This window comes from Rhodococcus sp. 27YEA6 (assembly GCF_044908235.1).
GTDB classification, from domain to species: Bacteria; Actinomycetota; Actinomycetes; order Mycobacteriales; family Mycobacteriaceae; genus Rhodococcus_F; species Rhodococcus_F qingshengii.
Genome location: NZ_JBIYCY010000023.1, coordinates 1 through 44,650, shown reverse-complemented (window position 1 = coordinate 44,650; position 44,650 = coordinate 1). Strand labels below are relative to the sequence as shown.

The window sequence follows — 44,650 nt, the reverse complement described above, 5'->3', positions numbered from 1 at the left end:
GTGTCTGCGTGCCATGATTCGTGAATTTCCTCCTGTGCCCATTATCGGACACGAAAGTCACACAGACACTGGACTTCTACACAGGGACCCAACCAAAGTCTCCACGGCGATCGAATACGATGCGCGGGACAGCGGGAGATTGCGCAGCGTCGAGGCAGGGCAACCGAGGCCCGCACCGACAAACGTGAGCGCGGTAAGAGTTCGCGTAACAACGAATCGGTCAGTGCGGCTGTCGTCTCATCCGTCGCCGGCACAGTCATCACCGAAATTGGGAACGAACTCATGGCGACTTCGTGTCCTCACTTCTTCCCGTCATACGTGCGACATATATTGCGTACACGTAGTTTGCGGACGAGACGGCTCACTCGGATCCGTTTCCCGCCAGTGTGCTCGCTGTGGGATGGAACCTTCCGGTGTGAGCTTCAGCCCGAATCCGTTCCACCATGTGTGGGTGGTGCATCTCGAACGCCGGACACTCGGAGCGGATAGGGGCTCGGTGAAGTTGTGGCGTGGCGGCGGACAGCTGGTCGCCCACTCGAGAGGATTGCCATTGCCCCACGGATCGTCGACCGTGACGACTTCACCAAATCTGTAGCTCCTGAAGACGTTCCAGATGAACGGCAAGGTGAATGCATCCAAGACGAAGGACTCTACGGTCGAGATGGAGTTCAGTACCGCAAAGTCGTCCAAAGGTAGGTAATCCGCTTAGCGGCGCGGCATCCCCTCGACGCCGAGCCAGTGCTGCACGAGGAAGGTCATGTGGAATCCGCGAACGCCGCTTAGAAATGCCATTTGCCCAGCCACTCATCCATCACTCGGCCAGTCATCTTAGGGAACCAGAAGTAGATCCGCGCGTACGTGGCGAACACAACCGTGCCGAAGACCACGTAGTGAAAATGTGCCACGCCGAAGTAACTGTCGGTGACCTGAAAATCGAACGGTGGTCTGGCCAGAAGCACCTCCGAAAGACCATCGACCAAGAAGGTGATCAAGAAACTGATCGAGAACAGCATCGGCGACTCGAAAGTCAATTGCCCCTTCCACATTGTCCCGATCCATTTGAAGATTTTCACCGCCTGAACGTTGACGGCACCGAGAACGGTCACCAATCCCGATAACGCCAACCCCACGATCCCCACATGTCCGCGCGCACGCCCGGCGAACTGACCGACGGAACTCGACGGTGCGTACGCAGTCCATCCGAAGTCGGCGGCACCTCCTGGGGTGACGAAGCCCGCCGTCGTGATAATCGCTCCGAAAGTACAACTAATGTCCAGTTTCGGAGCACAAACTCTTATGGAGACAGACGTACGCGCAACGATTTTCGCCGACCTCTGAAGCCAACCGCACCGCCGACGGAGAAGAGCTAGAGAAGCCTGGTCACATTGGGCACCATGCCGTCCCAACGCACCGGGGAAACCTTGACCACATCGCCGGACTGCGGGGATTCAAGCATCTGATTGTTGCCAAGGTAGAGCGCCTCGTGCTGACTTGCGTTGGGCCCGTAGAAGATCAGATCCCCTCGCTTCATCTGAGAGGCTGGAACCTGCCTTCCCGCGGTGTACTGGTACCCGGAGTAGTGCGGAAGTGAGATTCCCACACCAGCAAACGCATAGATCATGATTCCGGAACAGTCGAAGCCTGCATTTTCGAAATCACCGAAAGTGTCCGCGACTCCGCCGTCACGAATTCCGACGGTCGGCCCGTTTGCGTCTCCGCCTCCCCACGAATAGCGGACACCGAGTTGCGACATTGCCCGGTCGATGACAGTTTCGATGGCACCATCACCGGTGACCGAATTCTGACCGTCGTCACTCACGCCACCTCCGGGATCCGTCGTAACCGACGGAGCCTTGGTTGGAGAAGCAGGCGGTGACGGCGTAGCCGTCACCGACGTGGGAGCCCTTGTAGAAGCAGCAGGCGGTGACGGCGTAGTCGTCACCGACGGCACCTTCGTCTCCGAGGAGTCATCGCTGATCTGGGTATGCGGACGCTGTCTGCTGGCAATGTCCGCGGCGCGATCACGTGCAATTTGATCCGCAGCAACCCGGGTCGCAGCTTCCGATGCTGCTTGCTGCGCTGCGGCGATCGCCGCAGCGGTAGCTGCTTCCTCTGCTCTGCGCTGAGTATCCCACTGGTCGTAGACCTGACGCTGGTTCTGCAATCCCGTCGCGCTGTTTCTCGCTGCATCCAACTCGCTTTGCGCCGAATCGCGCTCCTTCATGACCACTGTCTGTTGCTCTGTTGCCGACTTCTGCGCATCCGTCACGCGCTGGATTGCTTCCATTGCGAGGGCTTTGTTGTCTTCTGCTCTCGCTGCAGCAGCGTCGGCGGTCGCCTGGGCCGCCCGTGCCACAGACTCCGTGTTCGATCGCGCCGTTCGTGCGCGCTGAAGCTCGTCCATGACCGCGTTGTGCTTCTTCGTAATCATCCGCACCAGGTCGGCTTTGGCCAAGAGATCGTCGGGGCTGTCGGTTCCGAGGAAGACGGTCAGCGAGCCGGCGGTGCTGCCTTGTCTGTAGCTGGCGGCAACGAAATCGTCGAACTGCTGTTGCGCCACCTCGATTGCCTGCCCAGCCACTCCCATGTCGGTGCGTGCAGCTGCCACAGCAGCAGTGGCGGCCACCGCGACATCACGGGATGACTGAAGGTCCACCAACGCCTTGTTCACGTCCTCCCGCTTGATCGCAACCTGGGCGGCGATCTCAGCGAGTTGCGCATTCGCCGACGCAACGTCGTTGATCAGATCGCCGATACGGCCCAGAGTTTGATCCACGCGTGAGTCTGCCTGTTGCAACTCGGTATCGCTCGGATTCGGTGGCGGCGGCGGAACCGCCATCGCGATACCGGGAGTGGTTGCGACGATCGATCCTGCGAGAGCCAGACCAAGGACGGCGTGAGCGACTCTCGTGCGAGCATGCGTGAGTCGATTCCGTTGCCTCACAAACACCCCTCGTCCTCGACGACTCAAACTGCGCTCGACACCCATGTACTAAGGACAATAGTAGATAAACATCATCAACTGCCCCATATGACAAAAAGCGTCACATGTTTCCCTCGCGCACCACAGATCGGCTAACCGTGCTGTCGTACCGGATTGGACCAGAACGGCAATGCTCCTGACCTCGGGACCGTTTCGCACCCGCTGCGTGGAATCGCCACCCCGCCTTGCTCAGGAATGTCGGGTGCACGCACGAGGCGCCGGCGGGCACATCCCGATTGTCATTGCGCCTGCTGAAGGTGCGTTACAGAGCGATGGTGATCGCCGCGGTGTGCAACTGGCCTCCTGTCTGGAACTCGATGAACAGTCGCCAGTCGCCGGATTTCGAGAGTTTCGCAGGTACATCGAATTCCGGACCTCGCTGATCGCTGTCCAGTGGCGTCAGATCAGCAAAGGCGAGAGTCTGTGCATGGATTGCAGTGACATGGACATAGGCGCCCTCGTAGCGCTGCACGTCGGATCCCTGCTCGTCGCCTCCGGCAATGTCCACCGTGAGCTCTCCCGACTGGCCGGGTGTGAGTTTCCCCGCGACCGTGAGCGTGTAGCCGTCGACCGAGGTCGACGGCATGGCGTGTGGAAGCCTTTCCGGAGTCCCCTCCCCAGGAACTGTGACCAGCTGCGAAAGCACCTGCGTTTCAGAGGTTTTCCCGCTAAGAGCCCTAAACTGGGCGTATACGCGGTATCTCCCGGGTACGAGGCCTGAGATCGGGGCGCTCCACGTGCCGTCGCCAGCCATGATCGGATGCAGATGCGCGAATCTCGTCGAGTCATCCCGAATGAAATACAGATGCATGAGCTGGCCTTGCTCTGCCTCGTACTCGGTTACCGCGCCACCCCCTGAATCGTCGATTCGGAATCTCCACGTCGTGGCTTGACCGGCGGGAATCATCGAATCATCAGTAATCAGCGCCATATCGGAGGTGCTGGACTCGAGCCCATTCATCACTGCCGAGGGTTCGCCGGCCTTGCTCGACGATGACTGAAGGGAAGGCTCCGCACTATCGGTACCGCTGTTCGTGCAGGCCGTGAGTGATGTCACGGCGGCGGCGACCACAGCCGCCACCGTCATGTACCGAGGCAGACTGCGAATATCCATCGGGTTGGATCGCTTTCGTTGTTCCACCGACCAGGGGAGGAGATGTCAGGGGTCGAAATGAAGGGTAGCCCGATCAGGAGATTGCCGATTGATCAACACATTCATCTCGCCCCAGCGAGTAGATCGAGGTTGGTAACACCACTGCAGCATGAGCTTGAGCGAGTGTGTCGCCGCACGCACTGATCACCTGGTCGTCGGACGCGCCGCCGAGGGACTCCGGCGTCGATTGGCCACATATGGGGTGAGCTCTTTACAGGGCAGGGATCGGGTCGTCGGCGATTCCGAGCCCGAGATGCTCGATGTGATAGACCGCTTCGTCGAGAAGCATCGCCACATGATTGTCGTACAGGCTGTACACGACGTTGCGGCCCTGCCGCGTCCCCGTCACCAACCCCATCGCACGCAGCAGTCGCAGTTGATGCGAGACAGCGGACTGCTCCATCCCCACCGCCTCCACCAGGTCACCCACAGAACACGCCCCGTGCCGCAGCCGAGTCAACATCCGCAGTCGACTCGGCGTCGCCAACGCCTGCAACGTGGCAGCCACCGTCGCGGCCGACTCCGCATCGAGCTGCGCGGGCGGTGTGGACGTGCCTTCGACTCCGTGACCCATGTGAAGCATCTTACCCATCATGATTACATGAAGAGGTCTTCATGTTTTCCTGTATCGTGGCGTTCGTTCCTACCCCCCTGCCCCCAGCCGGAAGCCGTGCCATGACCACCCCTGTACGCAGCGATCCACACACCGAGCCCGCGGCGCCCCGGGCCGCAACCGCCGTCCGCACCCGGCCGTTCGCACTCCCGGAAGTGCGGTGGGCAGCCATCGCGACCGGGCTGTTCGTCCTCGGGCTTGCCGCTCAGTTCGGCGGTGCCCCGACCTGGCTGTGGTGGACGCTGTATCTGGGCTGCTACGTCACCGGCGGGTGGGAGCCCGCACTGGCGGGCTTGCAGGCGCTTCGAGAGAAAACCCTCGACGTCGACCTGCTCATGATCGTCGCCGCGATCGGCGCCGCGGCGATCGGCCAGGTCCTCGACGGCGGCCTGCTGATCGTCATCTTCGCCACCTCCGGCGCGTTGGAAGCATTCCTGACCCAGCGCACCGCCGACTCGGTGCGCAGCCTGCTCGATCTTGCTCCCGAACGTGCCACCGTCATCGGCCCTGACGGGCACGAAACCATGGTGGATGCGGCGTCGTTGACGGCAGGTGATGTGATCGTCGTCCGGCCGGGCGAGCGGATCGGCGGCGACGGCCGGATCATCTCCGGAAGCAGTGATGTCGATCAGGCCTCGATCACCGGAGAACCCCTACCAGTGGCAAAACATCGCGATGACGAGGTGTTCGCCGGAACCCTCAACGGGACCGGCACTCTGCGAATCCGGATCGATCACGCGGCATCGGAGACGGTCGTCGCGCGGATCGTGGCGATGGTCGAAGAAGCGTCCGCCACCAAAGCGAAGTCGCAGCTGTTCATCGAGAAGGTCGAGCAGTACTACTCGGTCGGAGTCGTGGCCGCGACCCTCGCAGTGTTCTTCATCCCGTTCGCGCTCGGCGGCGCCCTGCAACCGTCGCTGCTGCGGGCGATGACGTTCATGATCGTCGCCTCCCCGTGCGCAGTCGTGCTGGCCACGATGCCGCCGCTACTGGCGGCGATGGCCAACGCCGGCCGCAACGGCGTGTTGGTCAAATCCGCCGTCGTGATGGAGCAGCTCGGTTCGGTCACCACCGTCGCATTCGACAAAACCGGAACCCTCACCAAGGGGTCCCCGGCCCTGACGGACATCCGGCCGATGAGCGGGGCGAACCTCGCCGCCGACGAGCTGCTCACGTTCGCCGCCGCGGCCGAGCATCCCAGTGAGCACCCGCTCGCTGACGCGGTCGTCGCCGCTGCCCGCCAACGCGGGTTGCAGGTGCCCCCTGTCGAAGAGTTCGACTCCGCCCCCGGCCGGGGAGTGCGAGCACGCCTGAACGGTCGCCGGATTCAGGTCGGCAGCCCCGCACACCTGCTTCCAGCGGCGTCGGCCGCGATCGCGGACCGTGCCACGGCGCAAGCGATGTCTGCGGCCGCCGAGATGGAAGCCTGCGGAAAGACCGCGATCGTGGTGATTGTCGACGCCGCACCGATCGGAGTACTCGGACTGGCCGATCAACTCCGCGACGGCGCCCGCGGTGTCGTCGACGAACTGACTTCCCTCACCGGACACACTCCGGTTCTACTGACCGGCGACAATCCCCGCGCCGCCGCTGCGCTCGCCGCACAGGTCGGGATCACCGACGTGCAGGCCGGACTCCTCCCCGAGGACAAGGTCACCGCCGTCGCCGAACTCGAACGCAGCGGCGCGAAGGTGCTACTGGTCGGTGACGGTGTCAACGACGCCCCCGCACTCGCCGCCGCGCACACCGGCATCGCCATGGGCCGCGCCGGATCCGACCTCGCACTCGACACCGCCGACGCCGTCATCGTCCGTGACGAACTCGCCACCATCGCGCGCGTGATCGCCCTCTCACGCCGTGCCCGGCGCATCGTGATCGCCAACCTCGCGATCGCCGCCACCTTCATCACCACCCTCGTCCTGTGGGACCTGTTCGGGCACTTACCGTTACCCCTCGGCGTCGCCGGACACGAAGGCTCCACCGTCATCGTCGGACTCAACGGAATGCGACTACTTTCCCAACGCGCGTGGCGCTACGAGACAGGCAACCTCGGGTGGCGCCGGGCTCGATCCATCTAGAGAAGAGGTACATCTCCCAAGCAAAGGTCGTCCGCCTTCGATTGCCTGCGCGCTACGTAGTGGCGAAGGGAACCCGCGAGTTTTGCCGCGGGACGCCGTCAATGGACCACCCGCCATGAGCAATCTACTATTGACGATAGTAGGTTGTTGATCGACACTGTCCCAGACCGCTCGATCCGAGCATAGGAGAACTCCATGAGCTTGGCGCCGTTCCTCGTCGTAGTTCTCGGAATTCCAGCAGGAATGGCCGCCATAATTGGACTGATGACCGCGGGCAACGAGAGAAAGAGCCGAGTTGACCGACCGATGCGACGCATGCGCGCGGAGATCAGTCGACTCAATTCGGAGAACGCCGCACAGTAGCCCGGCACGGCATCGACCATGCTCACCGCCGATACACTCGTGCTGCATCTCATCTCGCAACCACGAGCGGGACCACGGACGTGGGGTCAAGATCCTTCCTCGGGAGAGGCGACGTCGTGCAGCCAAGGTCGGGCGCGAGAATCGAACTCCCAACGCAACACCAAATCGGATCTCATCACACTGTCCACGTCTTCCGACTGACCAGACAGCCGGCTTCCACATCGGGGCCGGAATGCGTCATCTCCCCTCCTGACATCCCGGCAAGCTTCAACCTACGGAAGGAGCGCGTCGGGTCGGGCGGGGAGTCGACCGGTTTCGAGGAAGATGATGCGTCGTCCGATTTCCACAGTGTGGTCGCAGAATCGTTCGTAGAACCGTCCGAGCAGGGTGATGTCGACAGCAGCTTGCACTCCGTGCGGCCATTGTTGGGCTTGGGTGACGGTGAACAGGCGCCGGTGCAGTTCGTCCATGACCGTGTCGGCGGCCACAAGCTCTTGCGCGTGAGCAGAATCGACGTGCCGCAGTATTACCTGGGTTTCGGTCGCCCGAGCCACTGCTGTCCTTCCCATGTCCGCTACGACTGCCCGCGCTTCGGGCGGTACGGCCGACGTCGGGTGGCGCAGGCGCGCGATCTTGGCGATGTGGACGGCCAGTGCGCCCATACGTTGCAGACTTGCGGCGATGTGCAAACCGCCAACGGTAAATCGGAGGTCATGTGCCACAGGGGCTTGTAAGGCGAGAAGTGAGAATGCCTTGTGTTCCCAGTCGGAGGCGGCCCGCTCGAGGTCGGTGTTCGCGTCGAGTACTCGCTCGGCGGTGCGAAGGTCGGCATCGAGGAGGGCTGCCGTTGCCTCCGACATCGCTGTCACGGTGAGCCCGCACATCGACGCCAGGCCACACGAGAGGTCGTCGAGGCTGTCGGCGAAATGTGTGCGCATCTCATCACCCTAGATGTGTACCCAGCGGTTGTTTCGTCTTCAGTTCGATCCGGGGCATCGGGTCCATTGCCCCTCTTCTCGGCCTCCGTCCGGGCAATACCGTTTCTGTGCCCGCCGGTGACGGGTAGAAATGGATTGAAGCCGACAGCCGTAATGGGTGCTGTCGGCGAGGTGCCTGTGGTTAAGCAGTCAGCCGCAGGTGCCGACCACAACGCGATTCAGTCTGTCATCGGTCACAAACCGAGCAGCAGCTGATCGAATTGCGAACGCAACCCACCGAGTAGAGCGAAGTCTGCGCGAACACGGGCGCTCAACTGCTCGGACACCTGGCGGAGTTTGACGTTCTTCTGCTCCAAGCGCCAGATGAGAATGTCGAAGGCCCGCTCCGCGGAAATTCCGTACACGATCATCAGCATCACTTTGGCCTGCTCGATCGCTCCACGGGAGCTACTGATCTCATCGACCAACTCGTCGACCGACTCCCTGACCCATGCGGTCGAGCGTTTCGGTGACGTCTATGTAAAGACCGGCACTACCGATTACTTCGTCGTTGCCGCCGAGGATGCTGTCGCCCACCACGATTCACCGATCTCGTCACACCATTTGTGTCGACGATGCGATGTCTACTACTGAACGGCCCAAACTGGTCGCCGCCGGCACCGCCCTCTACGAGGCGTGAGGCATTATCTTCCTCGAAGACCAACTCGCGGAAGCCCGCCGCATCAACACCGAACTTCAACAGCAAGAAAGCGGACCCGGCGCATCACCCGAATACGCCCAGCACCTCCGACATCACCCCTCCCCCAATACTCTCCGCTACGCCACCACACCCACCTTCGCGGACTGCATCTTCACAGGGCGGATCTGTCCGAGCGGAAACGTCAGGAGTCGAACGCAGACAATGCTTTCGCTACAGTCGATCAATGCAGCACCATCCCGACGTGGCGTTGCACTCGGCCCACCGAACGCGATGTCGCGCAGGCCGAAAATTCGGTGGGCCGCCTCTGACTGCGCGCCCGTCGACCCTGACACCGGGCCGCACGGCCCATCAGGTCGGACGTCTCACCCTGACCTGGTGAACCACGGTGGAACTGTGTCCCCCCAACTGGCGAAAACACATACCCTCGCTCGGCCGCCGAAAACATGGGTACAGAAGAATTTCACCCCGGACAGCGCCTAGGAACCTTCGATCTTGCCGCAACGCCTGGCCGGGGGCAACGCCTAGAACACACACTCGTCTACGCGACCCCCATGGTGGCAGACATGGATTGATGGTGTCGACGTGTGCTCAGCACGTACCCGTGCGATCGCGTCGCGTTTCACTCGCGAGTGCATGGCAGCATTTTCCGAAATGAGGAGAGTGGGGCAAAGCACCACGGCAAACAGGACAAACCTCACCTCGACCGCCCGCGAAGCGTACGGCCTAGTCGTACACGTCCGGGAGCGGGCGCCGGCATCTACCGGTCTCATCGGTCCTCTGCCTTGTATGGTCGTCGAGACTGCCCTCCCGGCGTCAGCGCCCCATCGGTTGGGTAGAGCACATATGGTCCTGCAATGATGCACGGCCCAATCTCGCAGTTGCACCGAAAGCTCGCTCTCACTCGTCGATCTCGGCCAGAGAACCACGAACGGCACGGAGGACCTCACGAGATCAGTCCGAAAGCGAACTCCATGCCACCACAGCATTTTTCGCCGTGTCGCAAAGTCAAGACGGTCGGTGCTACGCCTGCAGCGCAAGTTTTCCAATCTGTAACTTCGATTATCTGTGCGCTAGCCGCCGAAAAGCAGTCCAGTGCAAGCCGAACCTCTACGCAATACAGTCAGGAGAACCTGATGACACCACACCCGAAGAGGGAGCATCACCGTGATCCGTCAAACGCCTGAGTCCGCGGGCGTGAGTGGTTTCAGCGACCGCCTCAGTGCTCGTTGATCCCAGGCCCTTGATGAGTGTGTATTGCGCACCGATTCGACACCGTAAAATCGACCGGGAAGCCATGCAGTGCAGTTATTCGCGTAACACGCGAATCTCGGATCTCTCCATCCCAGGCATCGTCGTGATCGCGCGCAGCGGGAGTTGGCATGCCATGTTCGAGCCCACGAGCTTTCATTTCCCCGTTCACATAGTAGAACCGCGCCTTTTGATTCGGGGTGTGGCGATCAAACCTGTCGTACAAGTATTGGTACTCCGCGACCAGGTCATCGCCCGTCATTCGGTAAACCGACAGAGGCGCCTCGTCATTCGTCATCGAATCGCCTCCTTGATACAGCGGCGCCGCAAGAGAATCTCGAAGACCATTCCCCGGCCGAGCGGACTTCGCAACGTGGATTTGCGGTTGACCCACGGGACAATTACACACCTGTCTCCGACGGGGTCAAAGGATGATCCCAGCTTTCGATCGGCTTCGGTCATGCCACCCCAGGTTCCGTACGGCTCACCAGCACCCAGGGCATACTCGCGACAACTACCGAGCAGGGGCAGTTCTGACAAATCCGCCGAGTCGGCGAATCCCACCGGCTTCCAGCAGTAAGACCACCCTCCACCGGCACTCGAACCTCGCCTTCCGTCACGCCCTCACCCGAATAACCTATAACCAAACCCGTGACTGCATTCAAACAAGCAGCAGGAAGGCAAGACACGAAGGAACCCCCCGCCGCCTCGAACGCACCAGTCGCGCCCCGCGACGTAGCCTACGAAGATCATTCTTTGGGCACTCATACGTTGTCTTCGCTTCGAACGCCACCGTGGACGTGCCCGTCGAGCTTCAATTCGATCACGAATCGCTCAGCTCAGACCGGCGTAGGAGTGCAATCCGGACACGACCATGTTGATGATGAACAGATTGAACAGCATCGAGACGAATCCTGCGATGTTTATCCAAGCGGCTTTGGTCTCGCGCCAACCTGCGGTCGCTCGGGCGTGGAGGTAGGCGGCGTAAATCACCCAGGCGATAAACGACATCGTCTCTTTGGGATCCCACCCCCAGAACCGACCCCAGGCTGCCTCCGCCCAGATCGCGCCGAGGATGACTCCGATACCAAAGAGAGGGAAGCCGACGATGACGGTTCTGTAGGCCAACCGGTCGAGTGTCTGGGCGTCGGGCAAACGACGAGCCATCGAACCTACAGGCCCGCGGCGCTCCGCGCCGGCGGGCTGTCGGATCCGTAGTAGGAACGCGAGGCTGGCCACGCCGGAAACCAGGAAGACGCCGCTGCCGATGCTGACGATTGTGACATGGATCGGAAGCCAGTAGGACTGCAGAGCCGGAACGACAGGCGCTGCGTCGGCGTAGAGCAGGGTTGCCGCAACGAACATCAGGATTAGGACCGGCGCCAGAAGAAAAACCCACATCGCGCGGTATGTCTGCCCACGCAGAAACACGATGCCAGTCGCCGTTGCGGCCGCGGTGGCCATGGTGACGAACTCGTACATGTTGCCCAACGGGAAACGTCCGGTTGCGAAGCCACGCAACACGATCGACACAAGGTGCAGTCCCAAGCCCACGACGAGAACCGCGGCACCCATGTTGCCGAGACGCTCGGGCACTGGCTTCGGCGGAGCCGAAACGATCCGTCCGGGCACTTCCGGCGACGGCGCCGAGACTCCCCCTGCCGCCACAAGCTTCCTGCTCCCCAACTCGAACCGGTGGACGTGGTCGGTGCGTGTCGCGGCGTAGTGCCAGATCAGCAACACGAGGGCTAACAGATACACGGCGAAGGCCGACTGGAACGACAGGTCACTCAGCCTGGCAATGGTTTGGTTGATGGGCACGGTGGGTCCTCTCCTGAGCCATCCGGGTTCTCAGATCAGATGCGGCCGCACCCGTCCAGCGAGTTTCTACTACTCGTACGTCATTCGTGGTCCATTAATCCGTGCCGCAGACTTGGCAGAATCGCACAACCTACAATTCCGTCTGGGATGCGCCGGACCCGCCGTACGCGTCATTGCCCGACCTCGGCGCACTGCGGTTTCGATCAGTCGTCCGTTCAGATCAGCATGCCCGTAGAGGTCGGCGAGGGCACACATTGACTACTATGCCCGATAGTAGTCAATGTTGTGTGGCTCAACGGGGAGCCGCCCGGAAAATGAGGCTGCCGTCGGATGCCGGCATCGATACCGCGTTCCGCGGCGCTGAGTGATACGCCAAACCCCTCAGGGCGCAAGGGCTCGCTGACGCAACGAACGCTGACGCAACGAACATTGCCATGCCACCGAGCGAACACGTTGACGCATTGATCTGCTGACCGACCCTCCGGGGACGCGACTTCGCGCTCACGGCAACGCTTCTAGGTGCACTGGACCACGTGCGCGATAGATGGGCGGATGTATGAATACGCTCACCAAAGGCGGGGTCGACCGTGCATCCGCATTGAGCCTCTGCTCCGACGACCTCACAACCCGAACCGCTACGCCAGAAGTCGCCGAGCTTGAGAGTCGCCCCAAACGGCTCCCAACCTGGACTTTACATGCATAGGTGCGCATGTAACAATATCGGAGCCGAAAGGCTTGTCCGCGAAGCGAGAAAGTGGCGTGCTTGAAGTTTTGGTCGCGAGTTTCAACCATGCAGATGCGTCGTCACCGGCGAACTGAGTCGCAACTGACCGAGCCGCGCCGAACTTAGGCCACGCTTGTCCGTCCACCGACCTTTCAATCGGACATCAACAGTCGTCGCGCGGGTGTGCGCATCCTGCGTGGCTCGTCCCACCCACCCACCGACGCGAGGAGTGCCGATGACCGAGTCAGCGACCGACGGAGCCCCCACGCATCCGGTGATCCATCTCTCACAGCTACTGAAGCGACCAGTGATCGCACGGAATGGGGACATCGTCGGCGCCCTAGACGATCTGATCGTGCGATTGCTCGGCGTGGACACCTACCCGACGGTATCCGGGCTGGTAGTCAGTGTCGGTGGTCGGCGAGTGTACGTTCCTGCCGAACGGATCGAGCACCTCGACGGGGACCGGGTGATGCTGGCGCAGAACAAGGTGGACCTGCGCGGGTTCGAGCGCCGCGAGGGCGAGGTACTGCTGCGTTCCGACGTCCTTGGCCATCGGCTGATCGACGTCCCGGCCGCGGAGCTGGTGCACGCCTACGACATCGAACTCGAGAACCCCGGTCACGGGTGGGTACTCGCACGGCTCGACACTCGCCGCCCGGCCCGGTTCTTCGGCTTAATCAAATCCCATGGAGGACACGCCAGTCGGGATTGGAAAGCGTTCGAACCCTTGATCGGCCACAAACACAGCATGGTAGTGCGGCGGGTCGGCGGGCGAGTCGGCACCCTTAAACCGGCGCAGATTGCAGATCTGCTCGAGGGCGCAGACAAGCGCGAGGGTGGGGAAATCCTTGACCGCGTCCACACCGACCCCGAGCTTGAGGCGGACGTTTTCGAAGAGCTCGACCCGGGCAAGGCCAACAAGCTGCTCGACGACATGAGCGACGTCGAGGTGGCCGGTGTGCTTGGTCTCATGCGCGCAGACGACGCCGCCGACGCAGTCGCAGAGTTACGACAGTCCCGCCGTCGACGAGTGCTCGATCTGATGCCGGCCGGCCAACGCACGAAGGTGATCACACTAATGGGGTTCAATTCGTCCAGCGCCGGCGGCCTGATGAGCGTCGACGTCATCTCCTGCGCCGCCACCGCCACTGCGGCGCAGGCCCTGTCGGCAATCTCAGCAGCACGGTCCATGCAGCCCGAGGCTCTGCTGAAGGTGCACGTGCTCACCGACGCCGGCCGGCTGATCGGGGTGGCGTCGGTCATCCGGCTGCTGCAATCGGAGTCGGTGACCCCGATCGTCGACATCATGGACACCGACCCTGTGCGCGTGACCCCAGTGGCGGACCTAACCGAGGTGGCGGTGCTGATGGCCGACTATAACCTCGCGACGATCCCAGTCGTCGACGATGCCGACCACGTCGTCGGCGTGGTCACCGTCGACGATGTCCTCGAGGCCTCCATCCCCGACGACTGGCGACGGCGAGAACCTGCACCGAGGCCCATCGTCGAGCGCGCCACCGACCACCCTACGACCAACACCACCTCCACAGATCCAGGCGGTGATGACCGTGGCTGAACCCGAGATCACCGACGCCACCCCGGCACATACGCCTGTCGGTATGCCTGAACCGCGACCGTCCGCAGTCCTCGATTCCGCGCACCTCGGCGACATCGAGGGGGCGCTCGGAAGAATCAGTTTGTCCGACAAGGAATCTCGCCGCACTTTCAAGGCTCGGATGCTGACCATGTTGGCGATCGTCGGACCTGGCCTCATCGTCATGGTAGGTGACAACGACGCCGGCGGTGTTGCCACCTACGCGCAGGCCGGCCAGAACTACGGGTACTCGCTGCTTTGGGTGCTGTTATTGCTGATTCCAGTGCTGATCGTCAACCAGGAGATGGTTGTCCGACTCGGGGCGGTGACCGGGGTAGGGCATGCCCGGCTGATAAACGAGCGCTTCGGCCGCGGGTGGGGCTGGTTCTCCGTCGGCGATCTGTTCGTATTGAACTTCCTGACCATCGTCGCCGAGTTCATCGGAGTTTCACTGGCCGCCAGCTACTTCGGCGTCTCACGGTACATCGTCGTGCCGACCGCTGCGGTCGCGTTGATCGCGATCATGGCCACCGGCAGCTTCCGCCGCTGGGAACGTGCGATGTTCGTCTTCATCGCCGTCACGGCGGTACAGATCCCGATGCTGCTGCTCTCACACCCAGACTGGGGTCGCGCTGCCCGAGACTTCGCGATCCCGGGCATCCGAGGCGGGATCACCTCGGACGCGGTGTTGTTGATTATCGCAATCGTCGGCACCACTGTCGCGCCGTGGCAACTGTTCTTCCAACAGTCCAACATCATCGACAAACGGATCACCCCGCGGTTCATCAGCTACGAACGAGCCGACACCGTCCTCGGGGCGCTGGTCGTCGTCGCCGGCGCAGCGGCATTGATGATGACCGCCGACTACGCCGCCCGCTCAACTGGCAGTGTCGGAGAATTCGTGGACGCCGGCGACATCGCACGCCTCCTCAGCGCGAATGGTTCCGTCCTCGGCCCGATTTTCGCGATCGTGCTTCTCGATGCCTCGATCATCGGTGCCGCTGCGGTCACTCTGTCGACCAGCTACGCCTTCGGTGACGTGTTCGGGATCAGCCACTCGCTACACCGAGGGTTCAAGGAGGCCAAACCCTTCTACCTCTCATACGGTGCCATGGTCCTCCTTGCCGCGGGGATCGTGCTGATCCCCGGCGCACCGCTTGGACTGATCACTACCGCCGTGCAGGCTCTTGCCGGACTGCTCCTGCCCAGCGCGAGCGTGTTCCTGTTGCTGCTGTGCAACGACCGGCAAGTACTCGGACCCTGGATTAATCCGCGCTGGCTCAACCTCGTCGCCGGGCTGATCGTCGCGGTCCTGCTGATGCTCTCGGGAATCCTCATGGCCACCACCGTTTTTCCCGACCTCAACGTGGTGACCGCCTCAATATACCTAGGGATAGCGTTGGTCGTCGCTGGTATCGTCGCAACAGTTGGCGTGCGGTGGCTCGACCGGCGCCGCGGCGTAGTCACCGCTCTGCCCCCGGACGTCGGGCGAGAGGCAAAGATGCAGTGGCGGATGCCGCCGCTGACGCTGCTCGAACCGGTCGTGTGGTCCTCCGGAACGAAACTGGGCATGCTGGCCTTGCGGGGCTACCTCGTCATCGGCGCGATACTTCTCGTGGTCAAGGCTATTCAACTCGGCAGCCGATAGGATGCCGAGCCGCAGCCAAATGAGAGTGCGAGTACCAGCAGCTCGGGAGTCACCACCACGCGGGATGCCGGTCTCGATGCCGTGCTCGAGAACCTCACGGTCGCTGCGCCGCAGACCCAGGCAGAACCGGTAGGTGACGAAGAACGCGATCGGGGGGCAGCAGCACCATGCCGATGCGGCCGATCCACATCATCGCGTTCAGCGAGATGTTGAACTTGTACGCAATGATGTCGTTGACGCAGGAGATCGTCAGGACCAGGTAGAACGCGATGACCATCGCGCCGATCGCGGTGCGGACCGGAACGTCCCGCGGACGCTGCAGCAGGTTTGCCTGCGTGCGGTGGTAGTCGGAGATTCAGCACCGATCGCAGGGCTCGCGGGTTCGGATGCTGCGCTTCCTCGTCGTGGTCGTGGTACTGATGGCCGACTATAAACTCGCGACAATCCCAGTCGTCGGCGTGGTCACCGTCGACGATGTCCTGCCGCCGGGCAGAACAACTTGACTCCGTAGCCGGGTACAGGGTTCACAATGGCAACATGCGTAGCAGTGAACTGGCCACCCTCACACGGGTGAATGTGCAGACGTTGCGGTACTACGAACGGCGCGGACTCCTGGAGCAGCCTCCACGATCCGCCTCGGGATACCGCTCATATCCAGATGAGGCGGTCGAGATTATCCGGTTCGTCAAACGCACCCAGGAACACGGCTTCAGCCTCGAGGAGATCAACGAACTTCTCCACCTCTCCGGTGGCGGACCGGACGATTGCGACGCAGCGCGGAGACTCGCCCAGAAGAAGATCGCCGAGCTCGACGAAAAGATCCGAGATCTGCAATGCATGCGGGCCTCATTGACCGAATTCGCTTCCACCTGTGCACTACCGCGAGCTGACCGGCACTGCCCCATGCTCCAGACATTGCACACCGACAAAGGACGACCATGATGCATCTCGAAATTCTGCAAGTCCCGGACTGCCCTAACGTGCCGCTCCTCGAACAACGAATCGAGCACGCTCTTTCAGGCATGCCGATCGAATGGGAACTGCGCCGCCTGGTCATCGAGGATTCCCAATCAGCAGCACTCACGGGTATGGCCGGGTCTCCGACGTTGCTCGTCGACGGCCACGATCCCTTTGCCGAGCCAAATCAGATCCCGAGCGTGTCCTGCAGGCTCTATCGCGATGCCGCGGGCGCTGTCGACGGCGCTCCTACTGTGTCGGCGCTGAGGAGAGCATTCGGAATGGATTGACCAACGTGGACAGTCGTTGACTGCTGCTCCGAATTCGGCTTCGGCAGCAGCGATCGCCGTGACCTAGCCCCTTCCCGCGTCACACCGGGGGATGAAGGAAGTCTTCATCTATGCCGGCGTGGCCGCGGGAAACTTCTTCACGCGGTGCGCGACGCGCGACGTTTCTCATCTACGACCATCACCTCTTCGTTGATCCGGCGTCGCAACGATCGGAATGCGATCGCAGAGATGGCGAATCCGAGCAGCAAGGCCCCGAACAGTGACAAAGCGCCGGGGATTTCGAGGTCGAATACGGCGTTGATTCCCATGACGATCACTGCGAGCCCAGCGATCAGGGCGAGTCGAGCTGCGGTGTAGTACACCATCAATCGCACAAGCTTCGACCGTGCGATTCGTGTCATTCGCGTCGGCGGCCCTTGATGTGAATCCAGTGCTGGAATTTCGGGGCGGGCCGACGAGCTGGGACGACCCTCCGGGGCGGATTGACGTTTCACAGTGCTCGATTCAATAGTTGGACTCGGGCCCCTGCCGCTGCTGAGCGAGGGCCGGTGGAAGAACCAATATAGCTACTATGCACAATAGTAGTTCAGTGTTGTTCCCCGATTCGCCGCACCATACTTGGAGGAAGTGTATGCAGGCACGGTCGCGATGGCTCATGTTCTTCTTGGCCGTGATCGCCCTCCTTGTCGTGGCAATCTGGCCTCGATCCGAACCAACCGAATCCCACTCCCCAACCCGACCGCAAATGCCCCCGGCCGCATCCCAAGACGACGGCGAAGCTCTCGACCCGAGCTTCACATCTGCGACCGCAGCAGCGAAGGTTTCCTGCCCTGCGGCCCCGGCGGCACCGCCCGTGAACGGAAAACTCCGGGGAATCAAAGCGACGTGTCTTGGCGAGAGCACTGAAGTCGACCTCGGCGCAGCGCTGTCCGGGGAACCCACCTTGATCAATCTCTGGGCTTCGTGGTGTGGGCCGTGTCGATCGGAGATCCCGGTTCTGAACGATTACGCAGGCAGCCCCGGCGCCATCCGTGTGGTCGGCGTCAATGTCCAGGACGACATGTCAGCAGCACTAGCACTTCTCACGGACGCCGGCGTGCGCTATCCCTCGTTCGCCGCCATCGACGACGTCGGAATTGCACTGTCGGCGCCGCCAGTTCTGCCGCTGAGCTTCCTCGTCCAACGTGACGGGTCCGTCGACCAGGTCACAGCCCCCATGGTTTTCGAAAACACGGACCAAATACGCTCCGCCGTAAGTGAGTTGATGAAATGACAGTCCCCACACCCACGCGACAACGGATGCACCGCACCCCCCGAGCGCATGCCCATCCCCTCTCACTCATTGCTATCCTCACCGCGGTGGTCGTCGCCGCAAGTGGGTGCGCGAGCGGTACCGACGCGGTCGCTTCGGGTGCGAACTTCGATTTCGTCTCGCCTGGGGGGCAAACCGATATCTTGTACGACCCACCCGAGTCGCGAAATAGAATCGGCGCATTGGCCGGGCCTGACCTTATGACCGACGGTAACGATATCTCACTGACTGACTACGCAGATCAGATCGTCGTGATCAATCTGTGGGGACAATGGTGCGCCCCATGCCGCTCCGAGGCCGACGATCTCGAACGCGCCTACGAAGCAACCAAAGACCTCGGCGTTCAGTTTCTCGGGATCAATGTTCGAGATCCTCAACGTGACAAAGCTCAGGACTTCGTCGTCGACAACAACGTGAGCTACCCCTCGATCTACGACCCGTCGATGAGGACCTTGATAGCGCTCGGCGGAAACTATCCGACGAGCGTGATTCCCTCCACGTTGGTGTTGGATCGTCAGCATCGCGTCGCCGCAGTGTTCCTTCGTGCACTTCTCACTGAGGATCTACAGCCTGTCATCGAGCGTGTGGCGGCCGAACGGTGAACGACTTTGCCCAAGGCATCGGGTCCAGCTTCCAGACCGCCGCCTCGAGCGGTCCGTTGCTGCTCGCCGTAGCGGCGTGCGTTTTGGCCGGTCTGGTCTCTTTCGCCTCACCGTGCGTGGTGCCACTGGTTCCCGGATACCTGTCGTATCTAGCCGGCATTTCCGGAGCTGATTCTCCGGCGGTGACCCCTGAAGACGCGACCACGAGACCCGCAGCAGGCAGATGGCGGGTGACAGGCGCGGCAACGATGTTCGTCGCGGGATTCACGGTGGTGTTCGTTTTCGCCACCGCATCGGTATTCGGCGTGATCAGCACCCTGCGCATCAACGAAGCGCTGCTCCAACGTGTGGGCGGGGTGATCACCATCGTGATGGGGTTGACATTCATCGGCCTTATTCCTGCCCTGCAGAAAGACGCACGATTCGCGCCGCGACGAATCTCCTCCCTTGCCGGCGCACCTTTGTTGGGGGGCGTGTTCGCGTTGGGCTGGACACCATGTCTCGGCCCCACTCTCGCAGGGGTTCTTTCGGTGGCGGCCGGAACTCAAGGCACGACGGCAGCGCGCGGGGTGCTGCTGATCGTCGCCTACTGTCTAGGACTTGGATTACCGTTTATCGTGCTGGCGTTCGGGTCGGTGAAAGCGCTCCGAGGCGTCGGATGGCTCAAACGCCATTCACGAACGATTCAGATCGTCGGCGGAATAATGCTCGTCGCTGTCGGTCTGGCACTGGTCACCGGTGTGTGGGGCGTGTTCATCGGCTGGTTGCGCAACGAGTTTGTCAGTTCGGTCGTGTTGCCGATATGACAGAGAGTGTCCCCACGGGAGCTCGCATCCGTCGCCTCCCGAGACTGATTATCCGAGAAAGCATTCGAATGCTGCGCCAGTACTGGCGCAGATTGACGTCGATGAGTACCGCGCTCGTGCTCCTGTTCCTCTTGGCGCTGGCAGCACTCCCCGGAGCAATGCTGCCTCAGCGAAATCTCAACGTGCAGAAAGTGTCCCAGTACATTGCGGCCCAACCAACCCTTGGCCCACTGTTCGACAAGCTGGAGTTGTTCGACGTCTTTTCCAGTTTCTGGTTCACCGCAATCTACGTTCTCCTGTTTCTCTCTCTCATCGGCTGCCTGTTTCCACGCTTGCGGGCGCATCTCGGCGCACTCAGGAGCCAGCCTGTGCGGGCACCTCGGAATCTGTCCCGGTTGCCGCACCATTTCCGCGGCGAGGTAGATATCTCTCACGACGAGGCCTTGACGAGAGTGCGCCGGTCTCTCAAGGGTTGGCGCATCGCAGTCAATCCCGAAAATGATTCCGGAGTATCGGTTTCGGCGGAGAAGGGATATCTGCGCGAGGCCGGGAATCTGGTTTTCCACTTCTCGTTGATCGGGTTGCTCGTCACCGTCGCCATCGGCAAGCTGGTGGGGTACGAGGGTTCGGTCATCGTCATTGCCGACGGTGGTCCTGGATTCTGCAACACCTCACCCGCTGTGTACGACTCATTTCGCGCTGGAAGTGCAACTGACGGAACTGGTCTCGCACCGTTCTGCATCAAGGTCAACGATTTTTCCGCGGACTATCTCGATACTGGTCAGGCCGAAATGTTCACCTCCAACATCTCATACCAGAGCGGGCAGGACATCGCGACCAATACGTGGAAGGACTACCGTCTTCGAGTCAACGAACCGTTGCGTACCGATGGCGCCCGCGTCTATCTGACCGGCCACGGGTACGCGCCGCAGTTCACCGTCACTTTCCCCGATGGCCAGTCCCGTACCGAGACAATGCAGTTTCAACCGGACGACGCGGTGACGTTTCTCAGCAGTGGGGCGTTGCGTTTCGATCCACCCGGCGGTTCGTTCCCCGATCCGAACGAGCGCCGGAAGAATCAGATTGCCATCGAGGGACTCTTCGCGCCGACCGCGGCCTTCAGTGGGACGCTCCTGACTTCGTCGTTTCCCGACGCACGTGATCCTGCGGTCGCGATCGACATCTACAAGGGCGATACGGGTCTGGATACCGGCATTCCGCAATCGATCTTCTCGTTGAATACGGAGATGATCAACCAAGGAAGGCTGGTCAAACAAGATCGTGTGAACCTTCGACCGGGAGAGACGCGGACTCTCTCTGACGGAACACAGGTTCGGTTCGACGGGGCCAAGGAATTCGCCAATCTACAGGTGTCGTACGACCCTGCGCAACAGTGGGTTCTCGTCTTTGCGATCACGATGATGCTCGGACTTCTGACCTCGCTCGTGATCAGGAGGCGGCGCGTGTGGATCCGTTTACGCCCGGGGGCAGCACCGGAGCAGGTCGATCTCGAACTCGGAGGCCTCGCGAGGACCGATCATGCAGGGTGGGGCGGCGAATTCGACGATCTTTGTGAGAAATTGTGGACGGACCAGCACAGTTCTCCTTCTACGGGAGCGGGCCTGTGAGGGTCCCTTCGTCCGAACGTGCACTCACTGCCGACGGTGAACTCGATGCATGCCTGAAGAGTGGTCGCCCCAAACGGCTTTACGGTGGGAACGCTTTGCGTCTCGCGCTTTCGGTGGGCGCTGGGTGGCTGCTATTTCTCAGTTTTCCGCCGCGCACGCTGTGGTTTCTGGCCCCTGTCGCCATCGCCCTGCTGACCGCCGTTCTCCAGGGTCGCAGTCTCCGTGCGGGTTTCGGATTCGGCTATGCCGCGGGACTGGGATTCTTCGTTCCCTTGCTGCCGTGGGTCGGAGCGTATGTCGGTGCAACGCCTTGGTTGGCGTTGGCGGCGATTGAAGCGCTCGCGTTCGGCGTGTTCGGCGTACTGGCAGTGGCCGTCGGTCGCGCTCCCCTTTCCCCGGTGTGGATTGCGGGTGCATGGGTCACCGCCGAAGCACTTCGTAGCCGAATTCCGTTCGGCGGTTTCCCGTGGGGGCGTTTGGCCTTCGGGCAGGCGGACAGTCCGCTGCTGCCGTTGGCTTCGATCGCAGGGGCGCCAGGTCTTTCCTTCGTGACTGCACTGACCGGAACTCTCATCGCCTGGTCACTGGCCGGACCCTCCCGTGTTCGATGGCAAGCATTGGCGAAGGGTGGCGTTGCCGTCGTCCTCATCTTTGTGAGTGCATTGGTGACAAGTTCTCCCGGTGCCGCCCCTGACGAGGTCGTCACTGCTGCCGTCGTTCAGGGCAACGTGCCGCGACTCGGCCTCGATTTCAACGCCCAACGCCGAGCGGTGCTCGATAATCATGTTGCCCGCACCGAGCAGCTCGCTGCCGATGTCGCGGCGGGTCGCGCAGCCCGGCCACGGCTTGTTATCTGGCCCGAAAATGCTTCGGATATAGATCCTTTGGTGAATCGGGATGCGGCAGAGCGACTGGACCGAGCAGCCCGTTCGATCGGGGCACCGATCCTGGTCGGTACGGTTCTCGTAGGTGAAGCGAGCACATCGATCAACAGTGTCATGGTGTGGGATCCCACGGATGGCCCTGGCCAGCAACACATCAAACGACAACTCGTGCCGTTCGGGGAGTACCTGCCGCTCCGACCGATCATTCGTGCAGTGTCGTCGTACGCCGATTCTGCGGGCAATTTCGTTGCCGGGAATGGGAACGGTGTCGTCGACCTCAACGGAGTTCAGGTAGCTGTTGCCACGTGTTACGAGGTGGCCTTCGACGATCTGGTGACCGAGTCGGTCCAGGCGGGAGCCACCGTCATCGCGGTTCCCACCAACAATGCGACCTTCGGCCGGACGGAGATGACCTTTCAGCAATTGGCCATGTCGCGGGTGCGGGCAGTCGAGCACGGTCGCACTGTGTTGATCGCCGCGACCAGCGGTGTCAGTGCGATCATCACGCCGACGGGAGAGGTACGCCAACAGAGCGAGATCTTCACAGCACAGGCATTGACCGACGAGATCGCCCTGCGTTCCGATCTCACACCGGCAACACGTCTGGGCGCGGTTCCCGAGATCGCCCTGGCGGTGATCGTCCTTTCTCTCGCTGCCGCATCTCTCTTCGGGGGCGCGTACCGCTTCTGTCTCGGCAGAAGAACGAAACCATGAATTACTATGATTGATAGTAATTCAGTGTCGGTGCCAGCGCGCAAGGGAACGAGTCCACCAATGTCGAAGAACCGCAAGAAGAACACACCCCGCCCCCGCGGCGGTGGGGTGCCCGGTGGCCGAAGTTTTCCGTGGTCGATATCGATCGCAGTCCTGATTATCGCCGGCCTGGTCTCGGTCATCGCCTACAACATGGTGCCCAAGGCCATCGAGAGGACCGAAGCACAAAAATACGCTCCGAGCGCGGACAACCCGGACCCCTCGCTGTCCATCGAAGGGGTAACCGAAATCGAATACGCGGCCGGCAATCATATTCAAGCGCCTCAGCGCGTTGCATACGATCAAACTCCCCCCTTGGGAGGAGCGCACGATCAGTACTGGGCGACATGCACAGGCATCGTCTACCCGGAGCCGATACGCACTGAGAATGCGGTGCATTCACTCGAGCACGGTGCGGTCTGGATTGCCTACAACCCCGACTCGTTGAATCCGTCCGACGTCGACGCCCTTACCTCCCAAGTCAACGGTAAGCCGTATTCCCTGATGTCACCGTTCCCTGGCATCGATTCCCCCGTTTCGATTCAGTCGTGGGGGCACCAACTCAAAGTCGACAGCGTCGACGACCCCCGTATCGCAAAATTCATCACCGCCCTCAAACAGAACCCGAACACCCATCCAGAGGCCGGTGCCAGCTGTGCAACGGTCCCGGGAGGATTCGACCCGAACGCTCCTTTCCCCTTCGACGCATCTCCGCCAGGCCCTGACGCGATTCCCGCAGCGTCGGAGCAGTCAGCCACTGGTCTTCCCGCAGCAACGACCCCACCTGCGCCGGCGATCACGAGGAGTCGCGAAAATGGTTGAACACGAGGCGGTATCGATTCAATCCGAGTCGGTATCCGATTCATCGGGCAAACGCCATGCCACGCCGGCCGCAGTGTTGGTGGTCGGTATTGTCATCGCTCTGTTGATCGGAATCATCATCGGCCTGTGGGCAAAGGGGCGGATCGAGAACACCTCGCAGGGGGTCCCAGCCGTCGGCGCAGTGGAGGTCGGCTTCGCGCAGGACATGTCGGTTCACCACGGGCAAGCGGTCGAGATGTCGTCCCTCGCATTGGTGAACACTGCCGACCCCGCTATCCGTACGCTCGCGTACGACGTCGTCACTACTCAGCAAAGTCAGATAGGAATGATGCAGGGGTGGCTGTCCCTCTGGGATCGACCCGCCCGGAGCACGGGCGAGTATATGGAGTGGATGCCCTCGACTTCCTCGGCGATGAATCACTCGATGCCCGGCATGAGCACCGGACAAAGTGATTCCGGCGTAACTGAATCAGTCGCGATGCCGGGAATGGCTTCTCCCGCCGAACTCGCGGAACTACGCACCCTGACCGGACCGGCATTTGAGATTCGCTATTTGCAATTACTGTTGCGCCACCATCAAGGGGGAATTCCGATGGCCCAATACGCCGCTGACAATGCCGATCTCCCCGTCGTGACAAATCTTGCTCGACAGATCGCCGCTACACAGCAGGCCGAATCGACCGCATTGCGAGAACTGCTCGCAGTGAGAGGTGCCCAACCGATCCCGATGAACTGACCACTCATCTCACACACCGTCGCATCCGCCGAACCCGATCATCGAGATGCCGAGAGCAGTCATCGACGGGGAAGGGTTTTGAGGAATTCGTTGTAGGCCTCGAGGTCGACGTCACCGTCCCTGGCGGCCTTTTTGTCGACGGCGGCGTTGGTGCGGGTCTCGTCGCGATTCCACCTCATCGCGAAAACCACCATGATGATCAACGCGACGGGTTCTCCGTACGACCATGCCAAAGCCCCCGCCATTTGTTGATCGGCCATCAGATCGACGTTCCAGGACGCCGGCGGATTGGTGAAGGTACTCAGGAGTGGCGAGGTTGCCATCATCAGGATCACGCCGATGAAAACATGGAGAGGCATTTCGACGAAGAGGTCGAAACATCGACCCAGGTTGCTTTGCTTGACGGGCAACGGCCCAGATGAGAGCACCGGAACGATGAACAACACTCCAGTGGCCAGGAAGAAGAGCTCCAGGCCTGTGTGACCGACCCAGGACGACGCCACCAGGTCGAATACCGGCGAGAGGTAGATGCCGTAGTAGCTGAACAGGAACAGTGGAATCGTGACGCCGGGGTGTAGCAGAATCTTCGCCGTCCGGCTTCTGAGTGCCGTCAATGCCAGCTTGAGGATCGGAATTCCCCACCCTGTGTGAGGGGTGGAGCGCAGCAGGAGAAGACCTGGGCTGCCGAGAACGAGCAGTGGTGGAATCGCCATCGACAAGGTCAAATGCTGGAACATCCAGATACTGAAGAGTTCGTACCCGTAGCCCTCGACGGCGAGCCCCGTGACCAGGATCAGCAATATACAGCCGAAGAGGAAGCTGGCCGTCCTCGTCCACGGCCACACCCGACCGGAAGACGTCACCCGGTAGACACCCCAGCCATACCACGCTGCCAGTAGGACTCCGATCAGTGGTAGGACCGGGAGCGGCTGCGGCGCCCACCCCACCATTGCTCCGAACGAAGGCACGGCCTCGGGTAAACGTATCCAGTCCATCACCTACGTGGTCCCTCCCCGCTCGTACTGTGTTGTAACATCTCAGCGCTTCGAGCGCTTGTCTCCGCGGAGAACGATGACCATCCCGATCACGAACAGGATTGCCACTGCGCCACCGAGAATCGGCAACAACAGTGGGGATCCGTCGTCGGAGTCGGCATCGGCGGTCGCCGCCGACGGCGCAACAGTTGCCGGAGGTGTTGCACCTCCGGGAAGCGGCGCCGCATTGTTCGTCGCCGCGTTCAAGGTGAAGGAGTACGACCCCGTGATCGGGTGTCCGTCCTCAGAGATCACCCGGTAACCAACGGTGTAAGTGCCAGACGACATCTGACCGCTCGTCACGAGAGAAACGCGCTCTCCCTGCACCGACGGCTCCCCGGCTCCGACCTGCGTCCCGTCGGCCGCACTGACGGTCACGTTCGCGAAACTCGTCTGAATCTCCTGATTGAAAACCAATTCCACCGAACTCGGCGCAGTGTCGAGAACTGCGTCGGCGGATGGAGTCGATCCGACCAGTGCACTGTGTGCTTGCGCGGTGCCTGCGCTTATGAGCGCACACCCCGCAGCCACCAGCAGCACAACCATTGCACGCCTCAAAATCTGTTCCTCCTACTCGGCTCACACCATCGAGGTGCGGAGTCCGGCGATCGATGCACACCGCACTTCGCTGAGACAATACCTCCGACTACTATGTTGCATAGTATTCAGGGCTGTGTGGTGGCCGGAAGGTTGCACGCATCGACGAACACCGACCAGGTAGGCGGATCCATGAAGTTGACCACCAACGCGAAATTCTCGATAGCCCTGATAGCTGTCTTCGCTGTCGTCCTCGGCGCGCTGTTGCTCGGCAACCGCAGCGGGAGGGAGACAAACAGCGCCAGCGCTTCGGACGCATCGGTTCTTCGCGACGACACGCATCTACTTTCCTCTGCGCCGGACAACGATGTCGTTCTGGTCGAATTCCTCGACTTCGAGTGCGAGGCATGCCTGGCGATGTATCCGACGATGGAGCGGATACGTGCTGAGTACGCTGACCGCATCACGTTCGGTGTACGGTACTTCCCCATTCCCAGTCACACGAACAGTCGACTCGCGGCGCGAGTCGTCGAAGCGTCGTCCAGGCAAGGGAAGTTCGTGGAGATGTACCAGCGAATGTACGACACGCAGACCCAGTGGGGCGAGTCGTCCGAATCTCAAGTAGCCCTCTTCCGTACGTTCGCCCAGGATCTGGGACTCGACATGGCGACCTTCGAAGCAGATATGAATGATCCCGCAGTCGCAGAGCGTGTCGAAGGGGACTTCAACGAAGGTATCGACCTGGGCGTGCAGGGCACACCGGCGCTGTTCCTCAACGGCGTCCAGTTGCCGTCCATGCCGACATATGACGATCTCACCGCTCGCATCGACGCAGCGCTGGCCCAATGACATCAACGGGAGCACGCGGTGCCCACGTCGACACTGGTATACCTCCGACTGTCGACTCGGCCCCGAAAGTGTGCTCCCCCTATGTCGTCGGATGGATTCTCACTGCAGCAGGCGCTCTCGGCTTGGCGGCGTCTCTGATACTGACTATCGAGAAGTTTCAGCTTCTCGCGGATCCCTCATATCGCCCGTCCTGCAGCATCAACCCCGTCCTCAGTTGTGGATCGGTGATGAGTTCTCCACAAGCCTCGATCTTCGGTTTCCCGAATTCGATCCTCGGTATAGTCGGGTTCACCGTCCTACTGACCACGGGAATCGTGACCCTCACCGCCGCAAAGGCACTACCTCAGTGGTATTGGCGCTGTATCGTCATCGGCTTGCTCACCGGAGCGGTGCTGGTTCACTGGCTGATTTTCCAAAGCCTGTACAGAATCCAGGCACTGTGTCCGTACTGCATGGTCGTGTGGGTGGTGACGATGACAGCCCTCTGGTATGCCATTTTGCATCTAGGTGCTCGTAGCGCGTCGACCTCCTCGCGAATCGTGACCGTCGGCACCGAGAAACACACTCTCGTGCTTACTATCTGGATCGTGTCCGTCGCGAGCATGATTCTCAGCGCATTCTGGGACTACTGGTCGACACTGGTCTGACGAGTCCCACGAAAATCTGCCAACGCCGTCGCACTCGGCCAACTGTTGCACGATCAGTCAACCTTCAACTCAACTACTATGGATCTTAGTTTTTAGATCCGCAACCCTCCCGAGTAGAGGGCGATGAGGCCAGGAGAAGGAGACGAATATGAAATTCATGGGTGCAGCGAAAGCGCTAGTCGACAAGGGCAAGGAGGCTGCCTCGAAGAACGCAGACAAGATCGAAAACGCGATCGACAAAACCGCCGCGTCTGCCGAAGCCAAGACCGGTGGAAAACTGACCAGCCAGATCCGGAGGGCTGCGCTTGCGGCAAAGAGAGCGATTCCTCCGAAGAAGTAGCGACTCTCTTTGCCTTGCCGCCTGATTGCTCGTTGGTCTCCACGCCGTACGACTGAGAATCGGCGTCGAGAGCGCGAATAATCTCGCTTCGGTGTGCCCCCCTCGTGACAGCACACCGAAGCGAGGAGCGCTCAGGGTTCGGTCTGCGGAATCACGATACTCGCGTGAAAATCTCTGTGCCACAGCCGCGCAAGGAGGGCGTAATAGGATTCGGTTACCCTCGATTGCGTCGAGAGCGCCGCTTCCGACGACTCGATTGTCGTCGGAACGAGAAGGAGGGCACGATTCGCCAATGCCGCCGCGGAACTCCCGATATCCATCACTGCGCCACTGATACTGGCCGCGGCGTTCAGCACGGGGTCTGGAAGGACAGTGGTGGAACGCATGAAGGTCCGCTCTGCGTCAACGAAATCCGCTCCGGTCTGGAGATGATTCTCGATTGCGGCGATTACTTCGCTGACTCGACGGGTGTGAACCCGAAGTTTGCGGGGGTGCCGGATGTGGCGACGAGATACCGGTGGCAAAGTCCGCAACCGGGCACCAGCATGGTTCGCCACGCCGCCGTCGAGAGCGGTCGGCAGTACGTCTCGAATCAACCAGTCCGTGAGTAGGGCGGCAGCGGTATCTGTTGCCGGGACGATGACCACCGGCATTGTTCGTGTTGACATTGACTTTCCCATCGGTATGGCCGCCGAGCTAATTCTTCTCGTCATCATCGGACGTGGATGCGGTAAGTACCTTCTCCGATTCTGATGAACTCGTCTCCGTCCGGTGACCGGCCCCGACGTGTGCTTCTGCTCGCATCCGAGCAACCATGTGCGGGTAATGCAATTCGAACGCGGGGCGTTCGCTGCGGATGCGCGGCAACTCGGTGAAGTTGTGGCGCGGCGGTGGGCAGGTCGTTGCCCATTCCAGCGAGTTTCCGTATCCCCACGGATCGTCGACAGTGACAACTTCGCCGAATCGGTAGCTTTTGAAGACGTTCCAGATGAACGGGAGGGTGGATGCTCCGAGAATGAAGGAACCGATGGTCGAGACTGTATTGAGTGTGGTGAACCCGTCCGCGGGTAGGTAGTCGGCGTAACGACGCGGCATACCTTCGGCACCGAGCCAGTGCTGAACGAGGAACGTCATGTGAAAGCCGACGAATGTGGTCCAAAAGTGCCACTTGCCGAGGCGCTCGTCCATCATGCGACCGGTCATCTTCGGGAACCAGAAGTAGATGCCGGCGTACGTGGCGAACACGACCGTACCGAAGACCACGTAGTGGAAGTGGGCGACCACGAAGTAGGTATCCGTGACCTGAAAATCCAGTGGAGGGCTGGCCAGCAATACACCGGACAGACCACCGAAGAGGAAGGTGATCAAGAATCCGAGAGAGAACAGCATCGGCGACTCGAAGGTCAACTGCCCCTTCCACATCGTGCCGATCCAGTTGAAGATCTTCACACCTGTCGGCACGGCGATCAGGAACGTCATGAACGAGAAGTACGGCAGCAGGACAGCGCCGGTTGCGTACATGTGGTGAGCCCACACCGCGATCGACAGCGCCGCGATACCCAACGTTGCGTACACCAGGCCGCTGTAGCCGAAGATCGGCTTACGACTGAAGACCGGGAAGATCTCCGAGACGATGCCGAAGAACGGCAGCGCGATGATGTACACCTCGGGGTGACCGAAGAACCAGAACAGGTGCTGCCACAACAGGACTCCGCCATTCGCCGGGTCGAAGATGTTGCCTCCGAGGCGACGATCGTAGAGCAGTGCGAAGAGCGCCGCCGTCAGCAGCGGGAACGCCAACAGGATCAGGACCGAGGTGATGAAGATGTTCCAGGTGAAGATCGGCATGCGGAACATCGTCATACCCGGAGCGCGTAGGCAGACAATGGTGGTGATCATGTTGACCGCGCCGAGAATGGTGCCGAGACCGGAGACGAGAAGTCCTACAATCCAGAGATCCGCACCGACCCCGGGTGAGCTGACCGCCGAACTCAAAGGTGTGTAGGCCGTCCAGCCGAAATCTGCGGCACCACCGGGGGTGACGAACCCGCCTGTAGCGATGAGGGCGCCGAAAAGGTACAGCCAGTAGCTGAAAGCGTTCAGTCGCGGGAAGGCGACGTCCGGCGCACCGATCTGTAGGGGGAGAACGAAATTGGCGAATCCGAACACCACCGGTGTCGCGTACAGCAGGAGCATGATCGTGCCGTGCATGGTGAAGAGTTGGTTGTACTGCTCGTTCGACAGGAATTGCATGCCCGGAATCGCCAGTTCACTACGCATGATCAATGCCATGAGTCCTCCGACGAGGAAGAACGCGAACGAAGTCACCAAATACATCAAGCCGAGCGTCTTGTGATCGGTCGTCGTAACAAGATTCCGTAGCACCGATCCCTTCGGCGCTCTACGCGCGGGGTACGGCCGGGCGGGGATCGGGGGTGATGCAATTGCGGTCATAGTCAGCCCGCTTCCTGTCGAGACGCAAATAGAGTGTGCGACAGAAGCATAACCCAAATACTACGTTGCATAGTTTTTGGGTTCGGGTGGCGCCTCGGCCACCCTTTCGGACTGCCGTCAGGTCACGAGGGCATGAGCGGACGCAGAGAAGACGACCATGGTGGTCAACGCGGCGATGACGGGAACGATCATCGGGAGCACCGCTGCAGAGATACAGACCAGTTTGGTGCCGCGAATCCGGGAATCCGTCTGCAGCCTGACCAAGCGCACCGAGATCTCGTCGTCACCGAGCCCGAGAGTCCACACCGGCTGAGGTAGCGGCGACGTCGCCACCACGCGCAACGCCGACCTGACGGCATCGGGGCTGGTGGCCTGTGCGGCCCGATCATCGGCAGCGAGCTCGACCAGCCGCCGCACCGCAACAGGGGCCGCTTTGAACAGCGGGATCACCGGCAGCGCCTTCGCGAAGACTTCGCACACATTGATGATTCGGTGATGGTGACCTCGCAAGTGTGCCCGCTCGTGGGCGATCACCGCTTCACGCTCGGATGCGGTCAAGCAATCGGAAAGACCTTTGGTCGCTACGACGAACCCTGGCCATCCAGCGACGCTGTAGGCCATCGGCATCGGATGATCAAGCCAGAGAACATCATCCGAAGCCGGATCTGCGCGGGCGATGATCGATACGACATCACGGTGGTAGTCGCGGACCTTCGCTCGGCCCTTATGTTGCCGATGAGCCAAGAACAAGCTGCGAGCGGCGATGAGCGCGGTAACCGCAACTCCGCCGACAGCGAGCACTTCCCCGATCCACGGGGCCATCGCGTGCTGAAAGGCAGTGAAGCATCGCACAAGGGCCTCGGAGAGTCCTTCGGCCGGCGCATGGCTCGGCCACAGAAGGATCGCTACTGCCGATACGGCAAAGAACCCCAGACCTGCGATGCTGCCGATCCATGCCGCGAGAATCGCTGCAGGAGCCAAAGTGGTCGATTCGAAACGCCGCAAAACCTTGGGCATGAACGCTCCGATGAGCACCGCCCCGAGAAAGAGGACTGCAGCGAGAGTCATCTACCGAACCTTGCCGTGATCCAGTGCTCGCCGCAGTGCCTCGTATTCGTCATCGGAGACGTTTTGCGCGAAGTGCAGAAGCGCTGAAACAGAGTCATTGCTGTTGTCGAGTAATTCGCGCATGGCCAGCGAGGCAGCTTCATCGCGGCTACGCGATGGCGAATAGATGTACGCGCGGCTTCGTTTTTCCCTCTGCACCCACCCTTTTTCGTGAAGGTGCGTCACGACGGTCAAGATCGTGGTGTATGCCTTCGGGGCGCCGCCCTCGAAGCGGTCGACCAGATCCCGCACAGACTGCGGCTCGTCTGCATCCCACAGGAGATCCATCACTTCGGATTCGAGCCCGCCGAGTCTCTTCATCTTCCTTCCCCCTTCGGAAATCGTCGATTGCATCAGTCACTGATGGCCGGAGGCTGGATCTGCACCCCGCGCGCGTCCAACCATGCCATAGGATCGACCTTCTGACCGTCTGCCTGCCACACCTCGTAATGCAGATGTGGCCCTGTTGATTGTCCCCTGTTTCCTACCGTCGCAATCAATTCTCCGGCACGCACCTTTTGACCCGCGGTTACCAGAGTCTCGTTGATGTGCCCGAAGACCCCGATCGTCCCGTCATCCTGGAGGATACGGACCCACAGTCCGAAACCCGACGCAGGTCCGGACTCGAGTACCGTGCCGTCGGTCACGGACACGATAGGTGTACCAATCTCATTGGCAATGTCCAACCCGTAATGAGTCGACCCCCAACGCGGTCCGTAGTTCGACGTCAATGTTCCGCTGACAGGAGCCATCGTCAGCGGTTGGCGTGCAGCTGCCTCTCTCGAAGCGCGATCGGTGTCGCGTTCGGTACCTCGAGCCAACTGTTCGGCCAGCCTCCCCAGATCGGCCAGTTTGGGAACCTGGAGAATTTCCGGAGCCGATGCCAGTGCCTGCTCGAGAGGTGCCAGCGGTTGCTGGTCGAGCTCGACGGGAGCACTGACGCTCCCTGTCGATGCATGTGAGGCGGATGTGCCGGCGGCAAGCAAAGCGCCGGTGGCGACCGAGAGAACCAAAGCCCGTCCACCAGGACGATTGCGGGGCTGTCGGCGATGAGCGCCACCGCGTCGCGCCTGAACGCTTCCAGCGACGGATTCACGGTCGACTGCAGATGCGGTGGAGATATAAATCGTGTCGACTGGCAGGTCGCGATCGCTGGGTGGCGTGTCGAAAAGATAGCTTTCCCGAAGTGGGCAGTCGAGATCGTCGGTGTCGGGCTTGCGGTGTCGGGCCAAGATCGCATTCCTTGCGTCGCGGAAGGTCACAGAATGGTGACGGTCCCAGACAGCGTACTACTATTTCGCATAGTTTTTGGGCGAGCGTTGACAAAATTCAGAATGTCGACGAGACGCCCCGCTGCAAATGCACCTTCTCCTACTCATCTGCCGCGCGGTGACATCTCGGCAAGCAGCACGCGTTTGAGGAGAAGCCCTGTCGCGATTGCCAGGGGTATTGCTCCGATCGCGAGTATCAGTCCGGCGCCGAACCGTTGATCTCGTGCGAGGTCGTCGAGCCAGCCGCGCTGCAACGATGTGAAGTACTGATCGGCAATCACCGTGTCAGTGGTGATCAGTGCTGCTGCGAGGCCCCCGTAGGCCAGGAACGCCGCCAGGAGCAGGGTCGTCCTGATCGCGGCGCTCGCTCGTCTCGGCAAGGGATCGACGCCGACCATGACCCAGAAGAACATGAAACCGCAGATCAGCAGGGTTCCGTTGATCACCAGGTGGGGGACGTGCGAGCCGGCGACAGCGCTGTACATCCCTCCCAGGTAAAGGAGAGGCAGGGCTCCGACGAAAATCACAGCAATCACGTAGGGCTGGGACACGAATCGGAACCAGGAGCCTCTGTACACGCTTTGCGCCCATTCCCTCAGCCCGGGCGCATCTCCGGACGATCGTCGAACGGAGAGCCTGAACAGCGTGAACGGGGCGCCCAGGACCAGACAAAGTGGAGCAAGGACCGCCACGGCGGACGTTGCGGCCATATGCACACTCATCACTGCGGGTGCATACCTACCCACTCCCGACGATGTTGCGACAAGCAACACAAGGCACCCCAGAGCCCAGCTGACCGATCGGCACGTCGACCACTGCACGCCCTGCTGCCGGAGGCGAAAAATGCCGACGAAGTAGCACGCAGCCAACACCACGGCGAGAGTTCCGAAAATGAGATCGAATCGCCAGTCGACGAGCAAGCGGCCCGCAGTCGGTACGCCATCGAGCGCATACCCGAGTACCTCCTCGACTCTGCTCGGATCCTGTCGTTCCGTGGGCGCCGGGGGCGGCGTGCGGCCCAGGGCGACGGCGATACCGACGGTTACTGCGAGAACGACCGACTCCACCACTGCCAGACGAATGAAGGTGCGACCGTCGCTAGGGTCCTTCGTCAGTTCGGCGATCGCGATTTTCCTTTGGCGCCAACCTGCCAGTCCGGTGAGGACCAAGGCGGCGACTTTGGCAAGAATCAAGACACCGTAGGTGCTACTCCACACCGCGGTGAGCGGCACCCGCACGGCAGCGTTGACCACACCGCTGATCGCTATGACGACGAACGCCATGAGTGCCACGGCCGAGAAGCGGCGCGCGGCGAAGTCGAGATAGCTCCCCTTTCTGCGGGCATGCAGCACGAGAGCCGCTATTCCTCCCATCCAGATCGACGCCGCAAGGATATGCAGAACCAAACTGTTCGTGGCGATGTCGTGGGATCCGCCCGAGGAGGAGTGACCCGACAATGCCCTGGGGAGCAGGCTGAACAAAGCGAATGCGAGGAGTAACGGTGTCCATGAATATCGCAGGGTCAGACGACACGCAATCGCGAGCACGAGTGTGAGTCCTGCGGTCCATGCCCATGCAGTTGTGACATCGATGTCCGAAATCGCGCGAGCGAACAGCCCTGGATCGGCGAACACGACGGAGAGAGGTTGGCCTGAACTGTCCGAGAGGGTGAGTGGAACGAGCAGCGCCGCGCATACCGCCCAGATAGCGGCGGCGACGCTTGCGGTTCGTAGCGCCAGATATCCGTCGACATCGAGTACACCTGAGGCTTGAGGCGGAACGAGAACGGCAGCCAAAAGTAGACTGCCTACGGTCATCACGGCGGCAACCTCGCCGAACGCCATCACCGCCGGGAGTCCGTAAATCGTCAAGGGCCCCGGATCTGGAAGTCCGAGCAATCGCAGCGCCTCGGAAGTTGATGCGCGCGCCAATGCCGCCGCAGTGATTGCAGCTATGACACCCCATCCCAATACTTTCCGTATGGGTCGTCCGACGACGAGAGTATCGGTGCCGGACGGTTCGGTTTCGATCATTTGCGGGTGGACCTCTCAGCATTGTGGATCTCGCCCGCGCGATCGGTGCTCCGGACCAAAATACTATGACGGATAGTTGCATGGGTGCTTCAGCCAGGGTTTACTGAAACTCTCTCGTTGGCAAATATGCGCATATGAGAATACGACGCTCCAATCATCGGCGAGAAGGGCATATCGAGATGGGTCACGGTCATGGGCACGGCGTTGCGGAACAGGCTGCGAGTGCATCGGGTAAACATGTCCGCAAATTATGGATAGCCGTCGGGCTCGGTCTGGTCACGTTCGTCACGCAAGTCATCGTGGGGTTGTCCACGTCATCGCTCGCCCTGCTCTCCGACTCCGCACACGTCTTCACCGATGTGTTCGGCATCCTCATGGCATTGACCGCTATCTTGCTTGCGCAAAGAGCGCGATCGCGCCCGGATCGCACGTTCGGTATGTACCGGGCGGAGGTGTTCGCTGCCTTGTTCAATGCCCTACTCCTGTTCGGTGTCGCCGGATGGGTTCTCTACGAAGCTCTCGGTCGGCTTTCCGATCCGCCTGAGGTCCCTGGGCTCCCGGTGAGCATTGTCGCTGTCGTCGGCCTCGTGATGAACATCGCGGCATTCTTGCTGCTTCGCAGCGGGGCGAAGGAAAGCATCAACGTCCGGGGCGCCTATCTCGAGGTCATGGCGGACATGCTCGGGTCCGTTGGAGTCCTGATCAGCGGATTGGTCACACTGATCTTCGGATGGCGGTATGCGGATCCGGTGATCGGTGTTGCGATCGGCTTGTTCGTCCTACCGCGTGCATACAATCTCGGCCGCCATGCCCTGCGGATCCTGCTCCAGCACGCCCCCGCCGGCGTGAGCATCACCGAGGTGACGCAAGCCTTGCAGGGGATCCCCGGAGTCAAGGACGCCCACGACCTTCACATCTGGACGCTCACATCGGGCATGGAAGTTGCGTCGGCGCATTTGACGATCGACGAGGAGTCCGATCCGACCAAGGTTCTCGCTGCTGCCCAGGATCTGTTGGCCACCCAGTTCAATCTCGTACACGCGACCCTGCAGGTAGAACCCGCCGCGGGTGACGGGCGTTGCCAGGAGCTTCCGTGGTGAGTACCAACGAGGTGACCACGAACGACAAATCCCCCCATCACAAGAAACGAATTCTCTTCGCTACGACGGTGCTCGTTTCGGTCGTCGTCGCCCTGACGATTGAGCCCGTTGCGCGGAAGCACCTGTCCGGGGTCAACGAGATGGATCTGGGCGTCGTCAGATTGAGGCTGGCATACAACAGTGGTGTCGCCTTCAGCCTGGGTAATCAGCTGCCGAGTGCCGTCATCATCGCCTTTACCGCTCTCGCCACCGTTGGAATCGCCGTATACGCCTGGCGGAGTGTCCCGCAAAGTCGTGGGGTGGCTGTGATCGGTTTCGCTCTGATTGTCGCCGGAGCTGCCTCCAACGTGGTTGACCGAGCCCTCGACGGGAAGGTCACCGACTACTTCCACACCGGCTGGTGGCCCACCTTCAATCTTGCCGATACCTACCTCACCTGTGGATTCATCCTGGTCGTCGTGTCGCTGCTGTTCGAATCCTCGCGCGGGTCCGAACGTGAGATTCAGCGTCCGCAATCCGTGTGACCTGACTCGGGCGAGGAGGGAGCCGGAACGCTGTCGGCAGGGAAAGCAGTCCATCTCTTCGAACTTCTGCGGTTCGAGGTGGCGAAACCACGACGCCCCCACTCGTCGAAAATTCGCGAGGCCCGCCCGGTTTCGGTCAAATCCGTTCGGATAGTTTGGGGGCTATGAAAATAAAGTTTGGCATGACAAACTTTGAGGTGTGACTCTCGTGACTGTTAGGAATGTCGATGCTTCGGTCGGGTGGCCATGAGCGCGCCTTCGCGGCGCCAATTGTTGATCGGTGGGGCGCTCGCCGGATCAGCCGGACTCCTGATGAACGCAGGAAGAGTAGCGGACGCATCGCCTACCGAGCATCCCGGAAACACCAACCCGGGTACCGCCGCACCTGACGGAGACGGCGGAGTCCGTCACGGCGGCACGAGCGGTGCGACCTTTCGGGCCGGTCAGCAGGTGAACCACACTGCCAACGGGTTTCATCCCACGGCAATGCTGCGGGACTTCGACTACGGGACGACCTCCGAATTGCCTGACGGTCGAACGCTACGCGAGTGGGAGATCTTCGCAGCCGACGAAGAGATCGAGGTAGCACCCGGAGTCTATTTTCCGGCGTGGACCTTCAACTCCCGTATTCCGGGCCCCGCGTTGAGATGCAGTGAGGGAGACCGGCTCCGAGTGAAGTTCGTCAACGGTTCCGCGCACCCACACACGATGCACTTTCACGGAATCCATCCCGCTGAAATGGACGGAATTCCCGGGGTGGGCAGGGGAATCATCGAGCCGGGCGAATCATTCATCTACGAATTCGATGCCACCCCTTTCGGATTGCATCTCTATCACTGCCACGTCAACCCACTCGCAGAGCACATCGCCCGCGGCATGTACGGCACATTCATCGTCGATCCAGCTCAGGGACGCCCTGTGGCCGACGAAATGGTGATGGTGATGCACGGCTACAACACCACATTCGACGGGCAAGGAAACCAGCTCTACGCCGTCAACGGCATCCCGTTCCATTACATGCACGAACCAGTACAGGTGAAACGAGACGAACTGGTTCGCATCTATCTGGTCAACATCCTCGAATACGACCCGATCAACAGCTTCCACCTACACGGAAACTTCTTCGACTACTACCCGACCGGGACACGCCTCGAGCCCAGCGAATTCACGGACACGATCATCCAGGCCCAAGGTCAGCGCGGAATATGCGAACTGCGCTTTCCCTACCCAGGCAAGTACATGTTCCACGCCCACAAAACCGAATTCGCAGATCTGGGCTGGATGGGATTCTTCGAGGTGACCGAATGACCGGCACCCCGGATCCTCCCCCTCAGACGAGCACTCATGAGAATTCCCTTGGCGCTGCGGGTTCCGCGCAGACAGAGTCCGATCAAAGCCACGCATCGCGCACCGGCCTTTGGCTCCGAGGCGCCGCAGTGCTCGCGATCATCGTCATCGCCCTGACTGCGCTGGCAATGCTCGCAGGACAAAGTCTCCCCAAACGCACCGGCCCACCGATCGAGAACATCTCCGTCGAACGAACGGCCCTCGAACCAGGCCGAATCACGTTGACGCTACGCAACACCGGCCCCGACGCGGTGACCGTCGCGCAAGTTGCCGTGAACGACACATTCGTCGATTTGGTAGGAGCTGCAGATCCCATCGGCAGACTCGAGTCCCAGACAATCACCCTCGACTACCCGTGGATCACCGGCCAGCCCTACCTCGTCTCGATGCTCACCTCCACAGGGTTGGTCATCGAACACGAAATTCCCGCTGCCGTAGCAACTCCCGCCCCTGGAGTGGCGTTCTTCGGCTTGATGGCCCTATTGGGCACATACGTCGGAATCATCCCGGTCCTGCTCGGGATGCTCTTGCTGCCTGTGATGCGGCGCGCCGGCGTCAGGGCAGTCAGATTCGTGCTGGCCGTCACGATCGGTCTGCTCGCCTTCTTGATCTTCGACGGCACGAGCGAGGGGTTCAAACTGGCAGCAGCCTCGAGCGGAGCCTTCGGCGGCGGCACTCTCGTCGCTCTCGGCGCGGCGATCGCCTTCCTGACGCTCACATGCATCGACCGATACCTGCGCGGAAGACGCCGAGTCGGCACGACAGGCGCATCCGAACTCAGACTGGCACTGATGATTTCCATCGGCATCGGATTGCACAATCTCGGAGAAGGCCTCGCGATCGGATCCGCGTATGCGGTAGGTGAGCTTGCGCTCGGCGCGTTCCTCGTTATCGGATTCACCCTGCACAACACAACAGAGGGGCTCGCGATCATCGCACCGTTGGCTCGGCGACGCACCCCCCTACTGACCTTGTTGGGGTTGGGATTGATCGCGGGTGCGCCGGCAATCCTCGGTGCTGTTATCGGGGCGGGCGTCGACAACCGTGAAGTATCTGCGTTGCTGCTCGGAGTCGGTGTCGGGGCAATCATTCAAGTCGTCATCCAAATTGCACCGTCCCTGCGCACACAAGGCCGCTCGGACCTGGATCCTATGGTCCTCGTCGGCGTCGGCGTCGGAATACTCCTGATGTTTCTCACTGGTTTGGTGGTCCCCGCATGAGCACGATCGATCCATCCGACATCAAGGTCGGGCGCCGAACGGTCCTCCTAACAGCCTGCGCAACAACTTGTCTCGCCGTCGCCGGATGTAGCACCCAGAACGACAGCAAGGCACCCGGCGTAACCCTGGGCAGTGCCGAGGTTCCGATATCAGCGGTTCCTGTCGGCGGCGGAGTCATTCTGGCGGATGAGCAAGTCGTGATCACCCAGCCGCAGGAAGGCGTGTTCCAAGCCTTCTCTGCGGTATGTACCCACCAGGGATGCGTAGTCTCCGAGGTCAGCGATGGAACGATCAACTGCCCATGTCATGGCAGCCGATACTCCATCGTCGATGGCTCGGTCGTGCAAAGACCGGCTCAGAAGTCCCTACACAGTTACCCCCTTTCTCTCACTGGGGACACGATCATCGTCAACTAACCGGAGAACGGCACTTCCGAACTGGAACAGTGCGAAGGTTGTCACGGAGCAGTGCGTTCGGCGGCGCCGAGGAAGTGAGAGATGTGTACTCTGCGCAACCCGAGTTTTCGGCGTACGGCCTATCGCATTGGGCCGTCATCGCTCTGTTTGTCGTGGGTTCTGTGTTTCTGATCTGGGCGGGACGCAGACAGACCGAGGTGCAAGCTCGCCACCTCAGCCGCGTCCTCGGCGGAATACTGGCGGTGATATACGGCTCGGCGGTGCTCTACTCGCTGTCCTCGCCCACGCTAGGAGGATCCGTACCCCTACAACTCACCGATCTCGCAACAGTGTCCGCGATCTACGCATTGTGGTCGCACCGACATTGGCCGTTCGCCCTCACCTACTACTGGGGGCTTGTATTGAGTACGCAGGCGTTGATTTCACCGGCTCTGGCCGGGCCAAACTTCCCCGGTTACGAGTTTCTTGCCTTCTGGGCGATTCACCTGTTTGCCGTCTGGGCCGCGATCTATCTCACGTGGGGCCGGAGAATGCGACCTACATGGCGCAGCTACCGCCTCGCGGTGCTGGTCACGCTCACATGGGCGATAGTCACTTTCATCTTCAATCGCGTCGCCGATACCAACTACGGCTTTCTCAACGCCAAACCTTCCACCGCATCGCTGCTGGATCTGATGGGTCCGTGGCCGGTGTATCTGTTTTCTGGGATGACGATCGTATTCGTCATCTGGGCTCTGATGACGTGGCCGTGGGAGAGAGACGGGAGTCTCGACAAGGATGCCGCGGATCAACCTATGGGCTAGCCCGCCCTCGCTCGACCTTCGCACCCCTGACACTGAACTGCTTTCACAACAACAATCTGCACAGAGTCCCGCCCAACAGAACTGCCGGGCAGCCCAGTGGCAGGCCAACGAGAGCGGCAGATGTGATTGCTCAACCGGTATGTGGATCCGGTGGGCGGCGCACGCTCCGATCGGCGACTCGCGGCGCCTCGGAGTTTCACCCACGCGAGTTCGTCGGCACGTGCTTGATCCCATCGTCGACACCTATAACGAGAGTCGTCTGTCGACATACCGCAGATTATTCACTTTTTCCTGTATTCATCATTTTCTGTATTATGGTTGATATGGATACCTTGCTGCATCGGGACGCACTGTCAAGATTCGGATACGCCCTCTCGGACTCGACGAGAACCCAGGTACTGCTCAGCCTGCGGGAGACCCCGGGGTATCCGTCGGACCTCGCCGACCAGATCGGGGTCTCGCGTCAGATTCTCTCGAATCACCTCGCTTGCCTGCGCGGATGCGGACTCGTCGTCGCCGTCCCCGAGGGCCGCCGAACGCGCTACGAGCTGGCCGATCCACGGATCGGGGACACCCTCGGCCAGCTGATGGACCTCGTCCTCGCCGTCGACCCCACTCTGTGCCCGAAATCGGATGCCGAAGGCTGCTGCTGACCGTGTCACGAATAGGGAGAACCGCCATGTCTACGCCGACCACCGCAGTTCGCGCACTGTACGAGCGTGAAATGTCCTCCGCGCACACCGCGTCCGACGACGCGATCCGGTGGAGTCACCTCGAACGCGCCCATATCCTCTCGCAGCCACATCCGTGGCTGCATACCCGCAACCACCTCTCGATGCTCAACCTAGCGCTGCGGCAACATGATCGACGCGAAGCACTCGGTCAAGTCCTCCGCACTGTGGTCGCCGCCCCCGGATCGCTGAGTGGGCGGTATCCGGTCGGCAACACCGGACGCACTGCCGTCGGGCTGATGACACCGATGCCGATCCCGACTGACATACAGAAACTGCTAGCGCGCAGCAACACCGAAGATACCGGTGCTGCAGCCGAGAGCACTCATGGCTGACGCATGCTGCGGCCCAGACCCCAGCGCGCAAGACGCCACCGAGGTGCACGAGAGTGAGCAACGACTCTGGCATGTCCGCGACCTGCAGATAGCCGCAGCAGCAGCGCTTCTACTGGCGATCTCCTGGCTGATAGGACGCGCCGGCGCCGACGCCGCCGGCGCAACCGTAGCGTTCGTCGCCGCGATCATCGCGGCATCGACCTTCGTACCGAACACCCTGCGGAATCTGCGCCACGGCCGCATCGGCGTCGGAACCCTGATGACGATCGCCGCCATCGGCGCGATCACACTCGGCCAGATCAACGAAGCCGCGATGCTCGGAATCCTGTTCTCCATCGCCGAAGGCCTCGAACACTATGCCGTGACCAAAACCCGCCGTGGCCTGCGAGCACTCCTCGCCTTGGTGCCCCCGACCGTCTCCGTCCTGCGCGGCGGCCGCGAAGTCACGATCGAACCGGACGAGCTGGCCGTCGGTGACCGCATGATCGTGCGCCCCGGCGAACGCGCCGCCACCGACGGCACCATCGCCGCCGGCACCACCAGCCTGGACCTGTCCGCGATCACCGGCGAATCAGTCCCCGTCGAAGCCGGACCGGGCGATCAACTCCATGCCGGGGCGATCAACGGCGGCGGAGCTATCGAAGTCGACGTCACCGCCCGCGCCTCCGACAGCTCACTCGCTCGGATCGTGCACATCGTCGAAGAAGCCCAGGACCGCAAGGGGTCCGGCCAACGCCTCGCCGACCGCATCGCCCGCCCCCTGGCACCGGCAATCATGGCCCTCGCCGCGCTGGTCGCCGGAATCGGCGCACTCCTCGGTGATCCGATGCTGTGGATCGAACGCGCACTGGTGGTACTCGTCGCTGCATCACCCTGCGCACTCGCGATCTCCGTGCCGCTGTCGGTGGTGGCGGCGATCGGTGCCGCAAGCCGCAACGGCGCCCTCGTCAAAGGCGGAGCGGCACTCGAAGAACTCGGCCGCATCACGGTGGTCGCCCTCGACAAGACCGGCACCCTCACCGCCGGAGCACCCGAAGTCATCGACGTCGTCACCACACCCGGAACTACCCGCGAACAAGCACTCTCGGCCGCAGCTGCACTCGAATCTCGCAGCGAACACCCACTCGCCCGAGCGATCCTCGCAGCCACCGGGACCATCGAACCAGCCGACGACGTCACCGCCGTCGCCGGACACGGACTGCACGGCACACACCACGGCATAGTGCTGCGGCTGGGAAAACCGGGCTGGGTCGAACCCGGCGCCCTAGCCGCCGACGTCGACCGCCTGCAGCGCGATGGTGCCACCGTCGTCCTCGTCGAACGCGGCGGCGTGGTGATCGCGGCGATCGCCGTCCGCGACCAACTGCGGCCCGAAGCACCCGAAGCGATCCGCCAACTTACCGCACTCGGCATCGAAACAGCCATGCTCACCGGTGACAACTACCGCACCGCACAGGCCCTGGCGGAGCAAGCCGGAATCGGCACCGTCCATGCCGAACTGCTCCCCGAAGACAAAGCCCGACTCCTCCACGAGATCTCCGGAGGCCGCCGCATTGCGATGGTCGGCGACGGAGTCAACGACGCCCCCGCCCTGGCCACAGCGAACGTCGGCATCGCCATGGGCGCAATGGGCACCGACGTCGCCATCGAAACCGCCGACATCGCACTCATGGGTGAAGACCTGCGGCACCTGCCGCAAGTCCTCGCTCACGCCCGCCACGCCAGGGCCGTGATGCTGCAGAACATCGGACTCTCCCTGGCCATCATCGGCGTCCTCATCCCGCTCGCCGCCACCGGCGTCCTCGGACTCGCCACCGTGGTGTTCGTCCACGAATTCGCCGAAGTCCTCGTCATCGCAAACGCTATTCGCGCCGCCCGCACCACGCCACTTCCCGGCCAACCTGAGATTCCGCGCACAACAGGCCAGTTGAACGTAAGCATGCCGCCGTCACGTCACGATCTCGGTGACGCCTGCTGCACACCTGCACCTGCACCACTGACACTGAACAAACACGAAGGCACACCACCCACCATGTTGACGCTGACTACGCCGCACCCCACGAAAGCCGACGGCGAATCCGACGGCGGTTGCTCTTGTTGTGAAACCGCTGATCCGGAGCCGATAGAGACTCACCAACGCGGAACGTGACATCCGGCTGCCACGAGGAACCGCCTAGACCGGCGGGAATCGTGACTCATCAACCCGCTCGCCATCCCTCGGCACTCGCACTAAGCGCTGCTTCGAGTCACTGATCACATATGACGGATCGGTTGCCGAAAATGCTTCGATTGACGGTTCAGAAAATCAGGAATGCGCTGCTGTCCGGCGTTCGAGAAGGACTGTATCGCGCCATATTCCGTCGAATTAGGCGATTTTCTCCCGGATCCCGATGGTCCGAAATCCCGTCGCATTGCCCGCCACCAACTTCCAAGCACTTACGTTGCGTGCTTGTCGAACACCGAGTACGTGCTGGCAAGAGCGTGACGAGGCTCTCGCGTTCACGTGAATCTACCTTGTACGCAACCGCCTATCCAGACCAATTGGGGCTGCCATCGGATCGGCGAGGTCCGATCGCAATGACCTATCTATGTCCAGTCGATGTGTACGGATTCGATGGAATCGAAGTGAAATCCGAAAGTGTCGCCGTACTGGTCGAAGCCCTTGTTTTCGGGGTAGTCCATCGTGGCGTGACGTTCGAGGATGGCAACCACCCGGGCATGATCGTCGTTGGCCAAAGCCATGGCGAGTTCTCGTGTTTCGTCGAGACTGAAGGGGCTGTCGGAGTTCGCGAAATCGAGGGTACGCACTCGATAGTCGTAACCTTCTTCGGAGCCGTTGCGGACGGACACTCCCCCGCGGACTCGGATGGTGGCCTTTTTGGGTTGCCCGTCGGGTCGTAGGACGCCGGCGCGGTCCATGATGTCGCGAGCTTTGACGTTTTTGAGTTTCTTTTTCGCATCGGCGCGCAGTTCGTTCGTTTCGCCGGAACGGTACCGAGAGACCGCAGAGCGTGAACGTCCAATTTTCTGTGCGACTGCATCGATTCCACCGAGGCGTTCGATGGCGACTCGCCGCCTGGCACGTTCGGTGACGTCGGGGTGCGGGATTCGTCCTTGCTGCGCCCAGCGACGCAATGTTCGGTCAGAGGGTGGCTTTCTCCCGGCGTCGACAGCTGCTTGCCGTAAGCCTTCTTTGCCGATTTCGGTACGAATCTGGCGCACGGAAACTTTACTGGTGAGTCCCGC

Annotated in this window: 43 protein-coding genes and 2 pseudogenes; 25 read left to right on the top strand and 20 right to left on the bottom strand. The window is 61.3% G+C overall.

Translation table 11 applies throughout. The annotated features are described in order from the left end of the window. Nucleotides 1-361: 361 nt before the first annotated feature. From ABH939_RS30745 to ABH939_RS30730, 4 genes and pseudogenes are all read right to left on the bottom strand, one after another. Nucleotides 362-1,259: pseudogene (locus tag ABH939_RS30745) on the bottom strand (cbb3-type cytochrome c oxidase subunit I); the annotation flags it as partial. Between the two features lie 107 nt (nt 1,260-1,366). Next, nucleotides 1,367-2,989 carry an NlpC/P60 family protein gene (locus tag ABH939_RS30740; protein ID WP_151096969.1) on the bottom strand — a complete coding sequence of 541 codons (1,623 nt, stop codon included), beginning with the start codon at nt 2,987-2,989 and terminating at the stop codon, nt 1,367-1,369. 256 nt (nt 2,990-3,245) lie between these two features. Then, a complete protein-coding gene (locus ABH939_RS30735) occupies nt 3,246-3,569 on the bottom strand; it encodes a hypothetical protein (protein WP_134929860.1) in 324 nt (107 codons plus the stop codon). A gap of 778 nt (nt 3,570-4,347) precedes the next feature. Further along, complete coding sequence (locus ABH939_RS30730) at nt 4,348-4,710, bottom strand: helix-turn-helix transcriptional regulator (protein WP_047270658.1); 363 nt, start codon at nt 4,708-4,710, stop codon at nt 4,348-4,350. 101 nt (nt 4,711-4,811) lie between these two features. On the opposite strand from ABH939_RS30730, the gene ABH939_RS30725 reads away from it, so the two are divergent. Together ABH939_RS30725 and ABH939_RS30720 are read left to right on the top strand one after the other, a co-directional pair. Then, entirely contained in the window at nt 4,812-6,827 is a 2,016-nt protein-coding gene (locus ABH939_RS30725) for a heavy metal translocating P-type ATPase (protein WP_241064925.1), read from the top strand. A gap of 195 nt (nt 6,828-7,022) precedes the next feature. After that, nucleotides 7,023-7,190 carry a hypothetical protein gene (locus ABH939_RS30720; protein WP_155419211.1) on the top strand — a complete coding sequence of 56 codons (168 nt, stop codon included), beginning with the start codon at nt 7,023-7,025 and terminating at the stop codon, nt 7,188-7,190. A gap of 272 nt (nt 7,191-7,462) precedes the next feature. Here ABH939_RS30720 and phoU read toward each other — a convergent pair whose 3' ends face one another. From phoU to ccsB, 5 genes are all read right to left on the bottom strand, one after another. Continuing rightward, a complete protein-coding gene (gene phoU, locus ABH939_RS30715; RefSeq protein WP_151096973.1) occupies nt 7,463-8,128 on the bottom strand; it encodes a phosphate signaling complex protein PhoU in 666 nt (221 codons plus the stop codon). A 233-nt stretch (nt 8,129-8,361) separates the two neighbouring features. After that, the gene (locus tag ABH939_RS30710; RefSeq protein WP_232354283.1) at nt 8,362-8,538 is read right to left on the bottom strand and encodes an ANTAR domain-containing protein; all 177 of its coding nucleotides are present in this window, start codon (nt 8,536-8,538) and stop codon (nt 8,362-8,364) included. Between the two features lie 1,506 nt (nt 8,539-10,044). Continuing rightward, complete coding sequence (locus tag ABH939_RS30705; RefSeq protein ID WP_054827429.1) at nt 10,045-10,374, bottom strand: hypothetical protein; 330 nt, start codon at nt 10,372-10,374, stop codon at nt 10,045-10,047. Then, complete coding sequence (locus ABH939_RS30700) at nt 10,371-10,640, bottom strand: WhiB family transcriptional regulator (protein WP_052959928.1); 270 nt, start codon at nt 10,638-10,640, stop codon at nt 10,371-10,373. The genes ABH939_RS30705 and ABH939_RS30700 overlap by 4 nt, the downstream gene beginning before the upstream one ends. 270 nt (nt 10,641-10,910) lie before the next feature. Next, entirely contained in the window at nt 10,911-11,897 is a 987-nt protein-coding gene (gene ccsB, locus ABH939_RS30695; RefSeq protein WP_047270614.1) for a c-type cytochrome biogenesis protein CcsB, read from the bottom strand. Nucleotides 11,898-12,856: 959 nt separating this feature from the next. On the opposite strand from ccsB, the gene ABH939_RS30690 reads away from it, so the two are divergent. Together ABH939_RS30690 and ABH939_RS30685 are read left to right on the top strand one after the other, a co-directional pair. After that, nucleotides 12,857-14,200 (top strand): magnesium transporter MgtE N-terminal domain-containing protein, encoded by a 1,344-nt coding sequence (locus tag ABH939_RS30690; RefSeq protein WP_151097350.1) that lies wholly within the window; start codon nt 12,857-12,859, stop codon nt 14,198-14,200. Nucleotides 14,201-14,243: 43 nt separating this feature from the next. After that, nucleotides 14,244-15,866 (top strand): Nramp family divalent metal transporter, encoded by a 1,623-nt coding sequence (locus tag ABH939_RS30685; protein WP_151097348.1) that lies wholly within the window; start codon nt 14,244-14,246, stop codon nt 15,864-15,866. Between the two features lie 63 nt (nt 15,867-15,929). Here the strand turns inward: ABH939_RS30685 and ABH939_RS30680 are convergent. Continuing rightward, a pseudogene (locus ABH939_RS30680) lies at nt 15,930-16,194 on the bottom strand (cytochrome b); the annotation flags it as partial. Nucleotides 16,195-16,403: 209 nt separating this feature from the next. Here ABH939_RS30680 and ABH939_RS30675 point away from each other — a divergent pair. Together ABH939_RS30675 and ABH939_RS30670 are read left to right on the top strand one after the other, a co-directional pair. Beyond that, a complete protein-coding gene (locus ABH939_RS30675; protein WP_151096975.1) occupies nt 16,404-16,808 on the top strand; it encodes a MerR family transcriptional regulator in 405 nt (134 codons plus the stop codon). Next, a complete protein-coding gene (locus tag ABH939_RS30670; RefSeq protein WP_151096977.1) occupies nt 16,805-17,113 on the top strand; it encodes an alkylmercury lyase in 309 nt (102 codons plus the stop codon). Before ABH939_RS30675 ends, ABH939_RS30670 begins: the two co-directional genes overlap by 4 nt. A 137-nt stretch (nt 17,114-17,250) precedes the next feature. On the opposite strand, the gene ABH939_RS30665 is transcribed toward ABH939_RS30670, so the two are convergent. Continuing rightward, nucleotides 17,251-17,514: a DUF4229 domain-containing protein gene (locus ABH939_RS30665; protein ID WP_241064926.1), complete on the bottom strand. Its 264-nt coding sequence runs from the start codon at nt 17,512-17,514 to the stop codon at nt 17,251-17,253. Between the two features lie 230 nt (nt 17,515-17,744). On the opposite strand from ABH939_RS30665, the gene ABH939_RS30660 reads away from it, so the two are divergent. Genes ABH939_RS30660 through ABH939_RS30630 form a run of 7 tightly spaced genes read left to right on the top strand, consistent with a single transcriptional unit; the run spans nt 17,745 to nt 24,656 of the window. Next, nucleotides 17,745-18,386, top strand: coding sequence for a TlpA disulfide reductase family protein (locus ABH939_RS30660; RefSeq protein WP_047270605.1), 642 nt, complete (start codon nt 17,745-17,747; stop codon nt 18,384-18,386). 26 nt (nt 18,387-18,412) lie between these two features. Then, the gene (locus tag ABH939_RS30655) at nt 18,413-19,027 is read left to right on the top strand and encodes a TlpA disulfide reductase family protein (RefSeq protein ID WP_047270604.1); all 615 of its coding nucleotides are present in this window, start codon (nt 18,413-18,415) and stop codon (nt 19,025-19,027) included. Continuing rightward, nucleotides 19,024-19,833, top strand: a complete 810-nt coding sequence (locus tag ABH939_RS30650; protein ID WP_047270602.1) for a cytochrome c biogenesis CcdA family protein — start codon at nt 19,024-19,026, stop codon at nt 19,831-19,833. Before ABH939_RS30655 ends, ABH939_RS30650 begins: the two co-directional genes overlap by 4 nt. Continuing rightward, nucleotides 19,830-21,461 carry a cytochrome c biogenesis protein ResB gene (locus tag ABH939_RS30645; protein ID WP_054827427.1) on the top strand — a complete coding sequence of 544 codons (1,632 nt, stop codon included), beginning with the start codon at nt 19,830-19,832 and terminating at the stop codon, nt 21,459-21,461. Before ABH939_RS30650 ends, ABH939_RS30645 begins: the two co-directional genes overlap by 4 nt. Further along, a complete protein-coding gene (gene lnt, locus ABH939_RS30640) occupies nt 21,458-23,059 on the top strand; it encodes an apolipoprotein N-acyltransferase (RefSeq protein WP_054827437.1) in 1,602 nt (533 codons plus the stop codon). Before ABH939_RS30645 ends, lnt begins: the two co-directional genes overlap by 4 nt. A 60-nt stretch (nt 23,060-23,119) precedes the next feature. Continuing rightward, nucleotides 23,120-23,920, top strand: coding sequence for a DUF3105 domain-containing protein (locus tag ABH939_RS30635; RefSeq protein WP_047270598.1), 801 nt, complete (start codon nt 23,120-23,122; stop codon nt 23,918-23,920). Further along, nucleotides 23,913-24,656, top strand: a complete 744-nt coding sequence (locus ABH939_RS30630) for a DUF305 domain-containing protein (RefSeq protein WP_064113085.1) — start codon at nt 23,913-23,915, stop codon at nt 24,654-24,656. Before ABH939_RS30635 ends, ABH939_RS30630 begins: the two co-directional genes overlap by 8 nt. Nucleotides 24,657-24,715: 59 nt before the next feature. Here ABH939_RS30630 and ABH939_RS30625 read toward each other — a convergent pair whose 3' ends face one another. Both ABH939_RS30625 and ABH939_RS30620 read right to left on the bottom strand, forming a co-directional pair. Continuing rightward, nucleotides 24,716-25,651, bottom strand: a complete 936-nt coding sequence (locus tag ABH939_RS30625; RefSeq protein WP_054827426.1) for a cytochrome c oxidase assembly protein — start codon at nt 25,649-25,651, stop codon at nt 24,716-24,718. A gap of 42 nt (nt 25,652-25,693) precedes the next feature. Beyond that, nucleotides 25,694-26,236, bottom strand: a complete 543-nt coding sequence (locus ABH939_RS30620) for a copper resistance CopC family protein (RefSeq protein ID WP_241064927.1) — start codon at nt 26,234-26,236, stop codon at nt 25,694-25,696. A gap of 183 nt (nt 26,237-26,419) precedes the next feature. Here ABH939_RS30620 and ABH939_RS30615 point away from each other — a divergent pair, with 183 nt between their 5' ends. From ABH939_RS30615 to ABH939_RS30605, 3 genes are all read left to right on the top strand, one after another. Next, nucleotides 26,420-27,076 carry a DsbA family protein gene (locus ABH939_RS30615; protein WP_151096981.1) on the top strand — a complete coding sequence of 219 codons (657 nt, stop codon included), beginning with the start codon at nt 26,420-26,422 and terminating at the stop codon, nt 27,074-27,076. Next, complete coding sequence (locus tag ABH939_RS30610; protein ID WP_052959927.1) at nt 27,073-27,723, top strand: vitamin K epoxide reductase family protein; 651 nt, start codon at nt 27,073-27,075, stop codon at nt 27,721-27,723. Before ABH939_RS30615 ends, ABH939_RS30610 begins: the two co-directional genes overlap by 4 nt. A 148-nt stretch (nt 27,724-27,871) precedes the next feature. Continuing rightward, on the top strand, nt 27,872-28,063 hold the full coding sequence (locus ABH939_RS30605; protein WP_047270593.1) for an antitoxin: 192 nt from the start codon (nt 27,872-27,874) through the stop codon (nt 28,061-28,063). 131 nt (nt 28,064-28,194) lie between these two features. Here the strand turns inward: ABH939_RS30605 and ABH939_RS30600 are convergent, their stop codons facing one another. From ABH939_RS30600 to ABH939_RS30575, 6 genes are all read right to left on the bottom strand, one after another. Beyond that, a complete protein-coding gene (locus ABH939_RS30600; RefSeq protein ID WP_223304456.1) occupies nt 28,195-28,731 on the bottom strand; it encodes a hypothetical protein in 537 nt (178 codons plus the stop codon). A 28-nt stretch (nt 28,732-28,759) separates the two neighbouring features. Beyond that, nucleotides 28,760-30,517, bottom strand: coding sequence for a cytochrome c oxidase subunit I (gene ctaD, locus ABH939_RS30595; RefSeq protein ID WP_151096983.1), 1,758 nt, complete (start codon nt 30,515-30,517; stop codon nt 28,760-28,762). Nucleotides 30,518-30,634: 117 nt separating this feature from the next. Beyond that, nucleotides 30,635-31,585: a M56 family metallopeptidase gene (locus tag ABH939_RS30590; protein WP_151096985.1), complete on the bottom strand. Its 951-nt coding sequence runs from the start codon at nt 31,583-31,585 to the stop codon at nt 30,635-30,637. Next, a complete protein-coding gene (locus ABH939_RS30585; protein ID WP_011133443.1) occupies nt 31,586-31,945 on the bottom strand; it encodes a BlaI/MecI/CopY family transcriptional regulator in 360 nt (119 codons plus the stop codon). It abuts the gene before it with no gap. A gap of 32 nt (nt 31,946-31,977) precedes the next feature. Then, a complete protein-coding gene (locus ABH939_RS30580) occupies nt 31,978-32,856 on the bottom strand; it encodes a M23 family metallopeptidase (RefSeq protein WP_241064928.1) in 879 nt (292 codons plus the stop codon). A gap of 143 nt (nt 32,857-32,999) precedes the next feature. After that, entirely contained in the window at nt 33,000-34,928 is a 1,929-nt protein-coding gene (locus tag ABH939_RS30575; protein WP_151096987.1) for a bifunctional copper resistance protein CopD/cytochrome c oxidase assembly protein, read from the bottom strand. 179 nt (nt 34,929-35,107) lie between these two features. Between ABH939_RS30575 and ABH939_RS30570 the strand changes: the two genes are divergently transcribed. The 9 genes from ABH939_RS30570 (at nt 35,108) to ABH939_RS30530 (ending at nt 43,553) form a co-directional block, all read left to right on the top strand. After that, entirely contained in the window at nt 35,108-36,028 is a 921-nt protein-coding gene (locus tag ABH939_RS30570) for a cation diffusion facilitator family transporter (RefSeq protein ID WP_003944635.1), read from the top strand. Beyond that, complete coding sequence (gene lspA, locus ABH939_RS30565) at nt 36,025-36,552, top strand: signal peptidase II (protein ID WP_151096989.1); 528 nt, start codon at nt 36,025-36,027, stop codon at nt 36,550-36,552. Before ABH939_RS30570 ends, lspA begins: the two co-directional genes overlap by 4 nt. 246 nt (nt 36,553-36,798) lie before the next feature. After that, a complete protein-coding gene (locus tag ABH939_RS30560; RefSeq protein WP_151096991.1) occupies nt 36,799-37,860 on the top strand; it encodes a multicopper oxidase domain-containing protein in 1,062 nt (353 codons plus the stop codon). After that, nucleotides 37,857-39,119, top strand: a complete 1,263-nt coding sequence (locus ABH939_RS30555; protein WP_241064929.1) for a ZIP family metal transporter — start codon at nt 37,857-37,859, stop codon at nt 39,117-39,119. The genes ABH939_RS30560 and ABH939_RS30555 overlap by 4 nt, the downstream gene beginning before the upstream one ends. After that, the gene (locus ABH939_RS30550) at nt 39,116-39,535 is read left to right on the top strand and encodes a ubiquinol-cytochrome c reductase iron-sulfur subunit (RefSeq protein ID WP_151096993.1); all 420 of its coding nucleotides are present in this window, start codon (nt 39,116-39,118) and stop codon (nt 39,533-39,535) included. Before ABH939_RS30555 ends, ABH939_RS30550 begins: the two co-directional genes overlap by 4 nt. An 83-nt stretch (nt 39,536-39,618) precedes the next feature. Beyond that, a complete protein-coding gene (locus ABH939_RS30545; RefSeq protein ID WP_151096995.1) occupies nt 39,619-40,338 on the top strand; it encodes a TIGR02206 family membrane protein in 720 nt (239 codons plus the stop codon). Between the two features lie 323 nt (nt 40,339-40,661). Continuing rightward, a complete protein-coding gene (locus ABH939_RS30540; RefSeq protein ID WP_030538015.1) occupies nt 40,662-40,991 on the top strand; it encodes a helix-turn-helix transcriptional regulator in 330 nt (109 codons plus the stop codon). 26 nt (nt 40,992-41,017) lie between these two features. Then, the gene (locus ABH939_RS30535; RefSeq protein WP_047270586.1) at nt 41,018-41,404 is read left to right on the top strand and encodes a DUF3703 domain-containing protein; all 387 of its coding nucleotides are present in this window, start codon (nt 41,018-41,020) and stop codon (nt 41,402-41,404) included. Continuing rightward, the gene (locus ABH939_RS30530; RefSeq protein WP_404650621.1) at nt 41,397-43,553 is read left to right on the top strand and encodes a heavy metal translocating P-type ATPase; all 2,157 of its coding nucleotides are present in this window, start codon (nt 41,397-41,399) and stop codon (nt 43,551-43,553) included. The genes ABH939_RS30535 and ABH939_RS30530 overlap by 8 nt, the downstream gene beginning before the upstream one ends. Nucleotides 43,554-43,990: 437 nt before the next feature. On the opposite strand, the gene ABH939_RS30525 is transcribed toward ABH939_RS30530, so the two are convergent. After that, nucleotides 43,991-44,650: hypothetical protein (locus ABH939_RS30525; protein ID WP_404650620.1), on the bottom strand; the 660-nt coding region annotated here is incomplete at its 5' end.

What these genes read in the sequence shown, in the direction of transcription:
- phoU (WP_151096973.1), bottom strand. Translation starts at nt 8,128, where the DNA reads ATGCGCACACATTTCGCCGACAGCCTCGACGACCTCTCGTGTGGCCTG.
- ABH939_RS30540 (WP_030538015.1), top strand. Translation starts at nt 40,662, where the DNA reads ATGGATACCTTGCTGCATCGGGACGCACTGTCAAGATTCGGATACGCC.
- ABH939_RS30690 (WP_151097350.1), top strand. Translation starts at nt 12,857, where the DNA reads ATGACCGAGTCAGCGACCGACGGAGCCCCCACGCATCCGGTGATCCAT.
- ABH939_RS30720 (WP_155419211.1), top strand. Translation starts at nt 7,023, where the DNA reads ATGAGCTTGGCGCCGTTCCTCGTCGTAGTTCTCGGAATTCCAGCAGGA.
- ABH939_RS30670 (WP_151096977.1), top strand. Translation starts at nt 16,805, where the DNA reads ATGATGCATCTCGAAATTCTGCAAGTCCCGGACTGCCCTAACGTGCCG.
- ABH939_RS30710 (WP_232354283.1), bottom strand. Translation starts at nt 8,538, where the DNA reads ATGATCGTGTACGGAATTTCCGCGGAGCGGGCCTTCGACATTCTCATC.
- ABH939_RS30600 (WP_223304456.1), bottom strand. Translation starts at nt 28,731, where the DNA reads ATGTCAACACGAACAATGCCGGTGGTCATCGTCCCGGCAACAGATACC.
- ABH939_RS30675 (WP_151096975.1), top strand. Translation starts at nt 16,404, where the DNA reads ATGCGTAGCAGTGAACTGGCCACCCTCACACGGGTGAATGTGCAGACG.
- ABH939_RS30660 (WP_047270605.1), top strand. Translation starts at nt 17,745, where the DNA reads ATGCAGGCACGGTCGCGATGGCTCATGTTCTTCTTGGCCGTGATCGCC.
- ABH939_RS30590 (WP_151096985.1), bottom strand. Translation starts at nt 31,585, where the DNA reads ATGACTCTCGCTGCAGTCCTCTTTCTCGGGGCGGTGCTCATCGGAGCG.
- ABH939_RS30645 (WP_054827427.1), top strand. Translation starts at nt 19,830, where the DNA reads ATGACAGAGAGTGTCCCCACGGGAGCTCGCATCCGTCGCCTCCCGAGA.
- ABH939_RS30705 (WP_054827429.1), bottom strand. Translation starts at nt 10,374, where the DNA reads ATGACGAATGACGAGGCGCCTCTGTCGGTTTACCGAATGACGGGCGAT.
- ABH939_RS30655 (WP_047270604.1), top strand. Translation starts at nt 18,413, where the DNA reads ATGCACCGCACCCCCCGAGCGCATGCCCATCCCCTCTCACTCATTGCT.
- ABH939_RS30635 (WP_047270598.1), top strand. Translation starts at nt 23,120, where the DNA reads ATGTCGAAGAACCGCAAGAAGAACACACCCCGCCCCCGCGGCGGTGGG.
- ABH939_RS30630 (WP_064113085.1), top strand. Translation starts at nt 23,913, where the DNA reads ATGGTTGAACACGAGGCGGTATCGATTCAATCCGAGTCGGTATCCGAT.
- ABH939_RS30570 (WP_003944635.1), top strand. Translation starts at nt 35,108, where the DNA reads ATGGGTCACGGTCATGGGCACGGCGTTGCGGAACAGGCTGCGAGTGCA.
- ABH939_RS30555 (WP_241064929.1), top strand. Translation starts at nt 37,857, where the DNA reads ATGACCGGCACCCCGGATCCTCCCCCTCAGACGAGCACTCATGAGAAT.
- ABH939_RS30625 (WP_054827426.1), bottom strand. Translation starts at nt 25,651, where the DNA reads ATGGACTGGATACGTTTACCCGAGGCCGTGCCTTCGTTCGGAGCAATG.
- ctaD (WP_151096983.1), bottom strand. Translation starts at nt 30,517, where the DNA reads ATGACCGCAATTGCATCACCCCCGATCCCCGCCCGGCCGTACCCCGCG.
- ABH939_RS30585 (WP_011133443.1), bottom strand. Translation starts at nt 31,945, where the DNA reads ATGAAGAGACTCGGCGGGCTCGAATCCGAAGTGATGGATCTCCTGTGG.
- ABH939_RS30550 (WP_151096993.1), top strand. Translation starts at nt 39,116, where the DNA reads ATGAGCACGATCGATCCATCCGACATCAAGGTCGGGCGCCGAACGGTC.
- ABH939_RS30615 (WP_151096981.1), top strand. Translation starts at nt 26,420, where the DNA reads ATGAAGTTGACCACCAACGCGAAATTCTCGATAGCCCTGATAGCTGTC.
- ABH939_RS30575 (WP_151096987.1), bottom strand. Translation starts at nt 34,928, where the DNA reads ATGATCGAAACCGAACCGTCCGGCACCGATACTCTCGTCGTCGGACGA.
- ABH939_RS30530 (WP_404650621.1), top strand. Translation starts at nt 41,397, where the DNA reads ATGGCTGACGCATGCTGCGGCCCAGACCCCAGCGCGCAAGACGCCACC.
- ABH939_RS30610 (WP_052959927.1), top strand. Translation starts at nt 27,073, where the DNA reads ATGACATCAACGGGAGCACGCGGTGCCCACGTCGACACTGGTATACCT.
- ABH939_RS30740 (WP_151096969.1), bottom strand. Translation starts at nt 2,989, where the DNA reads ATGGGTGTCGAGCGCAGTTTGAGTCGTCGAGGACGAGGGGTGTTTGTG.
- ABH939_RS30665 (WP_241064926.1), bottom strand. Translation starts at nt 17,514, where the DNA reads ATGACACGAATCGCACGGTCGAAGCTTGTGCGATTGATGGTGTACTAC.
- ABH939_RS30620 (WP_241064927.1), bottom strand. Translation starts at nt 26,236, where the DNA reads ATGGTTGTGCTGCTGGTGGCTGCGGGGTGTGCGCTCATAAGCGCAGGC.
- ABH939_RS30605 (WP_047270593.1), top strand. Translation starts at nt 27,872, where the DNA reads ATGAAATTCATGGGTGCAGCGAAAGCGCTAGTCGACAAGGGCAAGGAG.
- ABH939_RS30725 (WP_241064925.1), top strand. Translation starts at nt 4,812, where the DNA reads ATGACCACCCCTGTACGCAGCGATCCACACACCGAGCCCGCGGCGCCC.
- ABH939_RS30560 (WP_151096991.1), top strand. Translation starts at nt 36,799, where the DNA reads ATGAGCGCGCCTTCGCGGCGCCAATTGTTGATCGGTGGGGCGCTCGCC.
- ABH939_RS30730 (WP_047270658.1), bottom strand. Translation starts at nt 4,710, where the DNA reads ATGGGTCACGGAGTCGAAGGCACGTCCACACCGCCCGCGCAGCTCGAT.
- ABH939_RS30685 (WP_151097348.1), top strand. Translation starts at nt 14,244, where the DNA reads ATGCCTGAACCGCGACCGTCCGCAGTCCTCGATTCCGCGCACCTCGGC.
- ABH939_RS30535 (WP_047270586.1), top strand. Translation starts at nt 41,018, where the DNA reads ATGTCTACGCCGACCACCGCAGTTCGCGCACTGTACGAGCGTGAAATG.
- ABH939_RS30735 (WP_134929860.1), bottom strand. Translation starts at nt 3,569, where the DNA reads ATGCCGTCGACCTCGGTCGACGGCTACACGCTCACGGTCGCGGGGAAA.